Raw genomic sequence first — 57,223 nt, 5'->3', positions numbered from 1 at the left:
GTCCCGCGCGGGTGGAGCGCAGGATCTTGGCCAGCACCATGTTGAACGTGAGCGCGACCTCCTGCGCCCCCGGCGAGTGCCACTCGTGGATCGGGCTGCACGCGCCCTGCGCCTGCTGGATCGCGAGGCGGTCGGGGATCGCCGTGGGCATCACCAGCGCGCCGAACGACTCCCGCAGCTCCGCGATACGGAACTGGTGCTCGTGCGAGCGCGGGCGTAGCCGGTTCACCAGCACGCCGACCGCGCGCAGTTCCTGGTTGTGCTCGTCGCGGATCGTCTCGATCGCCTCCAGCGCACGCTGCGCCCCGGCGACCGCGTACATGGTGGGCTCGGTGACGAGGATCGCACTGTCCGCGGCCACCAGCGCCGACTTCGTGAGCCTGCCCAGCGACGGCGGGCAGTCCAGGATCACCAGGTCGTACGGCCTGCCGCGCGGCGGGGCCTCGTCGAGCTCGTCCAGCGCCCGCGACAGGCTGGTCAGCCGCTGCTCGTCGGGGCCGGGCTCGTTGAGGGCCTCCAGGTCCTCGGAGCCGACCAGCACGTCGACGTCCTCGCTCCATGTGCTCACGCCGATCGCGCTGGCGAGCACCGAGCGGTGCGGGTTCTCCAGCACGTCGGCGAGCGTCGCGTCGGTGTACGGCGGGTCCAGCGAGGCCGTCGCGTTGCCCTGCGGGTCGAGGTCGGCCACCAGGGTCCGGATACCACGGCGCATCGCGGCCGAGGCGATGCCCAGCGCGACCGTTGTTTTGCCGACGCCTCCCTTGAGGCTGAGTACGGCGACCGTGTGCACGTCTCCGAGGGTAGCCGGGTGCGGCCACGCACCGCGCCGCCTGTCTTATTACGCTGTCCCACCATGCGAACGGAGATCGGGGCGGCACGCGGCTCGAGCGCGGTCTGGCGGGTACTCGAGGACGAGCTGGCCCGGGTCCGGGCGGGCGGCACGGCCGAGCCGCACGTGGTCGACGTGGGCGGCGGCACGGGCGTCTGGGCGGTGCCGCTGGCGGCCGCGGGCTGCCGGGTGACCGTGGTCGAGCCCAACCAGAACGCGCTGGCCACGCTGCGCCGCCGCGCGCGGGAGCGCGAGGTCGCCGACCGGATCGACGTGGTGGCGGACGACACCGACGCGCTGCGCGACCACGTACGCGAGGGCTCGGCCGAGCTGGTGCTGGCGCACGGGTTGTTCGAGGTGGTCGACGACCCGAACCGCGCGGCCGCCGCGCTGGCCGCCACCGTCGTCCCGGGCGGCGCGGTGTCCGTGCTGGCCGCCAACCGCTTCGCCGCCGTGCTGCACCGCGCGCTCGCCGGGCGGCTCACTGAGGCGCGGCACCTGCTCACCGGCACCGACGGTGTCCTGCCCGACGATGGGGAGAGCATCCTGCGCCGCTTCGACAGCGAGGGCCTGCGGACGCTACTGGAGTCGGCGGGCCTGGAGCTGGCGCTGCTGCAGGGCGACGGCGTGGTGTCCGACTCGCTGGGCGAGGCGGAGTCGGGGGAGTTCAGCTCGGACGAGCTGACGGAGTTCGAGACGGCCGCGAGCATGGTCTCACCGCTGCGGGACGTCGCCACGCGCTTGCACGCGCTGGCGAGGCGCGTCTGACACAGCGGCGCGAAGCGCCTCCACCTGGGGCGGTGGTCGGGCGAGGGGCTGGCGTGTCGGTGGGTCGCTCTAGGCTGACCTGCGATGGGACACAACTCCGGCCTGCGCGCCGGGTACGAACGGTTCCGGGTCTCCGCGCGGCACGTGCCGGACGACACCGGATGCGGGCTGCTGCACGTGGACATGGACGCGTTCTTCGCGGCTGTGGAGTTGCGTACCCGTCCTGAGCTGGTGGACAAGCCGGTGGTCGTGGCCGGGAGCGGCCCGCGGTCGGTGGTGACGTCGGCCAACTACCCGGCGCGGGAGTACGGTGTCCGGGCCGCGATGCCGGCCGCCGTGGCGCGGCGGCTGTGCCCGCAAGCGGTGTTCATCCCGCCCACGCCCGGGCTCTACGGCGAGGTGTCGAAGGGCGTCATGACGATCTTCCGCGAGCTGACGCCGCTGGTGGAGCCGATGAGCCTGGACGAGGCGTTCCTCGACGTGAGCGGGGCGCTGCGGCGGTTGCGGGCGACGCCGGCCGAGCTGGCGGAGCTGATCCGCGAGCGCGTGCGGGCCGAGCACGGCATCACCTGTTCGGTGGGAGTCGCGGGGGTCAAGTTCATCGCGAAGCTGGCGTCGGGGATGGCGAAGCCGGACGGGGTGGTCGTCGTGCCGGTGGACCAGACGCTGGAGTTCCTGCACCCGCTGCCGATCTCGGCGTTGTGGGGCGTCGGCAAGCGCACGGAGGAGAGCCTGCGGCGGCTCGGGCTGAACACGATCGCGGACGTCGCCACGGCGCCCCTGCCGCGGTTGCGGCGGGCGGTCGGCAACGCGGCGGCGGACCACCTGTACGCGCTGGCGAACGGGCAGGACGAGCGCGGGGTCGTGCCGGAGAGCGTGGACAAGTCGATCGGGGCGGAGCACACGTTCGACACGGACCAGCGGGACAGGGGACTGCTGGAGCGGGAGCTGCTGCGCCTGTCGGAGCGGGTGGCGGCGAGCCTGCGGGCGAAGGAGGTGCGGGGCCGCACGGTGTCGATCAAGGTACGGTTCGCGGACTTCCGCACCATCACCCGGGCGAGGACCTTGCCGTCGCCGACGGACGTCGCGCGGGTCATCCACGCCACGGCCGTGGCCTTGCTGGCGGAGGCGGTTTCGGGGGCGGAGATCCGGCTACTCGGGGTGCGGGTCGAAGGGCTCGCCGGAGCCGACGCGCCGGAGCAGCTGAGTTTCGAGCGCCAGGAGCCGCGATGGCGGGACGCGGAGGTCGCGGCGGACGTCGCCCGTTCCCGGTTCGGGTCGGCGGCCATCCGCCCCGCGTCGCTGCTGGCACCCGGCTCGGGTGAACCACAGCGGCGTGGCCCGACGTGACAGTGAGGGTGCCGGATCGTACGAAAGAACCGAACGGGGCACAGCTTGGGAGCGGGATCGGGTAGTCGTCCGCGCGTGGGACTCGTATCCTGGGGGGAGACACCCCGGTCGGGGTGACATTGTTGGGTCCAGGACGTTGCGCGGCCCGGCGCCCGTGACAGCTGTGCCGGAGGAGGAAAGATGCCACTCTCCGAGCATGAGCAGCGGCTGCTCGACCAGATCGAGCGCGAGCTCTATGCCGAGGACCCCAAGTTCGCGTCAACGGTGCGCGGTGCCCGGTTCCGCCGGCCCGCCCGCCGCCGCCGAATCCAGGGGATCGCGCTGTTCGTAGTCGGGGTCGCACTGCTCGTGGTGGGCGTGATGGTCAGGGCGCTGTGGGTCGCGCAGATCCCGCTGGCCAGCGTGCTCGGATTCCTGGTGATGTTCCTCGGGGTGGTGCTGGCCGTCATGGGAGGCCGCGGCCCCGCAGGCGGCAAGGGAGCCAAGGACGGCGCGAGCAGGGCGAAGAGCTCCTTCACCCAGCGGATGGAAGAACGCTTCCGCCAACGCTTCGAGGACCAATAGGTAGGTCTCACAGCAGGTAGCCGGTTCTGTACACAACGGAACCGGCTACCGGCATTTCACAAGGGTTTGAGCGCCCCCCACCACGCCACGGCCACCCGGCGACGAAACCAAGCCCGGCACACGCCCGGACCTCCCCCGTCCCCGATCCCCAGCTGCCTTAGCGGTTGGCTTGCCGGGTCAAGGGTCGCGCAGCGATCGCGAAGCGACGCCGCAGGCGCCCTTGAGGCGGCAAGTCAACCGTTAAACGATCAGGGGATGGGGCGGGGGTGGCCGGGCAGACGAGGGCGCCCAGCGCCCGGTCAAGTCCGCACCCAAGCCAACCACGGCTCACGCGCGCAGCGCGGCTTCAAAGATCAAAAGATGCCTCGCCGGCGGGCAGGCTCCAGGATGATGGGGCCCAAAGGGATCTCACCTCATGCAGGTGGTCGAGTTGGGTGATCATCCCGTCGCCTGCGGTTTGTGCATATCACTTTGAGCCAGACCCGCAAGCTTGGCATGTCAGCTCACGCGAGCACGAGGGTTGCGCGCCTGGCTCAAAGTGATCCCCCGGTGTCAGGCGACGGGATGACCACCTAACTCTGGGGTTGTTCAACCCCGCTTCCGGAAGACCGACCGCGGGAACAGCCTTCCCCGCCAGGACATCGGCGCGTTCCGCCGCAGGCTCTCCCGCACCCCGTCGAACGCCGACGCGAACCCCTGGCCCTCCGGCACCCCTCCGGGCGAGTACCAAGAGCGCTCCACCACGCCGACGACCGTCCGCAGGTGGTCCTGCCCGTTTTCGTCCAGGTGGTGTTGCTGGGCGACCTTCTGCGCCGCCACGCGGACCGTGTCCGACGGGGGGATCGGGAGGCCCCGGTCGGCGCACTCGTCCAGCAGCTCGGCCCACGCCGCGTCCGCCGCGCCGGGCGTGCGGGACTCGATCGCCCGTCTGCGCCGGCGCCGGGCCAGCTCCCGCAGGATCGCCGGGGTCAGCACCGCCGCCGCGAGGACCAGCAGGATCAGCGACAGCGCCCAGTGGATCAGCCACGCGCTCAGCAGCACGGCCACGATCCACGCGCCCGCCGCCGCCAGCGGCAGCCACCGCAACCGGCCCCGGGCCAGTCTCGCCCCGGCGAACGCCGCCACCGTCAGTGCGACCGCCAGCAGCACGACCACCAGCGCACCCCAGCCCGTCCAGCCCGGCGCGGAACCGGGGCTCGACGCCTGCGGGTCGCCCGCCGTGCCCGTGCCGTCGTCCTGCGCCGTCGGGGCGCCCGTCGCGGGGGCGTGCGAGGTGGAGACGCTCGGCACTTCCTGGTCGTCCGTGGCGGACGGGTCGGTGGACGCGCTGCCCGACTGGAGGTACGGCGGCACGTACCCGCGGCCGTCGGACCGCGGCGTCGGGTCGAAGCTCACCCAGCCCAGCTCGGGGCCGAAGTACACCTCGACCCACGCGTGCGCGTCCTGCGACGTGATCATGCGGTAGTCGCCGTCGGAGTAGCCCGTGGTGAACCCGACCGCCACCCGTGACGGGATGTGCAGCACCCGCAGCATCACGGCCATCGCCGACGCGAACTGCTCGCAGAACCCGCGCTTGCCGTTGAGCAGGAAGTCCGCCAGCGCGTCCTTGTCCGTGGCCGGCGCCGTCTGCGTGTCGTAGGTGAACCCGTTCTCCGCGGTGAAGTACCGCCAGATGGCCGTCGCCTTGTCGAACGTGGTGGTGGCGCCCGCCGTGAGCTGCTGTGTCAACCCGACCACGCGCGGGTCGACGTCGCTGATCTGCGTGTACACGGCGGGCACCGGCGAGCCGCCGGTCGACGCCGTCTCCAGCTGCTCCTTCGTCGGCTCCGCCAGCGACGCCAGCTCCGTGTACGGCGCCACGTGCTGCTTGCGCTCGCTGAAGACCGCGCCGCTCTCCGGGTCGTAGTACCAGCCCGGCGTGACGCCCTGCAGCCCCCGTAGCGCGCCGTACACCGGCAGCCACACGTCCACCCAGTTCACGGGCTCGATCTGGATCCGCCGCGACTCGGCCGCGCCGTCGTCACCCGGCGCGGCGGGCAGCGTCTGGTCGGCCGGGTAACCCGCGGGCATCGGCCCGTCCGGCAGGCTCCAGCCCTGGTTCGGCCGGTAGGTGTCCAGCGTGAACGCCCGCAGCAGCCGCTTGTCGTTGCCGAGGCCGCTCACCCGGAACAGGTCCACGGTGTTGCCCTGGTCGAGCATCCCGCGCAGCGACGTGAACGGGTTGACGCCCAGGCCGCCCGAACCCGAGCCCGCACCGCTGCGGCCGCTGCCGGGCAGCCGCCCGACCGTGCCGACCGCGGTGATCGCCGTGCCTGCCACCAGGCCGAACACCAGCGCCAGCGCCACCACCGCGACAGGCACCGACGCGGCCGCGGCGGAGCGGTTCGCGCCCGGCGTGTCGCGGTTGCGCCAGCGGCGGTGCCGGTGGTTGCCGTCCACCGCGAGCAGCGCGGCGAACGCCGACGCGCCCAGCAGGAACGTCCACCACGGCAGCATCGAGTCCGACAGCGACGCCGGGACCGCGTACACGCACAGCAGCACGAGCCCGGTCGCGGCCGGGGCGGCCGCGGCGACGGCGAGCGTGTCGACCAGCACCGCGACCAGGCCGATCGCGATGGTGACCAGGCACAGGATCGGTGGCGTCGGGTCGACCGGCGGCAGGCCGGTGCGGATCTGGTCGAACGCGGCGATCAGCACGTCGTTCAGCTCGGAGAACGCGGCCGGCCCCGGCAGCACCGCGAGCACGCCGCTGCTGGTGAACACGCCCGTGACCAGCAGCAGGAGCACCACGAGCTGGGCGAGCCCGACCACCGGCGTCGGTGTGCGGATCGAACGCAGCGCCAGTCCCGTGCACGCGACGAGCACCACGGTGACCGTGACGTAGCCGAGCCAGCTGACGCCGCCGACCACACCGGTCAGCGACGTCGACGCGCACAGCGTGGCGACGCCGGCCGCCACGGGCGCGAGCACCGAGCTGCGCCACACGGGCGGCGGCTGGACGTAACGCTTGGACGGGGTGTGCAGCTCGGGACGGCCCGGCGGGGGAGCCGACGCCGGGGGACGGGGCATCGTCGCGGTCACCGGGCACCGCCCAGCAGCACGCCCCGGCCCGCGCCGGTGCGGCACAGCTCGGCCCAGACCTGCTGCATCGGGGCCGCCGCTTCGGCGACCACCACGCCCCAGCCCGCGGCCCGCAGCAGCGCCACCGACTCCTCGGTGGCCGCCGCGCGCTGCTCCGGCGCCGTGACGCCGCCCGAGAACGCCGGGGTGTCCAGCAGCACCGCGAGGCTGCGCGTGCCGCGCGCGCGGAACCGCGTCAGCTCGTGGACCGCCTCGTTGCTCACCGTGCCCAGGATCGCGATCAGCTCCTGCCCCTCGGCCGGGTCGTGCCCGGTGGTGAGATCCCGCTGGTGCGCGGGCTGGAGCGCGGCGAGCGCGTCCAGGATGACGTTGTCGTATCCCTCGCCGCCGTCGCCGGGCGTGTCCGCGAGCAGCTTGCCGTGCTCGGTGACCAGCCGGACCCGGTGCCCGGCCTTGCGCAGGTGCAGGCACACGCTGGCGGCGAACGAGATCGCCCACTCCAGGCTCGCCGCGGGACCCGTGCCGTGGTGGGCGGCCGCGCGGTGGTCCAGCAGCACCGTGGTGCCGCCCCGCCACGGGCGCTCTTCGAGGCGCACCATGATCTCGTCGCGGCGCGCGGTGGAGCGCCAGTGCACCTTGCGCAGGTCGTCGCCCTGGCGGTACGGGCGCACGATCACGTCGTTCTCGCCCTGGCCCGCGTGCAGCCGCACGCTGCCGTCGTCACCCGCGCCGACGCCGGCCCCGCTCGGCAGCCCCCACAGCGACACCACGCGCGGAACCACGACCAGCCGGGTGTGCCCGATCAGCTCGCGCTCGAACTCGCACAGCCCGAACGGGTCGGTCAGCGTGGCGCGCAGCGGGCCGACCTGCTGGATGCCACGCAGCATCGGCTGGATGGGATAGCGCAGCGCCACCGACCGGCCCTGCGGCAGCCGCTCGACCACGAACCGCGGCCGCGAGCCCAGCGCGTACGGCACGCCGTCTTCGAGCAGCACCTCACCCGAGGGCAGCTTGCCGTTGCGCCACAGCGCCAGCTCGACCTCGCTGTGGGACCCGGCCGCGACGCGCTCGGGCAGCATCCGCCGCGAGGCGCCGATGCGCACCCGCGACGCGGCGAGGAACACGGCCACCAGCAGCGGCAGCCCGACCACGAACACCGCGACACGCAGCAGGTCGCGTTCGTTGAGCACGATCGAGCAGACCGCCGCCGCCACGCCCGCGGCGAGCAGGCAGCGTCCTCGCGTGGTCAGCCCCGACAGCGACCGCAGCATGGCCGGTTACCGGCGGCCCTGGCCGTTGACCGCCGGACCGCCCTGCGGCACCGGCACCCGCTGCAGCACCGACCGGACGACGTCGACAGCCGAACGCCGCGCGGCGTGCGCCTCGGTGGTGAGCACGAGCCGGTGGGCCAGCACGGGGATCGCGACGGCGTGCAGGTCGTCCGGGACCACGAAGTCGCGCCCGGACAACGCGGCCTGCGCGCGGGCGGCGCGCACGAGCTGCAGCGTGGAGCGCGGCGAGGCGCCGAGGCGGATCTCCGGCACCTGGCGGGTGGCGGCGACGACGTCGACGGCGTAGCGGCGCACCTCGGGCGCCATGTGCACGTTGCGCACCAGCCGGATCAGCCGGACCACGGTGGCCGCGTCGGACACCGGCTCCAGCTCGGCCAGCGGGTTGTGCCCGGAGTGCTCGTCGACCATCGCCAGCTCGGCCTGCTGGTCGGGGTAGCCGATCGACACGCGCGCGGTGAAGCGGTCGCGCTGCGCCTCGGGCAGGGCGTAGGTGCCCTCCATCTCGATCGGGTTCTGGGTGGCGATGACCATGAAGGGGTCGTCGAGGGTGTAGGTCGTGGTGTCGACCGTGACCTGCTGCTCCTCCATGCACTCCAGCAGCGCCGACTGCGTCTTCGGCGACGCGCGGTTGATCTCGTCGCCCACCACGATGTTGGCGAACACCGGGCCGGGGCGGAAGTCGAACCCGCCGGTCTGCCGGTTGTAGATCGACACGCCGGTGACGTCGCTGGGCAGCAGGTCCGGGGTGAACTGGATCCGGCTGACCGTGCAGTCGATGGAGCGCGCGAGCGCCTTCGCCAGCGACGTCTTGCCGACGCCGGGCACGTCCTCGACCAGCAGGTGGCCCTCGGCGAGCAGGGTGACGAGCGCGATCCGCACCACGTCGGGCTTCCCGACGAGCACGCGTTCCACGTTGCCGGCGATGCGGCGCATCGTGTCGTGCAGCTCGTCGAGGGAGACTGTCCCGTGCCCGTTGTAGGCGGTAGCGCCGGACGCGTAGTACGGCGCCTGTCCCGGCTGTTCGCCGGTGTACTCGCCGGGGGTCGCGGGCTGGGTCCTCGACGTCACTCGACCTCCTGGTGGTGAAACCGTCGTGCGTGCTGTGGGTGCGGAGCGATCCGCACGCCCCCGGACGAGTGGTGGCGCGGAAGCGTCTCACAGCCGGGTCCGGCGGCGCGTACGAGCCTTCGATGCTGCTGGGCTGGCAGCCAGCCTGGCATCCAGTGTGTCAAACTCCCGCCAACCCCGTTACCGAACCCTCGTTTTCCCGGGTGATGGGCAATCCCCAGGGCACCCTCTATGCTGCGGTGAGGATCCGGTCGGTCACGGAGAGGCGCGATGGTCGAGACGAAGGCGGCACCGAGTGTGGGCGCCGGTGCGTTCGCGGTGTCCCCCGAGCTCGCGACAGCCGCGTTCGCGCAGCTCACGCAGTTGCAGGACGTGGTGGGCGAGCTGGTGCGCGAGGCGAAGGTCCTCGGCCGCGCGGTCCCGCTCGGCGGCGGGTACGCGGCGGAGATCGGCGACTTCATGGCCCGCTACGGCATCGACGGCCCCGGGTCGGCGGCCGAGCAGCTCACGGCGTTCGGCAGGCAGCTCGACGGGCTGCGCACGGACATCGCACAGGCGCTGCGGCGCTACCGGAACGCCGACGACGATGCGGCGGGCGGGGTCGACTGCCACGGTGGGTAGGCGATTCACCGGCCTCGTGCTCGCCGCCGGCCTGCTGCTGGCCGGTTGTGGCGCCCAGGCCGCACCACCCGCGTCCGATTCGCCGTCCCCGGTGCCGCGGGCCGGTCTCGCCGCGCTCGCTCCGTGCGACCTGCTGACGTCGGTGGACCGCTCGACGGCGGGGCTGACGTCGCTGGGCAAGGCGAAGACCATCGGCACCGCGCGGGCCTGCGACTGGACCGAGACCGGCCTGTTCGGCCTCACGATCACGCTCGACGACACCACCTCGCTCGCCGACCTGAGGACCGGCAAGGGCAAGCAGCTGACTGTCGGCAGGCACCAGGCGTTCGAGGCCGTGGACCGCTCGGCGGGTGACGGCACGTGCGCGGTGCTGCTCGACGCGGGCAGGAGCGCGAGCGCGCAGGTCGACGTGTCCAACGCGAACTTCCGCGACACGGACCTGGCCTGCCGCCGGGCCGAGACCGTGGCGCAGTTGATCGAGCCGAAGCTGCCGTAGGGGAGTGGGTGTGACGATTCCGGAACCGGTGCGCAGGTACGAGTCGTACTCGCACGAGGAGCTGGCCGCCGAGGTGGCGGACGGGAACGACCCGGCCGCGGCCGGGCGGATCGGCGAGCAGTGGGCGGCGCTCGGCACGCGGCTGCGCGAGTCGGCGGAGCTGCTGCGGTCGATGTCCGACCGCAGCCAGGAGGCGTGGCAGGGCCCGGCGGCCGACGCCGTGCGCGCGACGCTGGCGCGGGCCGCCGACTGGTCGCACCAGGCCACGGACGTCTCCTTCGCGCTGGCGTCCGCCGTGTCCGACCAGGCCGGGATCGCCGCGCGGGCGCGCGCCGAGATGCCGCCGCCGGTGCCCTACGACCCGGTCGCGATGATCCGCGAGTCCGCGGGCGACGTGTTCGCGCTGGCCGGGCTGTCGGAGCGGATGGCGCGGCGCAGGGCGGAGTCCGAGGCGGCGCGGCAGAAGGCGGTCGACGTGATGGTCGCGCGGGACGCGGCGCTGCGGGCCGCTGTGCCGGACCGGTCGTTCGAGGCGCCGGCTTGATCCGCGTCTCCGCGTCGGCGTTCGACATCCTCTGGCAGGACCTGGGGTTGCGGCGGGCGCCGGTGCCGTTCGAGCTGCGCAGCGTCGGCGGCACCGCCGGGGAGCGGGCGGAGATCCGGGAGGCGGTGTACCGCAACCTGGCCGAGCGCGGGCTGTGCACGGCGGGCCGGGTGGACGCGACGCTGGCCGACCGGCTGGAGACGCTCGCCGAGGCCACGTTGTACGTCGAGTGCGAGGCGCTCGTGTCGCTGGCGGACGAGGCGCCGTTGCGCGCGGTCGCCGCGGTGGCGGGCAGGCGGGCGGTGCTGGCGGCGCAGCCGAGCCGGACGATCGGGTTGTCGCCGATCCGGGACACCGAGGTGTTCGCGGCCGTCGTCGGGTTGCTGCCGCCGTTCGAGCCCGGGCCGGGGCTCGGGGTGAGCGTGCCGGAGTCCGCGGTGCACGGCGCCCAGTCGCCCGCGCAGGAGAAGCAGCTGCGGGAGATCCGGAAGATCCAGGCGCGGCCGGTCCTCGGCGCGGGCCAGTTCTCGGTGCGCGTGCGGGACGGCGAGCACGTGCGCCGGGCCGGCGGGGTCAGCTGGTTCACCACCGACGCCGGCGCCTACTGCGCCACGGTGGCCGAAGGCCGCGGCGGGCAGTCCTGGCTGACCCTGACCCCCGCGGACCCGGCCCGGGTCGCGGCCCGGCTGGCGGATCTCGTGAACTGACGGCGCCCGGGCGCGGTGGCCACTCCGGTGGACGTGGCCGAGTGGTGGTGTTCACGTCGTCGCCGCCCCCCCACCGCGCCCCACCACCGTCCCCCACTCCTCCCACACCGCCCCACCACCGGGCCCTCCGGGACCGTCCCGGTGCCCCGGTCACCCCCGCGGCGGGGGAGTGGGCAGTTGCGTCCCCCACCTTTCCCCCACTCCACCCCACAGGTCCTCACCTGCGTAAACGTCCGGATTTTCGCTCGGACGAGCGCATCGCCCACGTTGACTGTGGTGAAAAGTGGGGTACCGTGGTGCGCAGTGGGGCGGAAGGGAGGCCCCGTGGGAGGTGGGGCCGGTGTTCCTCGGTACCCACACCCCGAAACTGGACGACAAGGGGCGGCTCACGCTGCCCGCGAAGTTTCGCGACGCGCTGGCAGGTGGACTGATGGTCACCAAGGGGCAGGACCACTGTCTCTACGTGTTCCCGCGCGCCGAGTTCGAGCAGATGGCCCGCAAGGTCGCCGAAGCGCCGTTCACGAACGAAGCGGTCCGCGCCTACCAGCGCTACCTGTTCGCCGGAACGGACGAGCAACGCCCGGACGGGCAGGGGCGCATCGCGATCGCGCCCGAGCTGCGGCGCTACGCCGGGCTCAACAAGGAGTGCGTGGTGATCGGCGCGATCACCAGGCTGGAGATCTGGGACGCCCAGGCGTGGCAGACCTACCTGGAGGAGCACGAGGACAGCTACGCGAAGGCACAGGAAGAGGTTCTGCCGGGCGTGTTCTAGACGTGCGGTGAAGCCGGTGCCCACGCCGTCGGGGGGCGCGGGAGCCGGTGTGAGGACGACATGAACTCGGATGCCGTGAGGCCTCTGTCCGCTCAGCGGCCCTGGTGCACCTTCCCCGGCACCAGGTCCGCAGCGGGCGGGCGGGGACCTGACGGCATCCGTTTTCTGCAAGGGCGAACAGGGGGTGGTCGTGGCCGAGCACGTGCCGGTGCTGCTCGAGCGTGTGCTCGAACTGTTCGCCCCCGCCCTCAGTGACCGTCCCGCCGTCCTCGTCGACGCCACCGTCGGCCTCGGCGGCCACTCCGACGCCCTGCTGTCCGCCCATCCGCAGCTGCGGGTGATCGCGCTGGACCGCGACCCCAACGCGCTCGAAAAGTCGGCCGAACGCCTTGCGGCGCACGGAGACCGCGTGGAGTTCGTGCACGCCGTGTACGACCGGCTGCCCGAGGTGCTGGCCGAGCGTGGACTGTCGCAAGTGGACGGTGTGCTGTTCGACCTCGGCGTGTCCTCGATGCAGCTGGACCGCGCCGAGCGCGGGTTCGCCTACGCCAGGGACGCGCCGCTGGACATGCGCATGGACCCGACCACCGGGCCCACCGCCGCGGAGGTCCTCAACACGTACCCGCCCGGCGAGCTGGTCCGGATCCTGCGCGACTACGGCGAGGAGCGGTTCGCCCAGCGGATCGTGAAGGCTGTCGTCGCGGAGCGGGAACGCGAACCGTTCGAGCGCAGCGAACGGCTGGTGAAGCTGCTGTACGACGCCGTGCCCGCCGCCAGCCGCCGCACCGGCGGTCATCCCGCGAAGCGCACCTTCCAGGCGCTGCGCATCGAGGTCAACGGCGAGCTGGAGGTCCTGCGGCGCGCGATCCCCGCGGCACTACAGGCGCTCGCCCACGGCGGCCGCATTGTCGTGGAGTCCTACCAGTCGCTGGAGGACCGCATCGTGAAGCAGGGCTTCGCCGAGCTGGCGAAGTCCCGCACCCCGCCGGGGCTCCCGGTGGAACTGCCCGGCCACGGACCCCAGCTGAAGCTGCTGACGCGAGGGGCCGAGAAGGCCGACGAGACCGAGACCGAGCACAACCCGCGCGCCGCTTCTGTCCGGCTCCGCGCGGCGGAACGCATCAGGGAGGGCACATGACCGCGCCCACACGGACCCGGCGCAAGCCGCCGGCCGAGACGCCGTCGCGCACCCGCGCGAAGGAGGCCACCCGCGTCGAGCGCCGCCCGACGCGGACCGGCCAGCAGCGGACGACGGCCGCCGAACGCGCGTACGCCCGCCGCGCCCAGCGCGTGGACCTGTTGCGCCGCACCGACGACGAGCCGAAGCGCGACGGCCGGAAGCTGCGGCTGCGCTGGCCGCGTTCGCGCGCGTCGTTCGTGCTGATCGTGATGACGCTGCTGGCCGCGGGTGTGGTCACCACGCTGCTGCTGTCCACGCAGGCGATCGCCGACTCCTACCGGCTGGAGCAGATCCGCGAGGAGAACTCGAACCTCGCCGAGCAGTCCGAGCAGCTGCAGCAGGGCGTGACGAAGGCGGAGGCGGCGTCGTCGCTGGCCGCGCGCGCGAAGGCGCTCGGCATGGTGCCCGCGGGCAACCCGGCGCACCTGGTGCAGAACCCGGACGGGTCCGTCACGGTCGTCGGGACGCCCGAGAAGGCCGTCGGCCAGGCACCGCCGCCGCCCAGCACCGCCGCCACCCCGCCGCCCGCGAACCCTCCGGGCACGGCGCCGATCGAAGGTGACGTGCCGCAGGGCGACGAGCCGCAGCCGCCGGTGGTGTCGGCACAAGCGGGAGGCCAGTGATGCCGGAGCGCTCCCGGCGCCGCACGTACACCGCACGGGTGCGGCAGGTCGCCGGGCGGCCGTCCGCGGCCACCGGCAAGAGCCGCTACGTCGCCGTCCGCGTCGTGCTGGTCGGCGTGCTTGTCGTCGCGGGCCTGAAACTCGTGCAGGTGCAGGGGTTCCAGGCCGAGGCGCTGTCGGCGAAGGCGGAGAGCCAGCGCACCACCACGATCACGATCCCCGCGCAGCGCGGGGCGATCGAGGACCGCAACGGGGTGAAGCTGGCGTTCAGCGTGGAGACCCGCGCGCTGTCGGTGAACCTCAAGGTGATGCGCAAGAACTGGGCCGACTACGCGCAGAAGAACCCGCAGTCGGGCCAGAACTTCGAGACGCGCGCGGCCGCGGCCGCGAAGTTCATGGCCGCCAAGCTGCCCGGCAAGGTCACCGAGGCCGAGCTGCTCGCGGACTTCCACAAGACGCAGGCGTTCACGTACCTGGCCAAGGACGTCGAGCCGTCGGTGGCCGAGGAGATCACCAAGCAGTTCCCGGAGATCGGCAGCGAGGTGCAGGCCGCGCGCCAGTACCCGGGCGACACGCTGGCCTCCAACGTGGTCGGGGTGGCCAACTGGCGCACCGACGACCCCGACGTGTCCAAGCACAACCTGCACGGCATCGCGGGCCTGGAGGCGACGCGCGACGCGGACCTGGCGGGCACGCCGGGGCAGTACGTGGCGGACACGGCGTCGGGCGACGACAGCGTGATCATCCCGGGCACCGAGCGGGACGTACAGCCGGCGACGGCGGGCAACGACCTGGTGCTGACGCTCGACTCCGACGTGCAGTACGTGCTGCAGAACGAGCTTTCGGACTACGTGACGAAGTACCACGCCAAGGGTGGCAGCGCGGTCGTCATGGACGCCAAGACCGGCGAAATCTACGGCCTCGCCGACGCCCGCACGTTCAACCCGAACGACGACAGCACGTACACGCCGGACCTGATGAACGACACGGCCGTGAGCACGCCGTACGAACCGGGCTCGGTGAACAAGATCGTCACCGCGGCCGCGGCGATCGACACCGGGGTCACCACGCCGCAGACGGTTCTCGACGTGCCTGGCTCGTTGCAGGTCGCCGACCACACCATCCACGACGCGTGGAGCCACGGCACCGTCAAGTACACGACCACCGGGGTGTTCGCGAAGTCGTCGAACATCGGCACGCTGCTGCTGGCGCAGCAGGTCGGCCCGGACCGGTACGTGCAGTACCTGCAGAAGTTCGGGCTCGGGCAGTCCACCGGCATCGGCCTGCCCGGGGAGAGCAGGGGTTCGGTGCCGCCGCGCAACACGTGGACCGGCACCACGTTCGGCAACCTGCCGATCGGGCAGGGCCTGTCGATGACCGTGGTGCAGATGACGGGGATGTACCAGGCGATCGCGAACAACGGCCTGCGGGTGCAGCCGCGGATCATCAAGCAGGAGGTCCGCCCCGACGGAACCGTGGTGCCCGAGGCGGCGCCGCAGAGCGTGCAGGTGGTGAGCCCGCAGACCGCGACCACGGTGCGGGACATGATGCGCGCGGTCACGCAGAAGGGGAAGAACGGCAACAGCGGCACCGCCCCGACGGCGGCGCTGGAGGGCTACCAGATTTCGGGCAAGACCGGAACGGCACAGCAGATCGACCCGGCGACGGGGGCGTACAGCAACTCGCTGTACAACATCACGTTCGCCGGGATCCTGCCTGCGGACAACCCGCGCTTCGTGGTGGGCATCATGCTGGACGCGCCGAACACGGGCTCGGCGGCGCCGCTGTTCCACGACCTGGCGTCGTACCTGACGCAGCGGTACCAGATCCCGTTGTCGCCGGAGCCCACGCCGTACATGCCGCTGCAGATCAACCAGTGAGGTTCGCGGATCTGCGCCCCCGGGAAACGGGGGGCGCCGGTTCGGTGTGCGCGGAAAATGTCCGCCCCCACCGACAGTTCCGCCCCAGCACGGGCACCCCGGCGCCCCAACGCCTACCGGCTCACGGTGGTGCTCCCCGCCGTCGGTAACCTTCCCGCCTGTGTCGGTCAACAACGAGGGGCAGGTCCCGGACAGCCCGGTCAAGGCGGCGGTCGCCCCGCCGCGCCCGGCCCGGATCAAGCCGGTCCCGCTCACCACGCTGGCCGCCCGCGCCGACGCGCGCGTGATCGCGGACGTCGCTGGCTGGCCCGGCGACGCGACGGTCACCGGAGCCACGCTGCGCGCCCAGCACGTCCTGCCCGGCGACCTGTTCGCCGCCCTGCCGGGCGCGCGGGCGCACGGCGCGGACTTCGCCGCCGACGCGCTCGCCGCGGGCGCCGCCGCCGTCCTGACGGACGAGGCCGGCGCCGAGCGGCCCGCGCTGCGCGACGCACGCGTGCCCGTCCTCGTCCACTCCGACCCCCGCGCCGTGCTCGGCTCGGTCGCCGCCTGGATCTACGGCGAGCCGTCACTGGAGCTGGCCGTGCTGGGCGTCACCGGGACGTCGGGCAAGACCACCACCGCGTACCTCGTCGAGGCGGGCCTGCGGGCCGCCGGGCGCACCACTGGCCTCATCGGCACGGTCGAGACGCGCATCGCGGGCGAGCGGCTGGCGAGCGCCTTCACCACGCCCGAGGCGCCGGACCTGCAGGCGCTGTTCGCGGTGATGGTCGAGCAGGGCGTCACGCACGTGCCGATGGAGGTCTCCAGCCACGCGCTCGCGCTGGGCCGCGTCAACGGCACCCGGTTCGCGGTCGGCGCGTTCACCAACCTGTCGCAGGACCACCTCGACTTCCACAAGGACATGCAGGAGTACTTCGAGGCGAAGTCGCTGCTGTTCGACGGGCGCTCCAGCACGGAGATCGTCGTCATCGACACCGCCTGGGGCCAGGCGCTGGTGAAGCCGCACACGATCACCGTGTCGACCCAGCCCGGCGTGGACGCGAACTGGACCGCCGCCGACCTCGCCGGCACCCCGTCGGGTGAGCAGTCCTTCACGCTGCAGGGCCCCGACGGCCGTACGGCCCGCGCCACGCTGCCGCTGCCGGGCACGTTTAACGTCGCCAACGCGCTGCTGGCCGCCGCGATGCTGGACACCGCCGGGGTGGAGCTGGCCGACATCGTCGCCGGGCTCGCCGCCGTCGAGGTCCCCGGCCGCATGGAGCGCGTCTACCTCGGCCAGGACTTCACCGCCGTCGTGGACTACGCGCACAAGCCCGCCGCCGTCGCGGAGGCGCTGGACGCCCTGCGCGCCCGCACCACCGGCCGCATCATCACCGTGCTCGGCTGCGGCGGCGACCGCGACACCGCGAAGCGCCCGCTGATGGGGGAGGCCGCCGCGCGGCGCAGCGAAGTGCTCATCGTGACCGATGACAACCCGCGCTCGGAGGACCCGGCCCTGATCCGGGCCGCGATGCTCACCGGCGCGCGCGCCGCCCGCGCGGGCGGTCGCGTGCTGGAGATCGGCGACCGGCGCACGGCCATCACCAGGGCCGTGGAGCTCGCCGAGCCGGGCGACGTGGTGCTGATCGCGGGGAAGGGGCACGAGACCGGCCAGGAGGCCGGTGGCGTGGTGCACCCCTTCTCCGACCGTGACGAGCTGGCGGCCGCCATCCGCCACCGGCTCGAGGGACAACCAGGAGTATCCGCTTGATTCCGCTCACCCTGGCGGAGATCGCCAGTATCACCGGCGGGACGGTGCACGACGGCGACGGCGCTGCCGTGGTCACCGGCACCGTGGAGTTCGACTCCCGCAAGCTCACCCCCGGCGGCCTGTTCCTCGCCCTGCCGGGCGAGAAGGTCGACGGGCACGACTTCGCCGCCAAGGCCGTCGAGGCCGGCGCCGTGGGCGTGCTCGCCGCGCGCCCGGTCGGCGTGCCCGCGGTCGTCGTGCCACCGCTGCCACCCGGACAGGGGCACCCGACCGCGTTCGCGCTGACCGCCGACAAGGACGGTTCCGGCGCGGCCGTGCTCGCCGCGCTCGCGAAGCTCGCCCAGCACGTCGTGCGGGAGCTCGTCGCGAAGGGCCTCACGATCGTCGGCATCACCGGCTCGTCGGGCAAGACGTCGACCAAGGACCTCATCGCGCAGCTGCTCGAACCGCTGGGCCCGACGGTCGCCCCGCCCGGGTCGTTCAACAACGAGCTGGGCCACCCGTGGACCGCGTTGCGCGCCGACGAGAGCACCCGGCACCTGGTGCTGGAGATGTCCGCCCGCGGCCGCGGGCACATCGCCGAGCTGGCGGTCACCGCGCCGCCGCGCATCGGCGTCGAGCTCAACGTCGGCACCGCGCACGTCAGCGAGTTCGGCTCGCGCGAGGCGATCGCGGAGGCCAAGGGCGAGCTGGTCGAGGCGCTGCCCGCCGACGGCGTGGCCGTGCTGAACCTCGACGACCCGCTCGTGGCCGGGATGGCGAGCCGCACCAAGGCCCGTATCGTCGGCACCGGCGAGCACCCCGACGCGGACGTGCGGGCCGAGGGCATCACACTCGACGACCAGGCCCGGCCCTCGTTCCGGCTCGTCACCGCGCGGGGCTCCGCCGACGTGAAGCTGCCGCTGTACGGCGAACACCACGTGGCCAACGCGCTTTCCGCCGCGGCCGTGGCGCTCGAACTCGGTTCCACAGTGGACGAGGTCGCCGCCCGGCTGTCCACTGTGGAGCGCCGCTCGGGTCGCCGGATGGAGGTCGTGCAGCGCGCCGACGGCGTGACGATCCTCAACGACTCGTACAACGCCAACCCCGAGTCGGTGCGCGCGGCGCTCAAGGCGCTGGCATCGATGAGCCGCGGCAGGCGATCTTGGGCGGTCCTCGGTGTGATGGCCGAACTGGGGGCCGATAGCGTGTCCGCGCACGACGAGATCGGGCGGCTCGCGGTCCGGCTCAACATCGGCAGGCTGGTGGTCGTCGGCGAAGCTGCGGCCGCGATGCACCAGGGGGCCAGTCACGAAGGCTCCTGGGGAGAGGAGTCCGTGCTGGTGCCCGACACCGACGCCGCGATCGAGCTGCTGCGTGAGCAGGTCGAACCCGGTGACGTCGTGCTCGTCAAGGCTTCCAACTCTGCCCAGCTGTGGCGGGTGGCGAACGCGCTGCTCGAGGATGGTGTTGCGTGATCAGCATTCTGGTCGCCGCGGGGATCGGGCTCCTGGTCTCCATTCTGCTCACCCCGTATCTGATCCGGGTGTTCTCCCGGCAGGGTTTCGGCCAGGAGATCCGGGAGGAGGGCCCGCAGGGGCACAAGTCCAAGCGCGGCACGCCCACGATGGGCGGGGTCGCGATCATCCTGGCGATGCTCGTCGGCTACTTCCTGGCCCACCTGATCAGCTGGCAGCGGCCCTCGGTGTCCGGCCTGCTGGTGCTGTTCCTCGCGGTGGGCCTCGGCGTGGTCGGCTTCCTTGACGACTTCATCAAGATCCGCAAGCAGCGCAACCTGGGGCTGAACAAGACCGCGAAGCTGGTCGGCCAGCTCGTGGTCGCGGTCGCGTTCGGCATCCTGGTGCTCAACTTCGCCGACAAGTACGGGCTCACGCCGGCCTCGCGCAACCTGTCGTACGTGCGCGACCTGGCGCTGATCACGTTCCCGTCGGTGCTGTTCGTGCTGTTCTGCTACATCGTGATCTCCGGCTGGTCCAACGCCGTGAACTTCACCGACGGCCTGGACGGGCTCGCCGGCGGGGTGTCGGCGATGGTGCTGGCGACGTACGTGGTCATCGCGTTCTGGCAGGAGCGCCTGTCCTGCGTGAACACCCCGCAGGCGGCCTGCTACGACGTGCGCGACCCGCTGGACCTGGCGGTGGTCGCCGCCGCCGCGGCCGGTGCGTGCGTCGGGTTCCTGTGGTGGAACGCCGCGCCCGCGAAGATCTTCATGGGTGACACCGGTTCGCTGGCCCTCGGCGGGCTGGTCGCGGGCCTGTCCATCACGACGCGCACCGAGCTGCTCGCCATCGTCATCGGCGGCCTGTTCATGGTCGAGATGATCTCGGTGGTGCTGCAGATCGCGGTGTTCCGCACCACCCGGCGGCGGCTGTTCCGGATGGCGCCGTTCCACCACCACTTCGAGCTCGCGGGCTGGGCCGAAACCACGGTGATCATCCGGTTCTGGTTGCTGGCCGCGATCTGCTGCATGTTCGGCCTCGGCCTCTTCTACAGCGAACAGCTCAGCGCGGGAGGCTAGGAACGTGTTCGCCGGACGTCAGGTGCTGGTGGCGGGGGCCGGGGTCACCGGCCGGTCCGCTGTGCCCGTGCTGCTGGAGCTGGGTGCGAGCGTCACCGTCACCGACGGCGATGCCGGGCGGCTCGCCGAGTTCGAGGGCACCGGTGCGAGGACGGCCCCGGGGCTCACCGAACCGCCCCCGGGCACGGACCTCGTGCTCACCAGCCCCGGCTGGCGGCCCACCTCGCCGCTGCTGGTCGCCGCCGCGGAGGCGGGCATCGAGGTGATCGGGGACGTCGAGCTGGCCTGGCGCCTCGGGCAGCTGCGCGAGAAGCCGCCCGTGTGGCTCGCGGTCACCGGCACCAACGGCAAGACCACGACGGTCGGGATGCTGGAGTCGATCCTGCGCGCGGCCGGGCACAACGCCGTCGCGTGCGGCAACGTCGGGTTCGCCGTGCTCGACGCCGTGCAGGCCGGGTACGACGTGCTGGCCGTGGAGCTGTCGAGCTTCCAGCTGCACTGGTCCAGCACCCTCGCCCCGCACGCGGCCGTGGTGCTCAACCTCGCCGAGGACCACCTCGACTGGCACGGCACGATGGAGGCGTACGCGGCGGCCAAGGCCAAGCTGCTCGAACACGCCGGGGTCGTCGTGCACAACGCCGACGACGCCTGGTCCACGCGTCTCGCGGCCGCCGCGAACGAGTCCGCGCGCCACGTCGGGTTCCGCCTCGACACCCCGGCGCCGGGGGAGCTGGGCCTGGTCGAGGACCTGCTCGTCGACCGCGCGTACGTACCCGAACCGGCGACCAGCGCCGAGGAGCTGTGCACCGTCGCGGACGTCCGCCCCGCCGGGCCGCACAACCTCGCCAACGCGCTCGCCGCCTCGGCGCTCGCCCGCGCGTACGGCGTGAGCACCGAGCAGGTCGCGGAGGGGCTGCGGAAGTTCCAGCCCGGCGCGCACCGCGCGGTCGAGGTCGGCGAGGTCGACGGCGTCCGCTACATCAACGACTCCAAGGCCACCAACCCCCACGGGGCGGCCAGCTCGCTGTTCGCGCACGAGAGCGTGGTGTGGATCGCGGGCGGCCTGCTCAAGGGCGCGCACGTCGACGACCTCGTCGCCGCGGTGGCGGGCAGGCTGCGTGGCGCGGTCCTGCTGGGCACCGACGCGGGCGTGATCGCCACCGCTCTCGCGCGACACGCGCCGAATGTGCCCGTCCGGCAGGTCCCGCTGGGTCACGATGAACCCATGAGTGCGGCGGTTGAGGCGGCCCGAGTGCTGGCGCGTCCTGGTGACGTCGTGCTGCTGGCACCGGCCGCGGCATCGATGGACCTGTTCCGGGACTACGCCCACCGCGGAAACGCCTTCGCCGATGCGGTGCGTGAGCTGCGGGGCGGCGCGGATGACCGCGGTTGAGGAGAGACCACAGGCGGACGAACGCGGCCCCCGGCGCAAGCGCCGGCGGCCGGAGGGCCGGGTCGGCACGGTCTACACCACGCTGACGGCGTGGCTGTCGCGTCCGCTGGCCGACTTCCACCTGGTGCTCGCGCTGACCGGCCTGCTGACGGTGATCGGCATCGTCATGGTGCTGTCGGCGTCCTCGGTCGCGTCCGTGGACCCGGCGACGGGCTCGGGCGTGTACTCGCTGTTCAAGAAGCACCTGGTGTTCGTGCTGTCCGGCTCGGTGGTGTTCTACCTCGGGCTGCGGATGCCGCTCAAGCGCACGCGCGCGCTGTCGTCCATGGCGGTACTGGTGTGCCTCGGCATGCTCGCGCTCGTGCTCACGCCGCTGGGCTCGGCGGGCGGCGGCGCGCAGCGGTGGTTCGTGATCGGCTCGTTCTCGGTGCAGCCGGTGGAGTTCACCAAGGTCGCGCTCGCGTTGTGGGGCGCGCACGTGCTGGTCACCAAGTACGGGCTGCTGCACCAGTGGCGGCACCTGCTGGTGCCCGTGGTGCCGGTCGCGCTGCTCATGTTCGCGCTGGTGATGGCGCAGCCGAACCTGTCCGGCACGATCACGCTCGGCGTGGTGCTGGCGTCGTTGCTGTGGTTCGCCGGCGCGCCGAAACGGCTGTTCGCGGTGCTGTTCGCGGGCGGTATCGCCGCGGTGGTCGTGCTGGCGCTGACGGCGAGCTACCGGGCCGCGCGCGTGCTGTCGTTCCTCTCGCCGGCCTCGGACACCACGGGCTCGGCGTACCAGGCGACGCAGGCGAAGTACGCGCTCGCCGACGGTGGCCTGTTCGGCAAGGGGCTCGGGCAGGGGCCGTCGAAGTGGGCGTACCTGCCGAACGTGCAGAACGACTTCATCTTCGCCGTGATCGGCGAGGAGCTGGGCTTCCTCGGCTGCGTCGTGGTGATCGGCCTGTTCGTGGGGCTCGCGATCGTCGGGCTGCGCATCGCGACGCGCAACCTCGACCCGTGGATCCGGATCGTCGCCGGCACGCTGACGGTGTTCACGGTCTCCCAGGCCGGGATCAACATCGGGTACGTGGTCGGGCTGCTGCCGGTCACCGGTGTCACGCTGCCGCTGATCTCCGCGGGCGGCACCTCGATCTGGGTCACGATGTTCCTGATGGGGCTGCTCGCGAACGCCGCAAGGCACGAACCGGAGTCGGTCGCCGCACTGCGTTCGCAGGGACCGGGTAAATTCGGCCGTCTCCTGCGGTTGCCCGCGCCCGACGTCTACCGCCCACCCACCCGGCGGAGGGGCAGCGGACGCGCCACGGCCGCCCGGGGGGCCCGGCCGTCCGCGCGCCGGACGCGCTCCGCCCAGCCGGCGGAGCGTCGGCGCGCGACGCGGGACTACGGTAGACGTTCGACGCGAAGAGGAACCACGTGACTGAAGGCGCCACCGGCAGTGTTGTGAAGTCACCCCCAACCATCGTCGTGGCGGGCGGTGGCACGGCCGGACACATCGAGCCCGCCATGGCGCTCGCCGACGCGGTGAAGCGCCTGCGACCCGATGCGACCGTCGTCGCGCTCGGCACGCCCAAGGGGCTCGAGAACGAGCTCGTCCCGCGCCGCGGGTACCCGCTGGAGCTGATCCCGCCGGTGCCGCTGCCCCGCAAACCCACCGCCGACCTGCTGCGTCTGCCGCTGAAGGTGCGCGACTCGGTGAAGCAGGCCCGCGAGATCCTCGACCGCGTGGGCGCGGACGTCGTGGTCGGTTTCGGCGGCTACGTCTCGCTGCCGGCGTACCTGGCCGCGCGCGGGCGGGTGCCGATCGTGGTGCACGAGGCCAACCAGTCGCCGGGGCTGGCCAACCGCGTGGGCGCGCGTTTCGCGAAGCGGGTCGCCGTGGCCGTGCCCGGCACGCCGCTGCCGAACGCCGAGGTGGTCGGCATCCCGCTGCGCCGCTCGATCACGTCGCTGGACCGGGCCGCGCTGCGCGCCGAGGCCCGCAAGCACTTCGACCTCGACCCGGACGCGCCGACGCTGCTGGTGTTCGGCGGTTCGCAGGGCGCGCGCACGATCAACAACGCGGTGTCCGGCGCGGCGAAGGAGCTGGCCGACGCCGGTATCGGCGTGCTGCACGCGCACGGCCCGAAGAACACGCTGGTCGTGCAGGAGTTCCCGGGCCGCCCGCCGTATGTGCCGGTGCCCTACCTGGAGCGGATGGACCTCGCGTATGCGGCGGCGGACATGGTGCTGTGCCGCTCGGGCGCGATGACCGTGGCCGAGGTGTCCGCGGTCGGCCTGCCCGCGGTGTTCGTGCCCCTGCCGATCGGCAACGGGGAGCAGGCGACCAACGCGAAGCCCGCGGTGGACGCCGGGGCGGGGCTGCTGGTCCTCGACGCGGACCTGACCCCGGCGAAGGTGGCCGAGCTGGTCATCCCGCGGCTCACCGAGCCCTCGGAGTTGGCGAAGATGAGCGCGGCGGCGGTCGGCATGGGCCACCGCGACGCCGACGAAGTGCTGGCGAAGATCGTGCTGGAGGCGGCGAAGTGAGCGTTCCCCGGCAGCTGGAGCGGGCGCACCTGATCGGGATCGGCGGTGCGGGCATGAGCGGGATCGCCCGGATCCTGCTGGCCCGCGGCGGGCGGGTGTCCGGTTCCGACGCGAAGGACTCGCGGGCGTTTCTCACCCTGCGCGCGCAGGGGGCCCGCATCGAGATCGGGCAGCGCGCGGAGAACGTCGGCGACCCGACGGCGGTGGTCGTGTCCACCGCGATCAAGGAGAGCAACCCGGAGCTGGTCGCGGCCCGCGAGCGCGGGATCCCGGTGCTGCACCGGGCGCAGGCGCTCGCGTTGCTGATGGAGGGCCACCGCGTCGCGTGCATCGCGGGCACGCACGGCAAGACCTCGACCACGTCGATGCTGACGGTCGCGCTGCAGCACTGCCGGCTCGACCCGTCGTTCGCGATCGGCGGTGACCTCAACGAGTCCGGGGCGAACGCGCACCACGGCGAGGGCGGGATCTTCGTCGCGGAGGCCGACGAGAGCGACGGGTCGTTCCTGACGTACTCGCCGTCGGTCGCGGTCGTGACCAATGTGGAGCCCGACCACCTCGACCACCACGGCACGCCCGAGGCGTACGGCGCGGTGTTCACGGAGTTCGTCAAGCGCATCCAGGCCGGCGGCCTGCTGATCGTGTGCGGCGACGACCCGGCGGCGAGCGCGCTGGGGGAGCAGGCCGGGGTCCGGGTGCGGCGCTACGGCCGCACGGTGACGGGCGAGCACGACGCGCGGGTGCTGGACTACGAGCCGACGGAGACCGGTGGCCGGGTCCGGATCTCGCTGGACGGCGAGGAGCTCGTCGTGCCGGTGGCGGTGCCGGGCGAGCACATGGCGCTCAACGCGGTGGCCGCCCTGCTGGCCGGGATCGAGCTGGGCGCTCCGGCGGCCGGGCTCGCCGAGGGGCTGGGCGCGTTCGGCGGCGTGCGGCGGCGGTTCGAGTTCAAGGGCCGCGCGGGCGACGTGCGGGTGTACGACGACTACGCGCACCACCCGACGGAGGTCGCGGCGCAGCTGCGGGCGGTCCGGCACGCGGCGGGCACCGGGCGGGTGGTCGTGGTGTTCCAGCCGCACCTGTACTCGCGCACGCGGACGTTCGCGGCGGAGTTCGCGGAGGCGTTGTCGCTGGCCGACGAGGTCGTGGTGCTGGACGTCTACGGCGCGCGGGAGGAGCCGCAGCCGGGGGTGACGGGCGCGCTGATCGCGGACCGGATCTCGGGTGCCGGGGTGCACTACGAGACGGCGTTCGACCGGGTGGTGCCGCTCGCGGCGGACCTGGTGAAGCCGGGCGACCTGCTGGTGACCATGGGGGCGGGCGACGTGACCCAGCTGGGCCCGGAGATCCTCGGCGAGCTGGACCGGCGGGCGGGGGCGTAGTTGACGACGCGCGTTCAGCGGCGGCGCCCCGCGGCGCGCCGGACGACCACCGGCAAGCCGGTCCGCAGCCGCCGGGGCCGCCGTCCGCTGACCGCGCGGAGCCGGACCGGCACGGGCGTCAGCAGGCGCCGCGCCCTGCGGCGGCGGTGGGTGGCGCTGTTGACCGTGCTCACCGTGGTGACGGTGGCGTACCTGGTGTTCGGCACGTCGCTGCTGGGGGTGCGCTCGGTGGACGTCGAGGGCGCCTCGACGGTGCCCGCGGACCAGATCCGCGCGGCGGCGCAGGTGCCGGACCGCAAGCCGATGATGTTCGTCGACACGGACGCGATAGCCGAACGGGTGCTGCAGCTGCCGGGGGTGGCCTCGGTGGACGTGTCCCGCTCGTGGCCCTCGACGGTCGACATCACGGTCACCGAACGCACCCCGGTCGCGTGGTTCGGCGCCGACGGCAACGTGCACCTGGTCGACGCGACGGGCCTGGACTACAAGACGGTCCACAACAAGCCCGAGAAGCTGCCGGAACTGAGCCTGACGGCGGTCTCCCCGAACGACGCCGTGACCCGCTCGGTGATGGCGGTGCTGGCGACCCTGCCGCAGGGCCTGAAGGACCAGGTGACGACCGTGCGGGCCCAAACCCCGGGCGGCGTGGAGTTCACCCTGGTGAACGGCAAGGTCGTGCGCTGGGGCAGCGCCGACGAGCCGGACCGGAAGCTGAAGGTGCTGGCAGTGCTGATGACAAGGGACGGCACCACGTACGACGTGGCAAGCCCGGACCTGCCCACGGTCTCCTAGGCGCACCTCCACTTCGCCACGGCCACCCGGCGACGCCACCAAGCCCGAGGAGGCCAAGCCTTCCCTCGCCCCACCTTCGCCACGGCCACCCGGCGACGCCACCAAGCCCGGCACACGCCCGGACCTCCCCCGTCCCCGATCCCCAGCTGCATTAGCGGTTGGCTTGCCGGGTCAAGGGTCGCGCAGCGATCGCGAAGCGACGCCGAAGGCGCCCTTGAGGCGGCAAGCCAACCGTTAAACGATCAGGGGAAAGGGGCGGGGGTGGCCGGGCGAACGAGGGCGCCCAGCGCCCGGTCAAATCCCTGCCCTACCGGACCACAGGAATCGCGAGCGCCACCCACACGAGTCCAAACGCGCCTCTCCGCTCCGGAAAACCCCTTACCTCCCGGTGATTTTCCATCGCCTTGCGCGACACGCGGCGTGGCTGCTGGATTCCGGCGTGCTCGATCCCTACCGTCCACCAGCAAGCCAGAAGTTGACATAACTCTAAGTCTCAACTTGAGGTTCAGAGTTTTGCGCCTTCGGGCGAGCGTTACGAGTACTCACGATCAGGAAGGCGGACCCGATGACGCCCCCGCACAACTACCTCGCGGTGATCAAGGTCGTCGGCATCGGCGGTGGCGGTGTCAACGCCGTCAACCGCATGATCGAGGTCGGCCTCAAGGGTGTCGAGTTCATCGCGGTGAACACCGACGCGCAGGCGCTGCTGATGTCCGACGCCGATGTCAAGCTCGACATCGGCCGCGAGCTGACCCGTGGCCTCGGCGCCGGTGCTAACCCCGAGGTGGGGCACAAGGCCGCCGAGGACCACCGCGAGGAGATCGAGGAGGTCATCAAGGGCGCCGACATGGTCTTCGTGACCGCGGGCGAGGGCGGTGGCACCGGAACGGGTGGCGCACCGGTCGTCGCCTCGATCGCGCGGAAGCTCGGGGCTCTGACGATCGGCGTGGTGACGCGCCCGTTCACCTTCGAGGGCAAGCGGCGCGGCAAGCAGGCCGAGGACGGCATCCAGGCGCTGCGCAACGAGTGCGACACCCTGATCGTGATCCCCAACGACCGGCTGCTGCAGCTCGGCGACATCGGCGTCAGCCTGATGGACGCGTTCCGCTCGGCCGACGAGGTGCTGCTCTCCGGTGTCCAGGGCATCACCGACCTCATCACCACGCCCGGTCTGATCAACCTGGACTTCGCGGACGTCAAGTCCGTCATGTCGGGGGCGGGCAGCGCGCTGATGGGCATCGGCTCCGCCCGCGGCGAGGGCCGCGCGGTGCAGGCCGCCGAGAAGGCCATCAACTCACCGCTGCTGGAAGCCTCGATGGAGGGGGCGCACGGCGCGCTGCTGTCCATCGCGGGCGGCTCCGACCTGGGCCTGTTCGAGATCAACGAGGCGGCCTCGCTCGTGCAGGAGGCCGCGCACCCGGAAGCCAACATCATCTTCGGGACGATCATCGACGACTCGCTCGGCGACGAGGTGCGGGTCACCGTCATCGCCGCCGGGTTCGACGCCGGTGCGCCGACCCACAAGAAGCTCGAACCGCCCGCCGTCGGCTCGCGGTCGTCCAGCTCCACGGTCTCCGCCGAGGCGGGCCAGGTGCGGACGCCGCCGACCCCGGCGAGCCCGCCGCCGCCCGCGTCCGGTGCGTTCCCGCCGCCGCGCAGCTCCTCGGCGCCCTCGTACCCGCCCGCCCCGCAGTCGCCGTCGCTCCCGCAGCCCGGTGGCGCTCCTCGCAGCTACCCGGCCCCGCGTGCGGGCCAGGGCAGCCTGCCGGGCCGGGCCGTGCCGGTGACGGACGACCCGACCGACGACGAGGTCGACGTGCCGCCGTTCATGCGCCGCTGATTCGCGCGCGCGTTCGTGGCAAGGTGAACGGGTGCGCATCAGACGGGTGGTGACCACCAGGGCCGGTGGGGCCTCGGCGGGGAAGTACGAATCCTTCAACCTCGGTGACCACGTGGGGGACGACCCCGCCGCGGTCGCGGCCAACCGCAAGCGGCTGGCCGAGGAGCTGGGGCTGGACCGCATCGCCTGGATGGAGCAGGTGCACGGGCGGACCGTCACGGTCGTCGACGGCACCGAGGACGGTCCGGCGGAGGCGACCGACGGGCTCGTCACCGCCACTCCCGGCGTCGCCGTCGTGGTGCTCGTGGCCGACTGCGTGCCGCTGCTGCTGGGCGACGCCGAGGCGGGCGTCGCCGCCGCCGTGCACGCGGGCCGCGTCGGCGCCCGGGTGGGCGTCGTTCCGGCGACCCTCAAGGTCATGCAGGAGCTCGGGGCGCGACCCGAGCGCATCGAGGCGCTGCTCGGGCCCGCCATCTGCGGTGAGGACTACGAGGTGCCCGCCGACATGGCCCGTGACGTCGAGCAGCACCTGCCGGGCAGCGCGACGAAGACCCGGAAGGGCACGCCCGGCCTCGACCTGCGTGCCGGGCTGTGGCAGCAGCTCGCCGACGCCGGGGTCGGCAAGATCGGCGTCGACCCGCGCTGCACGTTCGAGGACCGCACGTTGTTCAGCTACCGCCGCGACGGCACCACGGGCCGGATCGCGGCGCTGACCTGGATCGAGAAATGAGCGACGCGCGCAAGGAGCAGCTGGCGAAAGCGCTCGAACAGGTCGAAGCCCGCGTGCGCGCGGCGTGCGAGGCGGCGGGCCGGTCCCGCGACGAGGTGCGGCTGCTCGCCGTCACCAAGACCTTCCCCGCGTCCGACGCCGCGCTGCTGACCGACCTCGGGCTGGACAACCTCGCCGAGAACCGCGACCAGGAGGCGAGCGCGAAGGCCGGCGAGGTCGCACAGCTGCGTCCCGAGGCGAAGATCCGCTGGCACATGGTCGGGCGGCTGCAGCGCAACAAGGCGCGGTCGGTCGTGCGGTGGGCGGACGAGGTCCAGTCCGTCGACTCGGTCCGGCTGGCCGGCGCGCTCGACAAAGCCGTGCTCGCCGAGGCCCGCCCGAAGCTCGACGTGCTCGTCCAGGCGAGCATCGACGGCGACCCGGCGCGTGGTGGCTGCCCGCTGCCGGAACTCGACGAACTGGCCGCGTACATCGCCCGTACGGGTGGTCTGCGACTGCGGGGCGTGATGGCCGTGGCGCCGCTCGGCCAGGACCCGGCACCGGCGTTCGAAAAGCTCGCTCTCGCTGCGGAAAAGCTCCGCCGGGACCACCCGGGGGCCACTGAGCTGTCCGCGGGCATGAGTGGCGATCTGGAACAGGCGATCGCGCACGGTTCCACCTGTGTGCGTGTCGGAACCGCGTTGCTCGGTGGCCGCGGTTTAGCCTCGATCGCAAGCGGATCACCCGGAAGTGCGCGATGATCTCCGGGTAGTCAGTTGAGGGAGCGGCTAGGGAGAGGCATGAGTGCGCTGAACAAGCTGAAGGCCTACTTCGGCATGATCCCGGCCGACGAAGACGGTTACGAATCCTACGACCGTTACGACGAGGGCGACGACTACCGCCAGGACTTCGCCGAGGGCTCCTACGACGGGTACGAGGAGGAGCCGCCCGCGCGTTCGCGTCGACGGTACCGCTCCGAGTACGAGGACGAGCCACTGCCCCGTCCGCACAGCCGCGAGCCCGCCGTGCACGGCGCGCTCGCCGTCGAACGCCAGCCGGAGCCGGTGGCCCGGCTGCGGCCCGTGCCGGAGGCTCCGCGCGCCACGCAGCGTGATCCGCTGAGCCGGATCACCACCCTGCACCCCAGCAGCTATCTGGAGGCGCGGGCGATCGGCGAGGCGTACCGCGAGGGCACGCCGGTGATCATCAACCTGACGGAGATGGAGAACGCCGACGCGCGCAGGCTCGTCGACTTCGCGGCGGGGCTCGCCTTCGCGCTGCGCGGTTCGATGGACCGCGTCACGAACAAGGTGTTCCTGTTGTCGCCGCCCGACGTCGAGGTGACCGCCGAGGAGCGACGCCGGATCGCCGAGGGCGGCCTCTTCCTTCGTCACTGACTGGAGTTATCGCTGTGCGCTCTGCGTAGGCGAAACCGTAGCTGCTCGGTGACGAAGAGTGAAACGTTAGGCCGATCGGGTGACACCGTTGGCTAAATCACAGTACGGTCACGCGACCCGGACAGTTCGGTCGTCTCGGGTGCGGGAGGGGGTGTGGCCATGTGGCAGAGTGGTCCCGTGGATGTGCTCTGGACTGTCGTCTACTACGTGCTCTTCGTCTTCTGGCTGCTGCTCACGGCGCGTGTCGTCGTCGAACTGGTGCGTGCGTTCGCTCGTGAGTGGCGCCCGGCGGGCGGGGTTGCGGTGACGCTCGAGACCATCTACACAGTGACCGATCCGCCGGTCCGTCTGGTCCGGCGGCTCATCCCGATGGTGCGCATTGGCGGCGTCGGACTGGACTTATCGATTATGGTGCTGCTGTTGGTTGTGTTCATACTGATGCAACTGGCGTATCCCGGGTGAGATCGGGGAAGCCCGGGGATGTCGGAGCAGGCCATGGAGTGCGTGAGGTGATCTGATGTCGTTGACCCCCGCTGACGTGCATAACGTCGCGTTCAGCAAGCCACCCATCGGCAAGCGGGGCTACAACGAGGACGAGGTGGATGCATTCCTCGACCTGGTGGAGACCGAGCTGGCCCGGCTGATCGAAGACAACAACGAGCTGCGGCAGCAGGTCGAGCAGCTCGACGCCGAGCTGGAGTCGGCCCGCGGCGACCTCGACTCCGCCCGTGCCGGCGGCGGAGCGCGGGAGGAGACGTCGCGCCGGCTGGCGCCGGTGCCGCCGCCCCCGTCCCCGGTGGAGCAGACCCAGGCCCACTCGATGTCGGACGGCGGCGAGCCGAACGTGCAGGCCGCCAAGGTGCTCGGCCTGGCGCAGGAGATGGCCGACCGGCTGACCGCCGAGGCCAAGACCGAGTCCGACGGGATGCTGGCCGAGGCCCGTGCCAAGTCCGAGCAGCTGCTGTCGGACGCGCGGGCGAAGTCGGACTCGATGGTGAACGAGGCGCGCACGCGGGCCGAGTCGATGCTCAACGACGCGCGGACCCGCGCGGAGACGCTGGAGCGCCAGGCGCGCGACAAGGCGACGTCGATGGAGCGCGAGGCCCAGCGCAAGTACACCGAGACGATGAACAACATGAACGCCGAGAAGACCACGCTCGGCAAGAAGATCGAGGAGCTGCGCACGATAGAGCGCGAGTACCGGACCAGGCTCCGGGGCTTCCTCGAATCGCAGCTGCGCGAGCTGGACGACCGCGGGTCCGCGGCTCCGGCGTCGGCGTCCTCGACCTCCGGCGGATCCGGCACGGGCTCCGGCGGCAGCCAGGGCTACTCGTTCGGTCCGCGCGCCGAAGCGGGCTGACGGGCCTTCCTCACGCACTGGAACGGTTCCGGTCCTCCTCCCGGGAGGGTCGGAACCGTTTCGAGGCGTGGTCCGTGCTCTAATTCACCGTGCTCTACATCGTTCTGCTCCTGGTCCTGGCCGCCCTCGGGCTGCTGGTCACGGCACTGATCACGGCGAGTTCGCTGTGGGCCTGGGTCTCCATCGCGCTGTCGGTGCTGGCCGGGCTCGTCCTGGTCGCCGACTTCTTCCGCCGCCGTGGCGCGCGTCGTCGCGCGTCCAGGGCGACCGAGACGCGGGTGGACGAGGAGCCGGCGGCGGAGCCCGAGGCGGACGAGCCCGCCGACAAGGCCGAAGAGGCCGAGCCCGAGCAGGCCGAGCCCGGCGACGAGACGGAGCTGGTGCCCTTCACCGGCGAGCTCGACGAGGAGCAGGTCCAGGCGGTCGAGACCGGGGATCCGGCGGAGGAGCCCACCGAACCCGCCGACGCGGAGGCGGTCTCGAAGCTCGGCACCGAGGTGCTGGTGGTCGACGAGTACCCGCGCTACCACGTGGCCGAGTGCCCGTGGCTGTCCGGCCGCGACACGATCCCGATCGCCGTCAAGGAGGCGCGGGACCTCGGGTTCTCGCCGTGCGCCCGCTGCACGCCGGACGCGAAGCTGCTGGCGGCGGCGAAGAGCAAGCGCTGAACCGGCCGCGGCGAAAATCCTCGAGCGCCGTGCGCTAACCTTTCCAGTAGCAGGCATCGATCCGGCCATCACCGGGGAGCTTCCGGAAGAACGGGCTCACGCCCCAGTAGAACCGGACGGGTGCGGCCCGTGACAGCCGCCGAACGAGCGGCCCGCGCAGTGCGCGGGCAAGCGGGGTGGTACCGCGGAACGCGCACGAGCGCGTCTCGTCCCCGTGCGGGATCGCCAGATCCCTTACGAGAGCGACGAACACCGCGAGGAGCGCACCGATGTACCCCAAGGCACAGCTGGGGGAGCAGACCCCGGGCCAGGTCGAGTCCCAGCCGTCTTTTCCCGCGCTGGAGAAGGAAGTGCTGGCCTACTGGGAGTCCGACCGGACGTTCCGGGCGACCATCGACGCCCGCGAGCCCGGCGTCCACGGCTCCAACGAGTACGTCTTCTACGACGGCCCGCCGTTCGCCAACGGCCTGCCGCACTACGGGCACCTGCTGACCGGGTACGTCAAGGACATCGTGCCGCGGTACCAGACCATGCGCGGCAAGCGCGTCGAGCGCCGGTTCGGCTGGGACACCCACGGGCTGCCCGCCGAGCTGGAGGCCGAGCGCCAGCTGGGCATCACCGACAAGTCGCAGATCGACGCGATGGGCATCGCGGAGTTCAACAAGGCGTGCCGCGAGTCCGTGCTGCGCTACACCGGCGAGTGGCAGGACTACGTCACCCGGCAGGCCCGGTGGGTGGACTTCGAGCACGACTACAAGACTCTCGACCTGTCCTACATGGAGTCGGTCATCTGGGCGTTCAAGCAGCTGTGGGACAAGGGCCTGGTCTACGAGGGCTACCGCGTCCTGCCGTACTGCTGGCGCGACGAGACGCCGCTGTCCAACCACGAGCTGCGGATGGACGACGACGTCTACCAGAACCGCCAGGACCCGGCGGTCACGGTCGGGTTCCGTCTGGAGGGCAACGGCAACGAGCTGGACGGCACCCACCTGCTGATCTGGACCACGACCCCGTGGACCCTGCCGTCGAACCAGGCGACCGCGGTGCACCCGGACGTGGACTACGTGGTGGTGGAATCCGAGTCCTTCCCGGGCAAGCGGTTCCTGCTCGCCGAGGCCCGCGTACCGGCGTACGCGCGCGAGCTGGGCGAGGAGCCGACGGTCGTCGCGCGGTACAAGGGCACCGGGCTGCAGGGCCTGCGCTACGCGCCGCCGTTCCCGTACTTCGTCGGCAACGAGAAGTCCCACCAGGTGCTGCTCGCGGACTTCGTCACCACCGACAACGGCACCGGCGTGGTGCACATGGCGCCCGCGTACGGCGAGGACGACAAGGCCGTCGCGGACGAGGCGGGTATCACCCCGGTGACCCCGGTGGACGCGCGCGGCCGCTTCGACGCCACCGTGCCGGACTACCAGGGCCAGCAGGTGTTCGAGGCCAACCCGAACATCATCCGCGACCTGAAGAACGGCACCGGCTCGGCGGCCCGGCAGGGCGCCGTCCTGCTGCGGCACGAGACCTACGAGCACTCGTACCCGCACTGCTGGCGCTGCCGCAACCCGCTGATCTACCGCGCGGTGTCGTCGTGGTTCGTCGAGGTCACGCGGTTCCGCGACCGGATGGTCGAGCTGAACCAGCAGATCACCTGGTACCCCGAGCACGTCAAGGACGGCCAGTTCGGCAAGTGGCTGGAGGGCGCGCGCGACTGGTCGGTGTCGCGCAACCGGTACTGGGGCACGCCGATCCCGGTGTGGGTCTCGGACAACCCCGAGTTCCCGCGCATCGACGTGTACGGCTCGCTCGACGAGCTGGAGCGGGACTTCGGCGTGCGGCCGGCCGACCTGCACCGGCCGTTCATCGACGAGCTGACCCGGCCGAACCCGGACGACCCGAGCGGCGTGTCCACGATGCGCCGGATCCCGGACGTGTTCGACGTGTGGTTCGACTCGGGCTCGATGCCGTACGCGCAGGTGCACTACCCGTTCGAGAACGCCGACTGGTTCGAGCACCACTACCCGAGTGACTTCATCGTCGAGTACATCGGGCAGACGCGGGGTTGGTTCTACGTGCTGCACGTGCTGGCGACGGCGTTGTTCGACCGCCCGGCGTTCCGCATGTGCGTGTCGCACGGCATTGTGCTCGGCTCCGACGGGCAGAAGATGTCGAAGTCGCTGCGCAACTACCCGGACGTCAACGAGGTGTTCGACCGCGACGGCTCCGACGCGATGCGCTGGTACCTCATGGCGAGCCCGATCCTGCGTGGCGGCAACCTGGTCGTCACCGACAAGGGCATCCGCGACTCGGTGCGCCAGGCCGTGCTGCCGCTGTGGAACTCGTACTACTTCCTCGCGCTGTACGCCAACGCCGCGGGCGTGGAAGGCCACTGGCGGACCGACTCGAAGCACGTGCTGGACCGCTACGTCCTCGCCAAGACCAACGAGCTGGTCACCGACGTGCAGTCCGCTTTGGACACCTGTGACATCGCGGGCGCCTGCCAGAGCGTGCGCGAGTTCCTGGAGGTACTGACCAACTGGTACGTGCGCCGTTCGCGCGAGCGGTTCTGGGCCGGGGACCAGGACGCGATCGACACGCTGCACACGGTGCTGGAGGTGGTCTGCCGGACGGTGGCGCCGCTGCTGCCGCTGACCACCGAGGCGGTGTGGCGCGGGCTGACCGGCGGCCGCTCGGTGCACCTGCGGGACTGGCCGCTGGTGGACGAGCTGCCCGCCGACGTCTCGCTGGTGCGGGCGATGGACCGGGTGCGCCAGGTGTGCTCGTCCGCGTTGTCGTTGCGCAAGGCCAACAAGCTGCGGGTGCGGCTGCCGCTGGCGAAGCTGCTCGTGGCGGCCGAGGACGCGGAGTCGCTGCGGGACTTCGCGGACATCATCGCCGACGAGGTGAACGTCAAGGCGGTCGAGCTGACGCCCGACGTCGCCGCGCACGGCGGGTTCGAGGTCGCGGTCAACGCGCGGGCGGCCGGGCCGCGGCTGGGCAAGGACGTGCAGAAGGTGATCAAGGCCGTCAAGGCGGGGGAGTGGACCACCTCGCCCGAGGGTGCCGTGGTCGCGGCCGGGATCGAGCTGCTGGAGAACGAGTACGAGCGGCGCTTGGTCGCGAAGGACTCCAACGGCACTGCTGCCGCGTCGGAATTACCGGACGGGTCGGGGCTGGTGCTGCTGGACACCGAGGTGACGCCGGAGCTGGCGGCCGAGGGCCTGGCGCGGGACCTGGTGCGCGTCGTGCAGCAGGCGCGCCGGGACGCCGGGCTGGCGGTCTCCGACCGCATCGAGCTGACCGTCGACGCGCCCGAGGACGTGGTCGCGGCCGCGAAGGAGCACGAGAAGTTCCTGGCGGGCGAGACGCTGGCGGTGTCGGTGTCGTACGGGCCCGTCGACGGCGGGTCCGAGGGCACGGTGGGTGAAGGCGTCAAGGTCCGCGTGAAAGTGGTCAAGGCGTAACGAAGTTCGCGGCGAGATCGATCTACCGGCGAAACCGACTGGGGGTCGAGCGTGTCGCGGAACGCGAAGAGATGGGTGCTGGCCGGAGCCGCCGTGGTGGTGGTCGCCATCGTGGTGGCGGCGTTCGTGGTGCTGCGCGGCGGCTCGGGCCAGGCGCCCGCCTCGGCCTCGTCGGGCGGAGACGCCGAGGTGCTGGTGAACAAGTACCTGCAGGCTTGGGCGTCGGACAGTGATGTCGCGGCTTCGCTGACTGACGACCCGGCGGCTGCCCGGACGGCGTTCCGGGCCGTCGCTCAGGGCTTCGCACCGGCGAAGCCGGTCGCGACGCTGACGCAGCTCAAGAGTGACTCGGCGCTCGCGCGGGTCAAGTGGAACCTCAGCCCCGGGCGTGTGTGGAGCTATGACGTCACGTTGCCGCTGAAGCACGACGACCAGGGCTGGCACGTCCACTTCAGCCCCGCGGTCATCCACCCGGAGCTGGGGCCGGGTGACCGGCTGGAGGTCCGCGCGGGTGCGGGTACGACGGTGACCGACCGCGACGGCAAGGTGCTGGACCCCAAGGCCGCGCCGCTGGTGCTGCCGAAGGTCCAGCAGCTGCGCACCAGCAGCCAGGCGTGGTCGGTCGTGCGGGTCAGCGCCACCGACGGCGAGCAGACCCTCTACCAGGAGGGGAAGGTCGAGGCCAAGCCGCAGCAGGTTTCGTTGAGCAGCAAGGCGCAGGCCGCCGCGCAGGCGGCGGTCGACTCGGCGGGCGCCCCGGCGCTGCTGGTGGCGATCCAGCCCTCGACGGGTGACATCCTCGCGGTCGCGGCGGCCGGGACCGGCCAGGACAACCCGCTCACCGGGCAGTACGCGCCGGGCTCGACGTTCAAGATCGCGACCGCGGCGGCGGTGCTGGAAGCCGGGGTCGCCGACGCGGACACCGTGCTGCCGTGCCCGGCCACGGTCCAGCTCGGCCAGCGCACCATTCCGAACGACGACCAGTTCTCGCTGGCCCCGCTGCCGCTGCACTCGGCATTCGCGCATTCGTGCAACACGACGTTCGCGCAGCTCGCCTCGCAGCTGCCCAAGGACGCGCTGGCGAACGCGGCGAGCCAGTTCGGGCTCAACGCCGACTTCGACATCCCCGGGGTCTCCACGGAGGCGGGCAAGGTCGTCGCGGCGGGCAGTGACGCCGAGCAGGTGGAGTCGGCGATCGGACAGGGCACGGTGCAGGCCAGCCCGTTCGGGCTCGCGCTGATGGCCGCCACGGTGGCATCCGGTAAGGCCGTCACGCCGCAGCTGGTGCGCGGGCAGGAGACCAGCGTGACCACGGGTTATGACGCGCCGCCGAGCGGCGTGGTCACCGCGCTGCGGTCGATGATGCGTGAGGTGGTCACGGGCGGCACCGCGAAGGGGCTCGCGAGCAGCGGCAAGGTGTACGGCAAGACGGGCACGGCCCAGTTCGGCAACGGCGCCCAGGCGAACGGCTGGTTCGCCGGCTACCGCGACGACGTGGCGTTCTCGCTGCTGGTGCTGGGCACCAACTCCTCGAAGCCCGCGGTCTCGGCGTCGGCGGCGTTCCTGAGCCGCCTCTGAACCCCGAGCCAGGCGACGAGCGCACCGGCCAGTGCGAAGGCCGCGCCGGTCGCCAGTGCCGCCCGTAGCCCGGCACCGGCCATGACAACCCCGAGGACGGCGACGCCGAGCGCGGCGCCGGACATCCTGGCGAGGTTCACCACGCCCGCGGCCAGACCCGCCCGGTCGGCTGAAACCGCGCTGACGGCGACGCCGACCACCGGCCCGGTGTTCAGCGCCAGCCCGGCGCCGAGCACCGCGAACACGACCTCCAGCAACGGCAGGGGAGCCCGCGGCCCGGCGACCGCGAACGCGGTGAGCCCGGTGGCCAGCGCGGCCATCCCGGCCGTCATCGCCGGGCGCGGGCCGAACCGGGTCACCAGCCGGGCGGTCAGCGGCGACCCGAGCACCACCACCAGCGGCAGCGGCAGGAGCTCCAGTCCGGCGAGCAGCGTGCCCGCGCCCCGGTCCCGTTGCAGGTACAGCCCCGCGAGCAGCAGGAACCCGTACATGCAGAAGGTCATGCACAGCGCGACCGTGCCGGCGACCGGCAGCTGTCCGCGCCTGAGCAGGCCCAGCGGCAGCATCGCCCCCTCCCGCCGCCCGGCCCACAGGAAGGCGGCTCCGGCGGCCACCGCCACGGCCCCCGCCAGTACCGCGGTGTGCACGACCGCGAACGTGAGCGAGCCCAGGAACACCACCGCCAGCAGCTGCCCCGGAACGTCGAGGCCCCGCGGGCGCGGATCGGCCGACTCCGGCACGGCGAGGCTCAGCGCCAGCGCGGCCAGGCCGATCGGCAGGTTGAGCCAGAAGATGGCGGGCCAGCCCGTCCGCTCGACGAGGAACCCGCCGAGGACGGGGCCGGACGCGAGCGCGACGCCGGTGACCATCGACCAGGCGGCCATCGCGCGGTGCCGCTCGCGGCGTCCGGGAAAGGCCACCGCGAGCAGCGCCAGGCTCTGCGGGATCGCGAGCGCGGCGCCCGCGCCCTGCACGGCACGCGCGGCGACGAGCAGCGTCATGGTGGGCGCCAGCGCGCACAGCACGGAACCGAGGACGAAGATCGCCGTGCCGGTGCGGAACAGGCGCCGCCTGCCGAACCTGTCGCCGAGGGTGCCGCCGGTCAGCAGGAGTGCCGCGAACGCGACGTTGTAGGCGTCCACCACCTCCTGCAGGTTCCCCAGCGAGCCGTGCAGGCGCGCGCCGATCGCGGGCAGCGCCAGGTTGACGGCGGTCGTGTCGGTCTGGGCCAGGAACAGGCCCAGGCAAAGGGAAAGAAGGGTCAGCTGCTTCCTCATGGCGCCGACGCTAGGAGCGGGACGTGTCGGTACCCGCCGATGTGTGCGGCGGCTAGCGTGGGAGACGTGCAGACCGTCGGACTCGCGGAGGTCGCCGCTGTGCTCGCGGAGCCCAGCCGGGCGGCGATGTGCCTCGCGTTGCTCGACGGGCGCGCCTGGACCGTCGGCGAGCTGGCGAAGGCCGCCGGGGTCGGGCCGTCCACCGCGAGCGAGCACGTGACGCGGCTGCGGGAGGCCGGGTTCGTCACCGGTGCCAAGCAGGGGCGGCACAGCTACGTGCGCCTCGCCGGCCCACGCGTGGCCGAGCTCATCGAGCACCTCGCGCAGCACGCCGAGCAGCGGCCCGCCCGCGGGCTGAAGGAGTCGCTGCGCGTGCAGCGGCTCGCGTTCGCCCGCACCTGCTACGACCACCTCGCCGGCACGCTGGGCGTCGCGCTCCGGGACGGCCTGGTGCGTGCCGGGCTCGTCGACGTCCAGGCCGGGCTCACGCTCACGTCGCGAGGCCGCGAGGTGCTGGCCGAGCTGGGCGTGCCCGTTCCGGAGGCCGGACGGCGACCGCTCCTGCGCGACTGTCTCGACTGGACCGAGCGGCGCGACCACTTCGGCGGCGCGCTGCCCGCCGCGCTGCTCGACCACGCGCTCGGGGAGGGCTGGGTGGTGCGGGAGCCGCACCGCGCGATCCGGCTGTGCGCCGGGGAACCGTTCGCGCGGCTGGGTGTCGACGAGGCTGTGCTGGCGTGACGCGCTTCGCGATCCGGGTGAAGCCCGGCGCCCGGCGTGACTTCGTCGGTGGTGACCACGCGGGCGCTCTGGTGGTGGCGGTCAAGGCACCCGCCGTCGAAGGCAAGGCGAACGAGGCCGTGCGCAGGGTACTGGCGCGGGAGCTGGGGCTGCGCAGCCGGGATGTCCTTGTGGCGCAAGGAGAGCGCGGGCGCGACAAGGTCATCGAACTCGCCGTGGCGCCCGACGGGATCGAGGACGTGCTGGCGGCACTGCGGCAGCGGTGAGCCGCCGCGGCCAGTCGAACCGCAGGCCCGTGCCCGCGGGCAGGTGCACCCACGCGTCGCCGAGCCTGCGCAGGGTGCTGGTGGCGCGCTGCACATCCGTTTCCTCGTACGGAAACGGTTCCTCGCGCAGGGAACCCCACGCGGCGCGAGCCGCCGCGAACGGCGTCGGCCGCTCGTGCTCGACCGCGTCGTGCACCACCGCCGAGAGGACCTCCGCGACCGCGATGTCCCGGGCGTGACCGGCGATCAGGCGGCGGCTGCGTTCCTTGGCGTCGTAACGCAGCCGGCCTTCGAGCACCTGGACGGACGCGAACAGCGCCCCGGCGGCGAGACAGCCGAACACCCCGGTGCTCAGGCCGAGTTCACGCTCGGTCACCGCGTGGGCGAGGTCGTGGGGCACCCGGGATTTCCGGTCGTACGACCGCATCTGGAGCGTGACACCGTCGTCGCGGTGCAGCACCGCACGGGCACCTCGCGGCGACGGGTGGAAAACGACGAGCATCGGGCCAGCATCCCCGGCGGGTCCGAGCCGGTCCACGGATTTTCCGGGCACCTCTCTACGCTGGGTGGCGGAGAGGGGAGGTGGCGGTGGCCGAGCTACCGGTCGTGCTGGGGCTGGGCGCGGCCGTGCTGCTGGTCGCCGTGCTCGCCGTGCGGTTGTCGACGCGCGTCGGGCTGCCTTCGCTGCTGCTCTACCTCGGGCTCGGCGTGCTGCTCGGCGAGGCCGGCTTCGGCATCCGGTTCTCCGACGCCTCGCTCACGCAGTCGCTCGGGCTGGCCGCGCTGGTCATGATCCTCACCGAAGGCGGCCTGACCACGCGGTGGTCGGCGGTGAAACCCGCGCTGTGGCAGGGAATTGTACTGTCCACAGTGGCCGTCGGGCTGAGCGTCGCGATCACCGGTGCCGCGCTGCACTGGCTGCTGGGCCTGGACTGGCGGATGGCGCTGCTGTGGGGCGCGGTGCTCGCGTCCACCGACTCCGCCGCGGTGTTCTCCGTGCTGCGCACCGTCGGCATCCGGCAGCGGCTGGTCGGCGCGCTGGAGCTGGAGTCCGGCATCAACGACGCCCCGGTGTACATCGTCGTGGTGGTGCTCGCCGAGGGCACGCGCGTGGACTGGACGCTGCCGTTGCTGGTGGTCTACGAGCTGCTCGCCGGGTTGCTCATCGGCGCCGCGCTGGGCTGGGCCGGCGCGTGGACGTTGCGGCGCGCCGCGTTGCCCGCCACCGGCCTGTATCCGCTGGCCACCTTGGCGGTGTGTGTCGTCGCGTACGCGGGCGGTCAGTTCGCGCACGCGTCGGGCCTGCTCGCCACCTACGTCGCCGCGCTGGTGCTGGGCAACGCCCGGCTGCCGCACCGGTCGGACACGCTGTCGTTCGCCGAGGGCATGGGCTGGCTGGCGCAGATCGGGTTGTTCGTGCTGCTGGGGTTGTTCGCGTCGCCGGGCAGGTTGCTCGACGCGGTGGTGCCCGGGCTGGTCGCGGGCGCCGTCGTGCTGGTGCTGGCGCGGCCGCTGTCGGTGCTGCTGTCGCAGCTGCCGTTCCGGGTTCCGTGGCGCGAACAGGTGTTCCTGTCGTGGGCGGGGCTGCGCGGGGCGGTGCCGATCGTGCTCGCGATGATCCCGCTCGCCACCGGCCTGCCCGGCGCGGAACGGCTCGTCGACGCCGTGTTCGTGCTCGTGATCGTCCTCACGCTCGTGCAGGGCACCACGCTGGCGCCGGTGGCGAAGCTGCTGGGGCTGGCCGCCGACACGGAACCGAAGGAGATCCAGGTCGACGCGGCGCCGCTGGACGAGCTGGACGCGGCGCTGCTGCAGGTGCGCATCCAGCCTGGTTCCCGCCTGCACGGCGTGTACCTCAACGAGCTGCGCCTGCCCGTCGGCGCGTCGGTGAGCCTGGTCGTGCGGGACGGGACGAGTTTCACCCCGCAGCGCACGAGCCGGCTGCAGGAGGGCGACCAGTTGCTGGTGGTCGCGACGGAGTCGGCGCGTCAGCTCGCGGAGCGGCGGTTGCGTGCGGTGGACCGGGCGGGGCCGCTGGCTCGCTGGCGTGGCGAGTCGGGTCGCTGATACAGTTCGCCGTAGGTCATGAGTGCCAGCGCGAAGCCCCGGCTTGCTGGCCGGCAACCCTCCAACCGCGGTGGGGTGCCCCGGGTGAGGACCTGGCCCGTCGCGAGGTGCGGTGGGCAAGCGCGGGCCCTCCGGGGTCCCCTGGACCGCCGAGGAGGCATCATGACTCTCGCTCTCGAACCCGTCGTCCCCACCACTGTGCCGGCCACGCTGAACACGCGGGTTCCGCTGGTGACGGGGGAATCCGTCGAGTACGCGAACCTCGACCACGCCGCGAGCGCGCCCTGTCTGGCCGCGGTGCGCTCCGCGCTCGACGAGTTCCTGCCGTGGTACGCGAGTGTCCACCGCGGCGCGGGCTTCGCCTCGCAGGTGTCCACAAAGGTCTACGAGCGCACCCGGGAGAGGGTGCTGCGCTTCGTCGACGCGCGGCGCACCGACACCGTGATCTTCACGCGCAACACCACGGACTCGCTCAACCTGCTGGCGCGCAGCCTGCCCCGGCACACGTCGGTCGTGTTGTTCGACACCGAGCACCACGCGGCGTTGCTGCCCTGGCGCGGCACGGACGTGCACCGCATCCCCACACCCCGCACGCGGTTGGCGGCGGTGTCCGCTGTGGACAGTGCGCTCGCCGCTTGCCCCGAGGGACCCCGGCTGGTGGTGCTGACCGGCGCGTCCAACGTGACCGGTGAGCTGCTGCCGGTGCGGGAGATCGCGGCAGTCGCCCGGCGCCACGGCGCGCGCATCGCGCTGGACGGCGCGCAGCTCGCGCCGCACCGGGCGATCTCCCTGCGGGAGCTCGACGTGGACTACGTCGCGTTCTCGGGCCACAAGCTGTACGCGCCCTTCGGGGCGGGAGCGCTCATCGGGCGTTCGGACTGGCTGCGGGCCGCGACCCCGTACCTCGCGGGCGGCGGCGCGACGAAGAACGTCAGCGAGGACGGCGTGGTGTGGCACTCCGGGCCCGAGCGGCACGAGGCCGGCTCGCCCAACACCGTCGGCGTGTACGCGCTGGGCGTGGCGTGCGAGCAGCTCTCCGCGGACTGGGACGCGGTGACCGCGCACGAGGAGGAGCTGCTGACGCGGCTGCGGCGTGGTCTCGCCGCGGTGCCGGGGTTGTCGGAGCTGCGCCTGTTCGACGACGACGGTGACCGGGTCGGCACGGTGAGCCTCGTGGTCGAGGGGTACGAGCCGGGCTGGCTCGCGGCGGTGCTGTCGGCCGAGTACGGCATCGGCGTCCGCGACGGCGCGTTCTGCGCGCACATCTGCACCCGCCGGCTCACGGGCGGGCAGCAGGCGCTGCGGGTGAGCCTGGGCCTGGGCACGACGGCGGAGCACGTGGACCGCCTGGTGCTCGCACTGAGGCAGATCACCGCCCGCGGCGCGCGATGGACGTACGGCAAGCCGGACGGCCGTTGGGCCCCGACGCCGGACCCGCGTGAGGTGCCGCCCTTCCTGGCGTGAGTAGCCTCGCGCGGATGACTGGGGAAAGTCGTTCCGCGTGGTTTCCGCTTGCCCTGCTGGGATTCCTGCTGCTGGCCGCGGCGTTGTGGGAGATGCGCACGCCGACCGGGTGGTTCGCCTACGCGCCCGCACAGGGTTTCCACGTGCAGTTCCTGTACGGAATCGGCGAACCCGTGCTGCGGCCCGCCGAGGAGCCCAGCAGCTGGCGGTGGGGCACGCCACGGCAGCTCGCCGTCACGGTGGCCTTGCTGGGAACGGTCGTCTGGTACCGGCGCCGGGTGCTTCTGATCGGGGGCGCCGGGCTCGTGGTGGTCGTGCTGAGTGCCGCGCTGGCTGCCGCCGCGCGGGCCTTCGGCGGCCAGGTCCTCGCGACGGCCGTCGGCGTTCCGCTGGTGCTGCTCGGCGCCTGCGCCGGGGCGTGGGTGTGGTTCCGGCCGGGGTACCGGCCCGCGGTCGTCGCGGGCGTGGTCTGCCTGGCGCTGGCCGCGTACGCGCTGATCGCGGCGTTCGACCCGGACCTGGTCGACGTTGTCACGGCGGCGCTCGGGCTGGGAGTGCTCGCGGTGCTGGCCCGCAGCGTGCTGCTGGGCCTCGTGGCGGTGCTGTTCGCGCTGGCCGGGCCCGTGTTCGGGGACGGGGCCCCCGGCCTGCTCGGGGCGGGTGCGGTCGCACTCGCCGGGGCTCTCGCCGTGCTGGGGCCGGGCGGGAGGACAATGGCCCGGTGAGCACCGAACACCAGTCCCAGCCGGAGACCGAGCCGGAGCCGGTGGCGCCCCCGAAACGCCGGGTCGTGCTGCTGGCCTGCGTCGCCGTGGTCGCGCTGGCCCTGGACATCGTCACCAAGGCGCTCGTCGTCGCCAACCTGGCGGGCCAAGCGCCGGTGAAGGTGCTCGGCGGGCTGGCGTACCTGCAGCTGGTGCGCAACCCCGGCGCGGCGTTCTCGATGGCCACCGGGCTGACGTGGGTCTTCGCGATCGTCGCGATCGGCGTCGTGGTCACGCTGGTCTGGTTCGCCGGGCGGTTGCGCTCGCCCGGCTGGGCGGTCGGGCTCGGGCTCGTGCTGGCCGGGGCGCTGGGCAATCTGATCGACCGGATCTTCCGCGCGCCCGGGCCGCTGCGCGGGCACGTCGTCGACTTCATCTCCGTGTTCGCGCCGAACGCGCAGGTGTGGCCGGTGTTCAACGTCGCCGACTCGTGCATCTGCGTCGGCGGCGTGCTGATCGTGCTGCTGTCGCTGCTGGGGCGCGACTACGACGGCACCAGGCGGGTCAAGAAGTGAGCACGCGGATGCTGCCCGTCCCCGACGGGCTCGACGGGATGCGCGTGGACGCGGGGCTGGCGAAGCTGCTCGGCCTGTCGCGCACGGTGGTGGCCGAGCTGGCCGAGTCCGGCGAGGTGCTGCTCGACGGCCAGGCGGTCGGCAAGTCGGAGCGGCTCGCCGCGGGCGGGCTGCTGGAGGTGACCCTGCCGGACCCGGACCGGCCGGTCGAGGTGGTCGCCGAACCCGTCGAGGGCATGAAGATCGTGCACGACGACGAGGACATCGTGGTGGTGTCGAAGCCGGTCGGCGTGGCCGTGCACCCCAGCCCGGGCTGGACCGGCCCGACGGTCGTGGGCGGGCTCGCCGCGGCGGGGCTGCGGATTTCGACGTCGGGCGCGGCGGAGCGGCAGGGCGTGGTGCACCGGCTCGACGCGGGGACGACGGGCGTGATGGTGGTCGCGAAGAGCGAGCACGCGTACACGGTGCTCAAGCGGGCGTTCAAGGAGCGCACGGTCGACAAGGGCTACCACGCCGTCGTGCAGGGTCACCCGGACCCGACGCGCGGCACGATCGACGCGCCGATCGACCGGCACCCGAAGCACGACTACAAGTTCGCGGTCGTCGCGGGCGGGCGGCCGAGCGTCACGCACTACGAGGTCACGGAGGCGTTCCGCGCGGCGTCCCTGCTGGACGTGAAGCTGGAAACCGGGCGCACGCACCAGATCCGCGTGCACTTCTCGGCGCTGCGGCACCCGTGCGTCGGCGACCTGACGTACGGGGCGGACCCGGTGCTGGCGAAGAGGCTCGGCCTGACCCGCCAGTGGCTGCACGCGCGGACGCTCGGCTTCGCCCACCCGGCGGACGGCCGCTGGGTGCAGTTCGAGGCCGAGTACCCGGACGACCTGGCCCACGCGCTGCAGATCCTGCGGGACGAGAGCTAGCCCCTCAGCGTTGCGTGCCCGTCAGGGCGAAGAACTCCTGCCGCGTGCCGCGGTCCTCCCGCAGCAGGCCGTGCAGTGCGGAGGTCACCGTGCGGGAGCCGGCGGCCTGCACGCCCCGCAGCGACATGCACAGGTGTTCCGCTTCGAGCACCACCCCGACGCCCTTCGGCGCGAGGTGTTCCTGCAGCCAGTCGGCGACCTGCTTGGTCAGCCGTTCCTGCACCTGCAGGTCGCGGGCGAACAGCTCCACCACCCTGGCGAGCTTGGACAGCCCCAGTATCCGCTCGCCGGGCAGGTAACCGACGTGGGCGACGCCATAGAAAGGCAGCATGTGGTGCTCGCACAGCGACGAGAACGGAATCCGCTTCGCCAGCACCAGCTCGTCGTAGCCCTCGTCGTTGGGGAACGTGGTGAGCTGGAACTCGCGCGGGTTGAGCAGCTCCGCGTAGGACTTCGCGACCCGCCGCGGGGTGTCGGCCAGGTGCTCCGACTCCGGGTCCTTGCCCAGCGCGACGAGCAGGTCCCTGATCGCGCGCTGCGCGGCGGGCAGGTCGACCGTCTCGCGGTCGTGCACGACGCTGAGGTGCCGCGCCGGCACGTCCGCGGGGTAGAGATCGTTCACAGTCACCGGCGATGCCCTTTCTAACGCCAACTCCCGCCGACTTTAGAGCGGCCGAACGGTTTTCGTCAACGACGATGTGCTTTAGAGTCCAAGGGATGGACAAGCTTCCGGCGGCACGGGCCGTCTCGGCGGTCGCCGCGCTCGACGAGCCGACCCGCCGGAGGCTCTACGACCACGTGGTCCGGCAGCCGGGCCCGGTCGGGCGGGACGAGGTGGCGGAGGCGACGGGCCTGCCGCGCGCCACGGTCGCGTTCCACCTCGACCGGCTCGTGGACGAGCAGCTGCTGGAGGTCAGTTTCCAACGCCGCACCGGGCGCAGGGGGCCCGGTGCGGGCCGCCCGGCCAAGCTCTACCGCCGGTCCGCCGCGCAGGTCAGCGTCTCCCTGCCCGACCGGCGGTACGAACTGGCGGCCGTGCTGCTCGCGGACGCCGTCGCGGAGGCGGACGCCTCGGGCCTGCCGCCGGGCCCGATCCTGCGGGCGCGGGCCCGGGCGGCAGGCGAACAGTGCGCCGCCGGCCGGGGCGACATCCGGCGCGTGCTCGAAGAACACGGCTACGAACCGCGCCTCCAGTGCGGCGAGCTGGTGCTCGGCAACTGCCCCTTCCACAGCCTCGCCCGGCACCACACCGAACTGATCTGCGGCATGAACCTCGGCTTCACCGAAGGACTCCTCGCCGGCCTCGGCGAACCCGCGGACCGCGTGTACCTCCACCCCGCCCCGGACGCCTGCTGTGTCCGGATAAGACAGTCCGAACCGGACTAACCGTCCAGCGACCACGTCAGGGTGCGCTCATCGGGCTCCGGGCGGGGGCTCCACCGCACCGACACGATGCGCGTGGCCTCCGGCACGAGGTACACCGTGTGCCCGCCGGTGGTCTCGCCCGGCCGCACGCCGATCCGGTGTGGCGGCCGCGACGTGAGCGAGACGGGCGCCTTCGGGATCGCCTTGCCGTCGGCGGTCACCAGCTCCAGGTAGTTGTCCGGCAGCGACCCGAACGGCACGCCGCCGCGGTTGCTGATCTCGGTGTGCACCACCACGGCCCGCTCGCCCGGCTCCAGCCGGTAACCCGCCGCGCCGAACAGGAAGTCCGCCGGGTCCTGCACCTCCAGCAGCTGGACGCTCAGCTGCTCGCCGTCCAGGCCCTGCGTCGCCAGCGCGTCCCCGATGCGGCCGGTGCGTTGCGGCGCGGCCTTGCGGTCGCCGCGCGCCCACGACGCCGTCTGCGGCGGACCCCACGTGCTCAGCACCGGGTCGACGGGCGGCGGCGGAGGCGGTGGCTGCGGCGCGCGGACCGGGACGGGGTACTGCGGCCGCATCCCGGCGAGCGCCGCACGCAGCCCGTGCGGATCGCTCTCGACGCCGACCAGCAGCGGCAACCCGCTGCCGGACAACGCGACGAGCCGGTAGGCGACCTCGCGCGGGTCCATCCCGACCTTCGCCGCGAGCTCGTGCACCGCGATCTTGCCCACCTCGGCCAGCGCGGCGAGCAGGCGGGCGTCCAGGGGATCGGTCACGGCCACGATCGGAAACGCTACCCGCTCACCCCGGGCGTAGCCTGTGCCGGTGACCGAGGTGACCAAACTTGCCGACGAGTTCGTGGAAGCGCTCTTCGACGCCGAGCCGCTGTGGCCCGCGGTGCTGGGCATCGAGTCCGTCCGGGAGGGGATCGGCGACCTGAGCGAGGTCGGCGAGGCGAAGCAGCGCACGGTGCTGAAGGACTTCGTGAGCCGCGCGCTCGCGCTGCAGCCCGAGACCGCCGAAGACCGCACCACCCGCGACGTGCTCGTCAGCCAGGCCCGCGGCTACCTGGACAGGATCAGTGCGCACGGCGCGGAGTACACCGTCACGGACATGTTCGTGGCGCCCGCCGCCGGGTTGCTGACCATGCTGCCGATGATCGGCATCGGCACGCAGACCGAGCTGTACCTCGGCAGGCTCGCCGCGATCCCGGAGTACCTCGAACAGGCCGCCGAGCGCCACCGCAGCGGTGTCGCGGCCGGGCGCGTCCCGGTGGAACACCTGGTGCGCAACGCGATCGCGCACCTCGACCGCTACCTCGCCGATCCCACGGCCGACCCGCTGCTGCGCCAGCCCGCGCCGGACGAGGACTTCGCGAAGCGCCGCGCGGAGCTGCTGGAGACGCTCGTGCGGCCCGCCTTCGCGCGGTACCGCGACGTCCTGGCGGACGAGATCGTCCAGCACGGGCGCCCGGCGGACAAGGGCGGGCTGTGCTGGCTGCCCGACGGCGAGCGCATGTACGCGGCGTTCGCCCGGGCCCACACCACCACCGAGCGCTCGCCCGACGACCTGCACGAGACCGGCCTGCGGATCATCGAGGAGCTGGCGGGCGAGTACGCCGTGCTCGGCTCGCGCGTGTTCGGCACCGCCGAGCTGCCGGAGATCTTCGAGCGGCTGCGCACGGACCCGGAGCTGCGCTGGCGGGACGAGGACGAGCTGCTGGAGTCCGCCCGCGCGGCGATCTCCCGTGCGGAAGCGGCGTCCCCCCAGTGGTTCGGGCGCATTCCGCCGCACCCGTGGGTCGTCGAGGCCGTGCCGGCGGCGGAGGCGCCCGGCGCGCCCACCGCGTTCTACCTGCAGCCGTCCGTCGACGGTTCGCGGCCGGGCACGTACTTCGCGAACACCTACGAGGTGACCGAGCGCTTCCGGCACACGTCGGAGGTGATCGCGTTCCACGAAGCCATTCCCGGCCACCACTTCCAGCTGTCCACCGCGCTCACGCTGACCGATCTGCCGCTGCTGCGCCGCATCGGCGACTTCACCGCGTACGCCGAGGGCTGGGGCCTGTACACCGAGCGGCTGGCCGACGAGATGGGGCTGTACTCCAGCGACCTGACGCGGCTGGGGATGCTGACGATGGACTCGATGCGCGCCGGGCGGCTCGTCGTCGACACCGGGTTGCACGCCAAGGGCTGGAGCCGGGAGCAGGGCGTCGCGTTCCTGCGCGAGCACACGCCGATGCCGCAGGTGGAGATCGACAACGAGGTGGACCGCTACCTCGCGTACCCGGGGCAGGCGCTGTCGTACATGGTGGGGCGCCTGGAGATCCTGCGCATCCGCGAGCAGGCGAAGCGGGCGCTGGGCGAGCGGTTCGACATCCGGGCGTTCCACGACGTCGTGCTCGGCGGTGGTGCGCTGCCGATGTCGGTGCTCGACGCCGTGGTCACCGCGTGGGTCGAGGAACAGGGCGCATGAGCGACGCTTGCGAGCGAATCATCAGCACCATGCTGGCCGACAACACCGCCGCGGCTTGCCGCGTCCGAAGGGAAGCCGCATGAGCGACGCTTGCGAGCGAATCATCAGCACCATGCTGGCCGACAACACCGCCGCGGCTTGCCGCGTCCGAAGGGAAGCCGCATGAGCGAGGTCGAGGAGCTCGCCGACGAGTTCGTCCAGACGTGGTTCGCCGAGAACCCGCTCTGGCCCTCGCTGCTGAGCCTGCCCGGCGACCACGACCGGCTCCCGGACCCGGGAAACGAGGCAGCGCAACGGTTCCGTGCCCGCTACAACGACCTCGCGGCCGCCGCGGAGTCGGCGCAGGGCGATCCTGTCACGCGTGGCGTGGTCGTGCAGCAGGCCCGGGCGGCGGTGGACCTCATCGACGCCGCGGAGGTCGAGTTCTCCGTCAGCGACGCGCTGTCCGCGCCGGGGCTGATGCTGCTGAACCTGTTGCCCCAGGTCACACTGGCCGACGAGGAGCGGGCGGCGGGGCACGTGGCGAGGCTCGCGCAGATTCCGTCCTATTTGGACGCCGTGACGGGGCGGCAGCGGGGCGCGACGCCGCCCGGGTTCCTGGTCCGGGAGGGTGCCGACCTGCTCGGCCGGTACCTCGACCACCCGGAGTCGGACCCACTCAACATTCCCGGACATTCCTTTGTGGACCGCCAGGAGGCGCTGCTCGCCGACGTGGTGCGCCCGGCGTTCGCGCGCTACCGCGAGTTCCTGCTCGACGAGCTGTCGCCGCGGGCGCTGGGGGAGGACCGGCCCGGGCTGTGCTGGCAGCCGAACGGCGAGCAGCGTTACGCGCGGCTCGTCCGGGTGCACACCACCACCGACCGCACGCCGCAGGACCTGCACGAGACCGGGCTGCGGCTGATCGACCAGCTCGCCGAGGAGTACCGCGAGCTGGGCTCGCGCGTGTTCGGGACCTCCGAGCTGCCGGAGATCTTCGACCGGCTGCGCACCGATCCCGCGCTGCGCTGGCACAGCGGCGAGGAGCTGCTGGAAAGCGCGCGCTCGGCGATCCGCAAGGCCGAAGCCGTGGCGCCGCAGTGGTTCCGCACGGTGCCGGACGAGCCGTGCGAGGTACGGCCGGTGCCGGCGGCCGAGGCCGACAGCGGCACGATCGCGTACTACCTGCAGCCCGACTTCGCCGGCACCCGCAAGGGCACCTACTTCGCGAACACCCACCACGCCGAGGAGCGGTTCCGGCACACGAGCGAGGCGGTCGCCTTTCACGAAGCCGTGCCGGGGCACCACTTCCAGCTCACCAGCGCGATGAACCTCGACGGCGTCCCGCTGCTGCGCAAGATCGCCCCGGTGAACTCCTACCTGGAGGGCTGGGGTCTCTACGCCGAGCGGCTGGCCGACGAGATGGGGCTGTACTCCAGCGACCTGACGCGGCTGGGCATGCTGACCATGGACTCCCTGCGCGCCGGGCGGCTCGTCGTCGACACCGGGCTGCACGCGCTGGGCTGGAGCCGCCAGCAGGCCGTGGACCACCTGCGTGAGCACACGCCGATGGCGCCGCTGGAGATCGAGCTGGAGGTCGACCGGTACGCGGGCGTGCCGGGGCAGGCGCTGTCCTACATGGTGGGCCGCCTGGAGATCCAGCGCGTGCGGGCCGAGGCCGAGCGGGCGCTGGGGGAGCGGTTCGACATCCGCGGCTTCCACGACACCGTGCTCGGCTCGGGCGTCCTGCCGCTCGCGGTGCTCGACACCGTGGTCCGGGACTGGGTCGCGGCGGTGGGGTAGGGTGACCGGCAGCTAAGCGGGCGCTCAGTTCGGAAGGCGGCACAGATGCGCATCGGGACGCAGATCTCCTACGCCGGCGGCTTCGCCGAAAGCGTGGCCGACGTGGTCGAGCTGGAGAAGGCGGGGCTGGACATCGTGTCCGTGCCCGAGGCGTACTCCTTCGACGCGGTCAGCCAGCTCGGCTACCTCGCCGCGCGCACCGAGCGCGTCGAGCTGGCCTCGGGCATCCTGCAGATCTACACCCGCACGCCGACGCTGACCGCGATGACGGCCGCCGGGCTGGACTTCGTGTCGGGCGGCCGGTTCTCCCTCGGCATCGGCGCGTCCGGGCCGCAGGTGATCGAGGGCTTCCACGGCGTGAAGTACGACGCGCCGCTGGGCCGCACCCGCGAGATCGTCGAGATCTGCCGCCAGGTGTGGCGGCGCGAGCGCGTCCAGCACGCCGGGAAGCACTACCAGATCCCGCTGCCCGCCGACCAGGGCACGGGCCTGGGCAAGCCGCTCAAGCTGATCAACCACCCGGTGCGCGAGCGCATCCCGATCATCCTGGCCTCGATCGGCCCGAAGAACGTCGCGATGACCGCCGAGATCGCCGAGGGCTGGGAGCCGATCTTCTTCCACCCCGAGAAGGCCGCGGACGTGTGGGGCGACTCGCTCGCCGAGGGCAGGGCGAAGCGTGACCCGTCGCTGGGCGAGCTGGACGTCGTGGTCGGCGTGCCGGTCGCGATCGGTGACGACGTCAAGCACATGATCGACTGGGTGCGGCCGATGGTCGCGCTGTACGTCGGTGGCATGGGCGCGCGGGGCAAGAACTTCTACAACGAGCTGGCGTGCCGCTACGGGTACGAGGCCGAAGCGAAGAAGATCCAGGACCTCTACCTGGACGGCAAGAAGGAGGAGGCCGCCGCGGCGGTCCCGGCGGAGCTGCTGGAGGCGATCAGCCTCATCGGCCCCGCCGGGTACGTCAAGGAGCGCCTCGCCGCCTACGCCGCCGCCGGCGTGACGACGCTGCAGGTGACGCTGCTGGAGCCGGGACTCGAACGACGCGTGCAGGTGGTCAGCCGGCTGAAGGAGATGCTGGGCTGACCCGGTCCAGGTGCAGGAAGTCCGTCACGCCGACCAGCGTGAGGACCTGCCGCACCGGAACGGGCGCCGCGCGGCGCTGCTCGTCGTGCACGATGCGCGGGTTGGTCAGCTGGACCAGCGTGCCGCGGGTCTCCAGCTGGCAGCCCCCTTCGGCGAGCACGTTGCGCACCCAGTCGGCGTCCGGGCCGTAGGTGAGCGCCACGACGTAACCCGTCGGGGTGGCGAAGACGTTCACGGGCGTGCGGTACTCGCGCCCGGACCGGCGGCCGCGGTGGACGATCTTGCCGAACCCCGGGGCCTGCCGGGCGAGCGGACCGAGCACGCGGTTCGTCACCACGCGGTTGATCCGGGCGAGCTGCTTCGGTAGCACCATGGGCACAGCATGACTCGTTTGGCCGCCCGCGCGCAGTGGAAGCCAGGAGGGTGCCGGAACTGCCCGACGTCGAAGGGTTCCGCCGCGTCCTCGCCGAGCACGCCGTGCGACGGCGGATCGAGGACGTGGAGGTGCGTGACGCCCAGGTGCTGCGCGGGGTCGGCGCGCGGCGGTTGCGGGACGTCCTGGTGGGGCAGCGTTTCGCCGAGCCGCGGCGGCTGGGGAAGTGGCTGGTCGCGCCCGTCGCCGGGCGGCGCGAGACGGTGGTGCTGCACTTCGGCATGACGGGCTCGCTGCGCTGGGAGTCCGGCGAGCCGCACCCACACGATCGCGTGATCTTCCACCTGCGGGGCGGGCAGTTGCGGTACCGGGACATGCGCAAGCTGCAGGGACTCCGGCTGGCCGAGGACGAAGCGGCGCTGGAGCGGGTGCTGGACGGCACCGGCCCGGACGCGCTGGAGGTGCCGAAAGGACGGTTCCGCGAGTTGCTGCCCGCGCGGCGGCAGGTGAAGGTGGCGCTGACCGATCAGGCGGTGCTCGCCGGGCTGGGCAACCTGCTCGCGGACGAGATCCTGTGGCGGGCGCGGATCAACCCTCGCACGCCGGTGGCGGACCTGGCCCCGGCCGACGTGGACCGCCTGCACGCCCGGATGCGTTCGACGCTGCGGTCCGCCGTGCGCGCCGAACGGGTCCCGCCGCGCCCGTCCTGGCTGACCGGCCGCCGCGACGAGCCGTCCGGCACGTGCCCCCGCTGCGGGACGGCGCTGAGCCACGCCCGCGTCGGCGGCCGGGGGACGGTGTGGTGCCCGCACTGCCAGCCGGGTTGAGGCGGCCCGGACCGGCGGCGCGAGTGCGTTATTGCCCGCCGCGTCGCGGCGGGGCCGCTGGGTGGTCGCCGCCGGGCGCTCGATCCGGGGGCTTCGGTGCCCGCCACTGCCAGCCCGGGTTGAGGCGGCCCGGACCGGCGGCGCAAGTGCGTCATTGCCCGCCGCGTCGCGGCGGGGCCGCTGGGTGGTCGCCGCCGGGCGCTCGATCCGGGGGCTTCGCTGCCCGCCACTGCCAGCCCGGGTTGAGGCGGCCCAGTCCGGCCCGGACCCGGCTCAGTCCGGCGGCTCGGGCGTGGGGTTGTCCGCCTGCACGTCTTCGCTGTTCGGTGGTGTCTTGGGTACGTCCTCGGTCTGGTCGGGGTCCAGGTCCGGGTGCTTGAGCCGCGGGAAGCCGGGCGTCAGCGGCGGATCCGGGTCGACGTTCCGCTTCTTTTCCTGTTCTTGCGCCATGGCTCCGGCTTACCCCATTTCCGCCACGCCCGCGAGCCCGCCGGTCAGGTCTGGGGCACCGGGTTCTCCGGGCGCAGGCCCTCCGGGTGCCGCCGGGAGGGCGCGCGGCCCGCGGGCTGGGTGGGCGCCGGGCCGGGGTCGATCGGCGGGATCGGCAGGGTGGTGGGCTCCTCGTCCACCGTGCACACCCGGCCGTGGTGCGTGATCTCCACCGGCTTGCCCGACAGCAGCCGGTACGTCGCGCGGTCCGCGTGGATCTCCACCGAGAACCGGCTGTCCCGGATGCACATCCGGAACCGGATGCGGTCCAAAGTAGACGGAAGCCGGGGCGCGAAAGCGTACTCCCCGTTGTGGTCCCGCATCCCGCCGAAGCCCGCGACGAAACCCAGCCACGCCCCGGCCAGTGACGCCATGTGCAGGCCGTTCTGCACGTTGTTGTGCACGTCGTGCAGGTCGGTCAGCGCCGCCTCGCCCAGGTAGTCGTACGCGAGGTCCAGGTGCCCGACCTCCGCCGCGATCACGGCCTGCGTCGCCGCCGAGAGGGACGAGTCGCGCACCGTGCGGGCCTCGTAGTACTTGAAGTTCCGGGCCTTCTCCTCCGGGCTGAACGAGTCCCCGCACAGGTGCAGCGCCAGCACCAGGTCCGCCTGCTTCACGACCTGCTTGCGGTAGAGGTCGAAGTACGGGTAGTGCAGCAGCAGCGGGTAGTCCTCCAGCGGCGTCTGCTCGAAGTCCCAGTCCCGGTGCTCGGTGAACCCCTCCGACTGCGGGTGCACGCCCCGCTCCTCGTCGTACGGCACGAGCATCCGGGCGGCGGCCTCCCGCCACTCGCCGATCTCGGCCTGATCGACGTCCAGCCCGGCGGCCACGTCCGGGAACCGCTCGCAGGAGGCCGCGGCCTCGCGCAGGTTCCGGCGCGCCATCAGGTTCGTGTAGACGTTGTTGTCCGCCACCGCCGAGTACTCGTCCGGCCCGGTGACGCCGTCGATGCGGAACCGGCCGTGCGAGTCGTAGTGCCCCAGCGACATCCACAGCCGCGCGGTCTCGGCGAGGATCTCGCACCCGCAGCCGCGCTCGAAGTCCTCGTCCCCGGTCGCGGCGAGGTAGCGCGCCACGGCGTCGGAGATGTCCGCGCTGACGTGGAACGCCGCCGTGCCCGCGGGCCAGTACGCCGAGCACTCGGCACCGTTGATCGACCGCCACGGGAACGCCGCGCCCCGCAGCCCCAGCTGTTTCGCGCGGTCGCGTGCTTTGTCCAAAGTGGAATGTCGCCAGCGCAGCGCGTCCCGCGCGGCCTCCGGCATGGTGTACGTGAGCACCTGGAGCACGAAGGTTTCGGTGTCCCAGAAGGCATGTCCGTCGTAGCCGGGGCCGGTCAGCCCCTTGCCGGGGATCGCGCGGCTCTCGCCGCGGGCCCCGGCCTGCAGGATGTGGAACAGCGCGAAGCGCGTCGCCTGCTGCAGCTCCGGGTCGCCGTCCACCTCGATGTCCGCCGTGGCCCAGAAGTCGTCGAGGAACGCCCGCTGCTCGGCGAGCAGCCCGTCCCAGCCGGTCTGCACGGCGCCGGCGAGCGCGGCGTCCACCTGCGCCCGCAGCGCGGGGATCGACCGCTGCGCCGACCAGCCGTAGGCCAGGAACTTGGTCAGCCGCAACACCTTTCCGCGCGGCACGTCCACCGCGACGGTCAGTCGCGCGAGGTCGTCCTCCGCGGTGATCGTGGTGCGCAGCCCGTCCGGCGACTCGATGAGGTGGTCCATCGCGGCGGCGATGCGCAGCCCCGAGCGCCGCGTCCGGTGCACCAGCACCGCGCGGAACTCGTCGGCGAAGTCGAACTCCGCCTCCAGCGGGTTCTGCAGCGCGGCCGCCACCCGCGGGTCGCTGGTGTCGGTCTCGATCGGCTCGTTCGCCAGCAGGTCGGACTGCAGCACCAGTTGCGTGTCGGCGTCCAGCGGCTCGACCTCGTACCGGATCGCGACGACGGCGCGCTGCGTGAACGACACCAGCCGCTCGGTGCGCACGCGCACCTGCCGCCCGGTGGGGGAGACCCAGTCGGTGTTGCGGGTGAGCGTGCCGGTGCGGAAGTCGAGCGTGCGGTCGTGTGCCGTGGCAGTCCCGTACCGCATGTCGAACGGCTCGTCCTCGACCAGCAGCCGGATGATCTTGCCGTCGGTGACGTTCACGACCGTCTGCCCGGCCTCCGGGTAGCCGTAGCCCGCCTCGGCGTAGGGCAGCTCGTGCTCCTCGTAGAAGCCGTTGAGGTACGTGCCGGGCAGCCCGCGTGGCTCACCCTCCTCGAACGTGCCCCGGATGCCGATGTGCCCGTTCGCCAGCGCGAACGTCGACTCGGTCCGCTGCAGCTGGTCGACGGCGAGGCCGCGCCAGCGCAGCCGCCACGGGTCGCATTCGTACCCCTCGACCGGTGCGCTCATGCCTTGTCCCCCAACAGGTCCGCGAGGTCGTCCACCACCACGTCGGCGCCGTGCGCCCGCAGCTCGTCCGCCTGGTTCGCGCGGTTGACGCCGACGACGTAGCCGAAGTCACCCGCCTTGCCCGCCTGGACCCCGGCGAGGGCGTCCTCGAACACGGCGGCGTGGGCGGGTTCGACGCCCAGTGCCTTGGCGCCGGCGAGGAACGCGTCGGGTGCGGGCTTGCCGCGCAGGTGCTCGCGGCGGATCACGAGACCGTCCACACGCGCCTGCACGAACCGGCTCAGGTCGGCGGCGTCCAGCACCGCCTCGCCGTTGGCGGACGACGTCACCACGGCGATCTTGAGCCCCGCCTGCTGCGCGGCTTCGAGGTAGCGCCGCGAACCCGGGTACGGGTCGACGCCCTGTTCGTCGATGACCTTCAGCACGAGCTCGTTCTTGCGGTTGCCGAGCCCGTTGACGGTGGGCGCGTCCGGTGCGTCGTCCGGGTCGCCCTCGGGCAGCGTGATGCCGCGCGAGGACAGGAACTCCCGCACGCCGTCCGCGCGCGAGCGGCCGTCCACGTACTTCGCGTAGTCCGCGTCGGTGAACGGCTGAAAGCCCTCTCCGTCCCGGCCGCGCAGGAAGGGGTCGAACGTCTTCTTCCACGCTTCCCGGTGCAGCACGGCGGTGCCGGTGAGCACTCCGTCGAGGTCGAACAGACAGGCGGTGATTCCTTCGGGCAGCCCGATCATGCCTCGCACGGTACCTGGCCGACCGTGTTCTCGCCGCTCTCTACGCCAGGTTGCCGGGGTGGGGCCGGACGTGGTGGATGAGCTCGTGCACCGTGGCGTCGGCGAGGCGGTAGCGCACCACGCGGCCGGTCCGGTGGCCCGTCACCAGGCCGTGGGCGCGCAGCAGCCGCAGGGCCTGGGAGACCGCCGTGTCGGTCATGCCCGCCGCCACCGCGAGATCCGTCACAGCGATCTCCCGCGCGTAGTGGATACACACGAGCAGGGTGAGCCGCGACGGGTCGGCGAGGATCGAAAAGCGTTCCGCCCACTGGTGCACCACCGCGCGGTCGCCCAGCCCGTCGAGCGCGGCCGCGACGGCGGCGGGGTCGATCGCGCGTCGTTCCGGCTCCTCGGGCATGCGCCCATGGTCTCACTCCCGCCCGCGTGGCCCATCATCGGACGATGGACGAAATCTGCTTCCTGCCCGCGACCCGGCTGCGGGCCGCGCTGGCCGCCCGCGAGCTGTCCGCACGCGAAGTGGTGCGGGCGCACCTGGACCGGATCGA

53 protein-coding genes, 1 pseudogene and 1 riboswitch (2 of these 55 only partly in view) are annotated in these 57,223 nt (G+C 72.5%); of the genes and pseudogenes, 41 read left to right on the top strand and 13 right to left on the bottom strand.

From position 1 onward, the window contains the following. Positions 1–790, bottom strand: the 5' portion of a protein-coding gene (locus tag FHX82_RS12385; protein WP_145936938.1) for a ParA family protein. Its footprint begins 83 nt before the window's first position; the window shows 790 of its 873 coding nt (coding positions 1–790); it begins with the start codon at positions 788–790; its stop codon lies off the left edge, out of view. A gap of 63 nt (positions 791–853) precedes the next feature. Between FHX82_RS12385 and FHX82_RS12380 the strand changes: the two genes are divergently transcribed. The 3 genes from FHX82_RS12380 (at position 854) to FHX82_RS12370 (ending at position 3,511) form a co-directional block, all read left to right on the top strand. Beyond that, positions 854–1,597, top strand: coding sequence for a methyltransferase domain-containing protein (locus FHX82_RS12380; protein WP_145936937.1), 744 nt, complete (start codon positions 854–856; stop codon positions 1,595–1,597). Positions 1,598–1,681: 84 nt separating this feature from the next. Beyond that, a complete protein-coding gene (dinB, locus tag FHX82_RS12375; protein WP_145936936.1) occupies positions 1,682–2,947 on the top strand; it encodes a DNA polymerase IV in 1,266 nt (421 codons plus the stop codon). Positions 2,948–3,127: 180 nt separating this feature from the next. Beyond that, positions 3,128–3,511 (top strand): SCO2097 family morphological protein, encoded by a 384-nt coding sequence (locus FHX82_RS12370; protein WP_145936935.1) that lies wholly within the window; start codon positions 3,128–3,130, stop codon positions 3,509–3,511. A 588-nt stretch (positions 3,512–4,099) separates the two neighbouring features. On the opposite strand, the gene FHX82_RS12365 is transcribed toward FHX82_RS12370, so the two are convergent. From FHX82_RS12365 to FHX82_RS12355, 3 genes are read right to left on the bottom strand one after another with little or no spacing between them, the layout of a single operon-like run. Further along, a complete protein-coding gene (locus FHX82_RS12365) occupies positions 4,100–6,580 on the bottom strand; it encodes a transglutaminase TgpA family protein (RefSeq protein ID WP_145936982.1) in 2,481 nt (826 codons plus the stop codon). A gap of 8 nt (positions 6,581–6,588) precedes the next feature. After that, positions 6,589–7,863, bottom strand: a complete 1,275-nt coding sequence (locus FHX82_RS12360; RefSeq protein ID WP_145936934.1) for a DUF58 domain-containing protein — start codon at positions 7,861–7,863, stop codon at positions 6,589–6,591. A gap of 6 nt (positions 7,864–7,869) precedes the next feature. Further along, entirely contained in the window at positions 7,870–8,952 is a 1,083-nt protein-coding gene (locus FHX82_RS12355) for an AAA family ATPase (RefSeq protein WP_183176609.1), read from the bottom strand. A 270-nt stretch (positions 8,953–9,222) separates the two neighbouring features. Between FHX82_RS12355 and FHX82_RS12350 the strand changes: the two genes are divergently transcribed. The 25 genes from FHX82_RS12350 to FHX82_RS12230 all read left to right on the top strand — a co-directional run bounded on the left by FHX82_RS12350 (position 9,223) and on the right by FHX82_RS12230 (position 37,149). After that, entirely contained in the window at positions 9,223–9,573 is a 351-nt protein-coding gene (locus FHX82_RS12350) for a hypothetical protein (protein ID WP_145936933.1), read from the top strand. Continuing rightward, positions 9,566–10,069 (top strand): DUF3558 family protein, encoded by a 504-nt coding sequence (locus FHX82_RS12345; protein ID WP_229881285.1) that lies wholly within the window; start codon positions 9,566–9,568, stop codon positions 10,067–10,069. The genes FHX82_RS12350 and FHX82_RS12345 overlap by 8 nt, the downstream gene beginning before the upstream one ends. A 10-nt stretch (positions 10,070–10,079) precedes the next feature. Then, the gene (locus FHX82_RS12340) at positions 10,080–10,613 is read left to right on the top strand and encodes a PPE domain-containing protein (protein ID WP_145936931.1); all 534 of its coding nucleotides are present in this window, start codon (positions 10,080–10,082) and stop codon (positions 10,611–10,613) included. Next, positions 10,610–11,320 (top strand): ESX secretion-associated protein EspG, encoded by a 711-nt coding sequence (locus tag FHX82_RS12335; RefSeq protein ID WP_145936930.1) that lies wholly within the window; start codon positions 10,610–10,612, stop codon positions 11,318–11,320. Before FHX82_RS12340 ends, FHX82_RS12335 begins: the two co-directional genes overlap by 4 nt. Before the next feature lie 340 nt (positions 11,321–11,660). Further along, a complete protein-coding gene (mraZ, locus tag FHX82_RS12330) occupies positions 11,661–12,092 on the top strand; it encodes a division/cell wall cluster transcriptional repressor MraZ (RefSeq protein ID WP_145937137.1) in 432 nt (143 codons plus the stop codon). Between the two features lie 184 nt (positions 12,093–12,276). Beyond that, positions 12,277–13,230: a 16S rRNA (cytosine(1402)-N(4))-methyltransferase RsmH gene (rsmH, locus tag FHX82_RS12325; RefSeq protein WP_145937138.1), complete on the top strand. Its 954-nt coding sequence runs from the start codon at positions 12,277–12,279 to the stop codon at positions 13,228–13,230. Beyond that, on the top strand, positions 13,227–13,895 hold the full coding sequence (ftsL, locus tag FHX82_RS12320) for a cell division protein FtsL (RefSeq protein WP_145937139.1): 669 nt from the start codon (positions 13,227–13,229) through the stop codon (positions 13,893–13,895). The genes rsmH and ftsL overlap by 4 nt, the downstream gene beginning before the upstream one ends. Continuing rightward, on the top strand, positions 13,895–15,775 hold the full coding sequence (locus FHX82_RS12315; protein WP_145937140.1) for a peptidoglycan D,D-transpeptidase FtsI family protein: 1,881 nt from the start codon (positions 13,895–13,897) through the stop codon (positions 15,773–15,775). The genes ftsL and FHX82_RS12315 overlap by 1 nt, the downstream gene beginning before the upstream one ends. 160 nt (positions 15,776–15,935) lie before the next feature. Then, positions 15,936–17,528, top strand: a complete 1,593-nt coding sequence (locus FHX82_RS12310; protein WP_145937141.1) for a UDP-N-acetylmuramoyl-L-alanyl-D-glutamate--2,6-diaminopimelate ligase — start codon at positions 15,936–15,938, stop codon at positions 17,526–17,528. After that, entirely contained in the window at positions 17,525–18,985 is a 1,461-nt protein-coding gene (locus FHX82_RS12305; RefSeq protein WP_145937142.1) for a UDP-N-acetylmuramoyl-tripeptide--D-alanyl-D-alanine ligase, read from the top strand. Before FHX82_RS12310 ends, FHX82_RS12305 begins: the two co-directional genes overlap by 4 nt. Beyond that, positions 18,982–20,046 carry a phospho-N-acetylmuramoyl-pentapeptide-transferase gene (gene mraY, locus FHX82_RS12300; RefSeq protein WP_145937143.1) on the top strand — a complete coding sequence of 355 codons (1,065 nt, stop codon included), beginning with the start codon at positions 18,982–18,984 and terminating at the stop codon, positions 20,044–20,046. The genes FHX82_RS12305 and mraY overlap by 4 nt, the downstream gene beginning before the upstream one ends. 4 nt (positions 20,047–20,050) lie before the next feature. After that, a complete protein-coding gene (gene murD, locus FHX82_RS12295; RefSeq protein ID WP_145937144.1) occupies positions 20,051–21,439 on the top strand; it encodes a UDP-N-acetylmuramoyl-L-alanine--D-glutamate ligase in 1,389 nt (462 codons plus the stop codon). Further along, positions 21,426–22,859, top strand: coding sequence for a putative lipid II flippase FtsW (ftsW, locus tag FHX82_RS12290; protein WP_145937145.1), 1,434 nt, complete (start codon positions 21,426–21,428; stop codon positions 22,857–22,859). Before murD ends, ftsW begins: the two co-directional genes overlap by 14 nt. Before the next feature lie 23 nt (positions 22,860–22,882). Continuing rightward, positions 22,883–23,968 (top strand): undecaprenyldiphospho-muramoylpentapeptide beta-N-acetylglucosaminyltransferase, encoded by a 1,086-nt coding sequence (gene murG / locus FHX82_RS12285; protein WP_261377207.1) that lies wholly within the window; start codon positions 22,883–22,885, stop codon positions 23,966–23,968. After that, positions 23,965–25,350 (top strand): UDP-N-acetylmuramate--L-alanine ligase, encoded by a 1,386-nt coding sequence (gene murC / locus FHX82_RS12280; protein WP_145937147.1) that lies wholly within the window; start codon positions 23,965–23,967, stop codon positions 25,348–25,350. The genes murG and murC overlap by 4 nt, the downstream gene beginning before the upstream one ends. After that, positions 25,351–26,142, top strand: a complete 792-nt coding sequence (locus tag FHX82_RS12275; protein ID WP_145937148.1) for a cell division protein FtsQ/DivIB — start codon at positions 25,351–25,353, stop codon at positions 26,140–26,142. A gap of 565 nt (positions 26,143–26,707) precedes the next feature. Beyond that, positions 26,708–27,982, top strand: coding sequence for a cell division protein FtsZ (gene ftsZ / locus FHX82_RS12270; RefSeq protein WP_145937149.1), 1,275 nt, complete (start codon positions 26,708–26,710; stop codon positions 27,980–27,982). Between the two features lie 31 nt (positions 27,983–28,013). Continuing rightward, positions 28,014–28,712, top strand: a complete 699-nt coding sequence (gene pgeF / locus FHX82_RS12265) for a peptidoglycan editing factor PgeF (RefSeq protein WP_145937150.1) — start codon at positions 28,014–28,016, stop codon at positions 28,710–28,712. Continuing rightward, positions 28,709–29,452, top strand: a complete 744-nt coding sequence (locus FHX82_RS12260; RefSeq protein ID WP_145937151.1) for a YggS family pyridoxal phosphate-dependent enzyme — start codon at positions 28,709–28,711, stop codon at positions 29,450–29,452. Before pgeF ends, FHX82_RS12260 begins: the two co-directional genes overlap by 4 nt. 39 nt (positions 29,453–29,491) lie before the next feature. Next, positions 29,492–30,088 carry a cell division protein SepF gene (locus tag FHX82_RS12255; RefSeq protein WP_145937152.1) on the top strand — a complete coding sequence of 199 codons (597 nt, stop codon included), beginning with the start codon at positions 29,492–29,494 and terminating at the stop codon, positions 30,086–30,088. A 177-nt stretch (positions 30,089–30,265) separates the two neighbouring features. After that, positions 30,266–30,550 (top strand): YggT family protein, encoded by a 285-nt coding sequence (locus FHX82_RS12250; RefSeq protein ID WP_177229006.1) that lies wholly within the window; start codon positions 30,266–30,268, stop codon positions 30,548–30,550. Between the two features lie 55 nt (positions 30,551–30,605). After that, positions 30,606–31,448, top strand: a complete 843-nt coding sequence (gene wag31 / locus FHX82_RS12245) for a DivIVA-like cell division protein Wag31 (protein ID WP_145937153.1) — start codon at positions 30,606–30,608, stop codon at positions 31,446–31,448. An 89-nt stretch (positions 31,449–31,537) separates the two neighbouring features. Next, the gene (locus FHX82_RS12240) at positions 31,538–32,116 is read left to right on the top strand and encodes a hypothetical protein (RefSeq protein WP_145937154.1); all 579 of its coding nucleotides are present in this window, start codon (positions 31,538–31,540) and stop codon (positions 32,114–32,116) included. A gap of 269 nt (positions 32,117–32,385) precedes the next feature. Beyond that, positions 32,386–35,571 (top strand): isoleucine--tRNA ligase, encoded by a 3,186-nt coding sequence (ileS, locus tag FHX82_RS12235; RefSeq protein WP_145937155.1) that lies wholly within the window; start codon positions 32,386–32,388, stop codon positions 35,569–35,571. Positions 35,572–35,622: 51 nt separating this feature from the next. Beyond that, positions 35,623–37,149: a penicillin-binding transpeptidase domain-containing protein gene (locus FHX82_RS12230; RefSeq protein ID WP_229881283.1), complete on the top strand. Its 1,527-nt coding sequence runs from the start codon at positions 35,623–35,625 to the stop codon at positions 37,147–37,149. Here FHX82_RS12230 and FHX82_RS12225 read toward each other — a convergent pair. Further along, positions 37,053–38,426, bottom strand: a complete 1,374-nt coding sequence (locus tag FHX82_RS12225) for an MFS transporter (protein ID WP_145937156.1) — start codon at positions 38,424–38,426, stop codon at positions 37,053–37,055. The two genes, FHX82_RS12230 and FHX82_RS12225, sit on opposite strands and share 97 nt — an antisense overlap. A gap of 66 nt (positions 38,427–38,492) precedes the next feature. Here FHX82_RS12225 and FHX82_RS12220 point away from each other — a divergent pair, with 66 nt between their 5' ends. Both FHX82_RS12220 and FHX82_RS12215 read left to right on the top strand, forming a co-directional pair. Then, positions 38,493–39,167 (top strand): ArsR/SmtB family transcription factor, encoded by a 675-nt coding sequence (locus tag FHX82_RS12220; protein WP_145937157.1) that lies wholly within the window; start codon positions 38,493–38,495, stop codon positions 39,165–39,167. After that, entirely contained in the window at positions 39,164–39,433 is a 270-nt protein-coding gene (locus FHX82_RS12215; RefSeq protein ID WP_145937158.1) for a DUF167 domain-containing protein, read from the top strand. Before FHX82_RS12220 ends, FHX82_RS12215 begins: the two co-directional genes overlap by 4 nt. Here FHX82_RS12215 and FHX82_RS12210 read toward each other — a convergent pair. Next, the gene (locus FHX82_RS12210) at positions 39,369–39,935 is read right to left on the bottom strand and encodes a hypothetical protein (protein WP_145937159.1); all 567 of its coding nucleotides are present in this window, start codon (positions 39,933–39,935) and stop codon (positions 39,369–39,371) included. The genes FHX82_RS12215 and FHX82_RS12210 overlap by 65 nt on opposite strands. An 86-nt stretch (positions 39,936–40,021) precedes the next feature. Between FHX82_RS12210 and FHX82_RS12205 the strand changes: the two genes are divergently transcribed. The 5 genes from FHX82_RS12205 (at position 40,022) to FHX82_RS12190 (ending at position 45,166) form a co-directional block, all read left to right on the top strand. Further along, positions 40,022–41,500, top strand: coding sequence for a potassium/proton antiporter (locus tag FHX82_RS12205; protein ID WP_145937160.1), 1,479 nt, complete (start codon positions 40,022–40,024; stop codon positions 41,498–41,500). Between the two features lie 14 nt (positions 41,501–41,514). Next, positions 41,515–41,629: riboswitch (SAM riboswitch) on the top strand. A 33-nt stretch (positions 41,630–41,662) separates the two neighbouring features. After that, positions 41,663–42,964, top strand: coding sequence for an aminotransferase class V-fold PLP-dependent enzyme (locus FHX82_RS12200; RefSeq protein ID WP_145937161.1), 1,302 nt, complete (start codon positions 41,663–41,665; stop codon positions 42,962–42,964). A 14-nt stretch (positions 42,965–42,978) separates the two neighbouring features. Further along, positions 42,979–43,689: a hypothetical protein gene (locus tag FHX82_RS36940; protein WP_229881281.1), complete on the top strand. Its 711-nt coding sequence runs from the start codon at positions 42,979–42,981 to the stop codon at positions 43,687–43,689. Further along, positions 43,686–44,243 carry a signal peptidase II gene (gene lspA, locus FHX82_RS36935; RefSeq protein ID WP_229881279.1) on the top strand — a complete coding sequence of 186 codons (558 nt, stop codon included), beginning with the start codon at positions 43,686–43,688 and terminating at the stop codon, positions 44,241–44,243. The genes FHX82_RS36940 and lspA overlap by 4 nt, the downstream gene beginning before the upstream one ends. Then, positions 44,240–45,166: an RluA family pseudouridine synthase gene (locus FHX82_RS12190; protein ID WP_145937162.1), complete on the top strand. Its 927-nt coding sequence runs from the start codon at positions 44,240–44,242 to the stop codon at positions 45,164–45,166. Before lspA ends, FHX82_RS12190 begins: the two co-directional genes overlap by 4 nt. A 4-nt stretch (positions 45,167–45,170) precedes the next feature. On the opposite strand, the gene folE is transcribed toward FHX82_RS12190, so the two are convergent. Then, the gene (gene folE, locus FHX82_RS12185; RefSeq protein WP_229881307.1) at positions 45,171–45,764 is read right to left on the bottom strand and encodes a GTP cyclohydrolase I FolE; all 594 of its coding nucleotides are present in this window, start codon (positions 45,762–45,764) and stop codon (positions 45,171–45,173) included. Positions 45,765–45,883: 119 nt separating this feature from the next. On the opposite strand from folE, the gene FHX82_RS12180 reads away from it, so the two are divergent. Then, positions 45,884–46,552, top strand: a complete 669-nt coding sequence (locus FHX82_RS12180) for a helix-turn-helix transcriptional regulator (protein ID WP_145937164.1) — start codon at positions 45,884–45,886, stop codon at positions 46,550–46,552. Here the strand turns inward: FHX82_RS12180 and FHX82_RS12175 are convergent. After that, positions 46,549–47,310: an AsnC family transcriptional regulator gene (locus FHX82_RS12175; RefSeq protein ID WP_145937165.1), complete on the bottom strand. Its 762-nt coding sequence runs from the start codon at positions 47,308–47,310 to the stop codon at positions 46,549–46,551. The genes FHX82_RS12180 and FHX82_RS12175 overlap by 4 nt on opposite strands. A 43-nt stretch (positions 47,311–47,353) precedes the next feature. Here FHX82_RS12175 and FHX82_RS12170 point away from each other — a divergent pair, with 43 nt between their 5' ends. The 3 genes and pseudogenes from FHX82_RS12170 (at position 47,354) to FHX82_RS12160 (ending at position 51,868) form a co-directional block, all read left to right on the top strand. Then, positions 47,354–49,003 carry a DUF885 domain-containing protein gene (locus tag FHX82_RS12170; protein WP_145937166.1) on the top strand — a complete coding sequence of 550 codons (1,650 nt, stop codon included), beginning with the start codon at positions 47,354–47,356 and terminating at the stop codon, positions 49,001–49,003. Positions 49,004–49,165: 162 nt separating this feature from the next. Next, positions 49,166–50,782, top strand: a pseudogene (locus FHX82_RS12165) (DUF885 domain-containing protein); the annotation flags it as partial. A gap of 45 nt (positions 50,783–50,827) precedes the next feature. Further along, positions 50,828–51,868 carry an LLM class F420-dependent oxidoreductase gene (locus FHX82_RS12160; RefSeq protein ID WP_145937168.1) on the top strand — a complete coding sequence of 347 codons (1,041 nt, stop codon included), beginning with the start codon at positions 50,828–50,830 and terminating at the stop codon, positions 51,866–51,868. Here FHX82_RS12160 and FHX82_RS12155 read toward each other — a convergent pair. Next, on the bottom strand, positions 51,840–52,241 hold the full coding sequence (locus tag FHX82_RS12155; RefSeq protein ID WP_145937169.1) for a nitroreductase family deazaflavin-dependent oxidoreductase: 402 nt from the start codon (positions 52,239–52,241) through the stop codon (positions 51,840–51,842). The two genes, FHX82_RS12160 and FHX82_RS12155, sit on opposite strands and share 29 nt — an antisense overlap. A 50-nt stretch (positions 52,242–52,291) precedes the next feature. Here FHX82_RS12155 and FHX82_RS12150 point away from each other — a divergent pair, with 50 nt between their 5' ends. Continuing rightward, positions 52,292–53,068 (top strand): Fpg/Nei family DNA glycosylase, encoded by a 777-nt coding sequence (locus tag FHX82_RS12150; RefSeq protein WP_145937170.1) that lies wholly within the window; start codon positions 52,292–52,294, stop codon positions 53,066–53,068. Positions 53,069–53,341: 273 nt separating this feature from the next. Here FHX82_RS12150 and FHX82_RS12145 read toward each other — a convergent pair whose 3' ends face one another. The 4 genes from FHX82_RS12145 to FHX82_RS12130 are packed head-to-tail and all read right to left on the bottom strand — an operon-like array spanning position 53,342 to position 57,075. Continuing rightward, a complete protein-coding gene (locus FHX82_RS12145) occupies positions 53,342–53,518 on the bottom strand; it encodes a hypothetical protein (protein WP_183176608.1) in 177 nt (58 codons plus the stop codon). Between the two features lie 44 nt (positions 53,519–53,562). Continuing rightward, a complete protein-coding gene (locus tag FHX82_RS12140; protein WP_145937171.1) occupies positions 53,563–55,947 on the bottom strand; it encodes a glycoside hydrolase family 65 protein in 2,385 nt (794 codons plus the stop codon). Further along, positions 55,944–56,678 (bottom strand): HAD family hydrolase, encoded by a 735-nt coding sequence (locus FHX82_RS12135; RefSeq protein ID WP_145937172.1) that lies wholly within the window; start codon positions 56,676–56,678, stop codon positions 55,944–55,946. Before FHX82_RS12135 ends, FHX82_RS12140 begins: the two co-directional genes overlap by 4 nt. Positions 56,679–56,718: 40 nt before the next feature. After that, the gene (locus FHX82_RS12130; protein WP_145937173.1) at positions 56,719–57,075 is read right to left on the bottom strand and encodes an ArsR/SmtB family transcription factor; all 357 of its coding nucleotides are present in this window, start codon (positions 57,073–57,075) and stop codon (positions 56,719–56,721) included. 44 nt (positions 57,076–57,119) lie between these two features. Here FHX82_RS12130 and FHX82_RS12125 point away from each other — a divergent pair, with 44 nt between their 5' ends. After that, positions 57,120–57,223, top strand: the start of a protein-coding gene (locus FHX82_RS12125) for an amidase (protein WP_145937174.1). It continues 1,303 nt past the right edge of the window; only the first 104 of its 1,407 coding nucleotides appear in the window; the start codon lies at positions 57,120–57,122; the stop codon falls past the right edge of the window.

It is taken from the genome of Amycolatopsis bartoniae, from assembly GCF_014191255.1.
In the GTDB taxonomy this organism is placed as follows: Bacteria; Actinomycetota; Actinomycetes; order Mycobacteriales; family Pseudonocardiaceae; genus Amycolatopsis_E; species Amycolatopsis_E bartoniae.
Note: the sequence above shows the minus strand (reverse complement) of the source record. Positions and strands in the feature narration are given on the sequence as shown.

Bases quoted from the DNA above. Each gene is read 5' to 3' on its own strand.
- wag31 (WP_145937153.1), top strand. From the start codon at position 30,606: ATGTCGTTGACCCCCGCTGACGTGCATAACGTCGCGTTCAGCAAGCCA.
- FHX82_RS12350 (WP_145936933.1), top strand. From the start codon at position 9,223: ATGGTCGAGACGAAGGCGGCACCGAGTGTGGGCGCCGGTGCGTTCGCG.
- FHX82_RS12315 (WP_145937140.1), top strand. From the start codon at position 13,895: ATGCCGGAGCGCTCCCGGCGCCGCACGTACACCGCACGGGTGCGGCAG.
- FHX82_RS12200 (WP_145937161.1), top strand. From the start codon at position 41,663: ATGACTCTCGCTCTCGAACCCGTCGTCCCCACCACTGTGCCGGCCACG.
- dinB (WP_145936936.1), top strand. From the start codon at position 1,682: ATGGGACACAACTCCGGCCTGCGCGCCGGGTACGAACGGTTCCGGGTC.
- FHX82_RS12360 (WP_145936934.1), bottom strand. From the start codon at position 7,863: ATGCTGCGGTCGCTGTCGGGGCTGACCACGCGAGGACGCTGCCTGCTC.
- FHX82_RS12145 (WP_183176608.1), bottom strand. From the start codon at position 53,518: ATGGCGCAAGAACAGGAAAAGAAGCGGAACGTCGACCCGGATCCGCCG.
- FHX82_RS12225 (WP_145937156.1), bottom strand. From the start codon at position 38,426: ATGAGGAAGCAGCTGACCCTTCTTTCCCTTTGCCTGGGCCTGTTCCTG.
- FHX82_RS12140 (WP_145937171.1), bottom strand. From the start codon at position 55,947: ATGAGCGCACCGGTCGAGGGGTACGAATGCGACCCGTGGCGGCTGCGC.
- ftsL (WP_145937139.1), top strand. From the start codon at position 13,227: ATGACCGCGCCCACACGGACCCGGCGCAAGCCGCCGGCCGAGACGCCG.
- FHX82_RS12380 (WP_145936937.1), top strand. From the start codon at position 854: ATGCGAACGGAGATCGGGGCGGCACGCGGCTCGAGCGCGGTCTGGCGG.
- FHX82_RS12160 (WP_145937168.1), top strand. From the start codon at position 50,828: ATGCGCATCGGGACGCAGATCTCCTACGCCGGCGGCTTCGCCGAAAGC.
- FHX82_RS12155 (WP_145937169.1), bottom strand. From the start codon at position 52,241: ATGGTGCTACCGAAGCAGCTCGCCCGGATCAACCGCGTGGTGACGAAC.
- FHX82_RS12130 (WP_145937173.1), bottom strand. From the start codon at position 57,075: ATGCCCGAGGAGCCGGAACGACGCGCGATCGACCCCGCCGCCGTCGCG.
- FHX82_RS12365 (WP_145936982.1), bottom strand. From the start codon at position 6,580: ATGCCCCGTCCCCCGGCGTCGGCTCCCCCGCCGGGCCGTCCCGAGCTG.
- FHX82_RS12370 (WP_145936935.1), top strand. From the start codon at position 3,128: ATGCCACTCTCCGAGCATGAGCAGCGGCTGCTCGACCAGATCGAGCGC.
- ileS (WP_145937155.1), top strand. From the start codon at position 32,386: ATGTACCCCAAGGCACAGCTGGGGGAGCAGACCCCGGGCCAGGTCGAG.
- FHX82_RS36940 (WP_229881281.1), top strand. From the start codon at position 42,979: ATGACTGGGGAAAGTCGTTCCGCGTGGTTTCCGCTTGCCCTGCTGGGA.
- ftsZ (WP_145937149.1), top strand. From the start codon at position 26,708: ATGACGCCCCCGCACAACTACCTCGCGGTGATCAAGGTCGTCGGCATC.
- FHX82_RS12210 (WP_145937159.1), bottom strand. From the start codon at position 39,935: ATGCTCGTCGTTTTCCACCCGTCGCCGCGAGGTGCCCGTGCGGTGCTG.
- FHX82_RS12255 (WP_145937152.1), top strand. From the start codon at position 29,492: ATGAGTGCGCTGAACAAGCTGAAGGCCTACTTCGGCATGATCCCGGCC.
- FHX82_RS12260 (WP_145937151.1), top strand. From the start codon at position 28,709: ATGAGCGACGCGCGCAAGGAGCAGCTGGCGAAAGCGCTCGAACAGGTC.
- FHX82_RS12180 (WP_145937164.1), top strand. From the start codon at position 45,884: ATGGACAAGCTTCCGGCGGCACGGGCCGTCTCGGCGGTCGCCGCGCTC.
- ftsW (WP_145937145.1), top strand. From the start codon at position 21,426: ATGACCGCGGTTGAGGAGAGACCACAGGCGGACGAACGCGGCCCCCGG.
- FHX82_RS12135 (WP_145937172.1), bottom strand. From the start codon at position 56,678: ATGATCGGGCTGCCCGAAGGAATCACCGCCTGTCTGTTCGACCTCGAC.